Annotated in this window: 54 protein-coding genes and 1 tRNA gene (2 of these 55 only partly in view); 29 read left to right on the top strand and 26 right to left on the bottom strand. The window is 74.0% G+C overall.

Annotated elements, in window-relative coordinates; translation table 11 throughout:
* A protein-coding gene (locus IEZ31_RS37540) for a CHAT domain-containing protein (RefSeq protein ID WP_190254843.1) crosses the window boundary here: on the bottom strand, nt 1-91 show its start. The gene continues 2,534 nt to the left of window position 1, outside the view; only the first 91 of its 2,625 coding nucleotides appear in the window; the start codon lies at nt 89-91; its stop codon lies off the left edge, out of view.
* Between the two features lie 117 nt (nt 92-208).
* On the opposite strand from IEZ31_RS37540, the gene IEZ31_RS37535 reads away from it, so the two are divergent.
* From IEZ31_RS37535 to IEZ31_RS37515, 5 genes are all read left to right on the top strand, one after another.
* Nucleotides 209-1,378, top strand: coding sequence for a S8 family peptidase (locus IEZ31_RS37535; protein WP_190254842.1), 1,170 nt, complete (start codon nt 209-211; stop codon nt 1,376-1,378).
* A gap of 152 nt (nt 1,379-1,530) precedes the next feature.
* Nucleotides 1,531-3,321 carry a serine/threonine-protein kinase gene (locus IEZ31_RS37530; RefSeq protein ID WP_190254841.1) on the top strand — a complete coding sequence of 597 codons (1,791 nt, stop codon included), beginning with the start codon at nt 1,531-1,533 and terminating at the stop codon, nt 3,319-3,321.
* A gap of 46 nt (nt 3,322-3,367) precedes the next feature.
* The gene (locus tag IEZ31_RS37525; protein ID WP_190254840.1) at nt 3,368-4,045 is read left to right on the top strand and encodes a hypothetical protein; all 678 of its coding nucleotides are present in this window, start codon (nt 3,368-3,370) and stop codon (nt 4,043-4,045) included.
* Nucleotides 4,046-4,090: 45 nt separating this feature from the next.
* Entirely contained in the window at nt 4,091-5,170 is a 1,080-nt protein-coding gene (locus tag IEZ31_RS37520) for a hypothetical protein (RefSeq protein WP_190254839.1), read from the top strand.
* Nucleotides 5,171-5,349: 179 nt separating this feature from the next.
* On the top strand, nt 5,350-8,619 hold the full coding sequence (locus IEZ31_RS37515) for a BTAD domain-containing putative transcriptional regulator (RefSeq protein WP_190254838.1): 3,270 nt from the start codon (nt 5,350-5,352) through the stop codon (nt 8,617-8,619).
* A gap of 80 nt (nt 8,620-8,699) precedes the next feature.
* Here IEZ31_RS37515 and IEZ31_RS37510 read toward each other — a convergent pair whose 3' ends face one another.
* Genes IEZ31_RS37510 through IEZ31_RS37495 form a run of 4 tightly spaced genes read right to left on the bottom strand, consistent with a single transcriptional unit; the run spans nt 8,700 to nt 12,798 of the window.
* Nucleotides 8,700-10,808, bottom strand: a complete 2,109-nt coding sequence (locus IEZ31_RS37510) for a xanthine dehydrogenase family protein molybdopterin-binding subunit (RefSeq protein ID WP_229836231.1) — start codon at nt 10,806-10,808, stop codon at nt 8,700-8,702.
* Nucleotides 10,805-11,791 carry an FAD binding domain-containing protein gene (locus IEZ31_RS37505; protein ID WP_190254837.1) on the bottom strand — a complete coding sequence of 329 codons (987 nt, stop codon included), beginning with the start codon at nt 11,789-11,791 and terminating at the stop codon, nt 10,805-10,807. The genes IEZ31_RS37510 and IEZ31_RS37505 overlap by 4 nt, the downstream gene beginning before the upstream one ends.
* Complete coding sequence (locus IEZ31_RS37500; RefSeq protein ID WP_373294747.1) at nt 11,788-12,300, bottom strand: (2Fe-2S)-binding protein; 513 nt, start codon at nt 12,298-12,300, stop codon at nt 11,788-11,790. The genes IEZ31_RS37505 and IEZ31_RS37500 overlap by 4 nt, the downstream gene beginning before the upstream one ends.
* Nucleotides 12,301-12,360: 60 nt before the next feature.
* Nucleotides 12,361-12,798: a rhodanese-like domain-containing protein gene (locus tag IEZ31_RS37495; protein ID WP_190254835.1), complete on the bottom strand. Its 438-nt coding sequence runs from the start codon at nt 12,796-12,798 to the stop codon at nt 12,361-12,363.
* A gap of 71 nt (nt 12,799-12,869) precedes the next feature.
* On the opposite strand from IEZ31_RS37495, the gene IEZ31_RS37490 reads away from it, so the two are divergent.
* From IEZ31_RS37490 to IEZ31_RS37470, 5 genes are read left to right on the top strand one after another with little or no spacing between them, the layout of a single operon-like run.
* Nucleotides 12,870-13,832 carry a helix-turn-helix domain-containing protein gene (locus tag IEZ31_RS37490; protein WP_190254834.1) on the top strand — a complete coding sequence of 321 codons (963 nt, stop codon included), beginning with the start codon at nt 12,870-12,872 and terminating at the stop codon, nt 13,830-13,832.
* 11 nt (nt 13,833-13,843) lie between these two features.
* The gene (locus tag IEZ31_RS37485) at nt 13,844-14,638 is read left to right on the top strand and encodes an ABC transporter permease (protein ID WP_229836230.1); all 795 of its coding nucleotides are present in this window, start codon (nt 13,844-13,846) and stop codon (nt 14,636-14,638) included.
* Nucleotides 14,631-15,419 (top strand): ABC transporter permease, encoded by a 789-nt coding sequence (locus IEZ31_RS37480; protein ID WP_229836229.1) that lies wholly within the window; start codon nt 14,631-14,633, stop codon nt 15,417-15,419. Before IEZ31_RS37485 ends, IEZ31_RS37480 begins: the two co-directional genes overlap by 8 nt.
* The gene (locus IEZ31_RS37475; protein ID WP_190254833.1) at nt 15,416-16,345 is read left to right on the top strand and encodes an ABC transporter ATP-binding protein; all 930 of its coding nucleotides are present in this window, start codon (nt 15,416-15,418) and stop codon (nt 16,343-16,345) included. The genes IEZ31_RS37480 and IEZ31_RS37475 overlap by 4 nt, the downstream gene beginning before the upstream one ends.
* A gap of 2 nt (nt 16,346-16,347) precedes the next feature.
* A complete protein-coding gene (locus IEZ31_RS37470; RefSeq protein WP_190254866.1) occupies nt 16,348-16,974 on the top strand; it encodes a DinB family protein in 627 nt (208 codons plus the stop codon).
* Here the strand turns inward: IEZ31_RS37470 and IEZ31_RS37465 are convergent.
* Entirely contained in the window at nt 16,957-17,817 is an 861-nt protein-coding gene (locus tag IEZ31_RS37465) for a Dyp-type peroxidase (RefSeq protein WP_190254832.1), read from the bottom strand. The two genes, IEZ31_RS37470 and IEZ31_RS37465, sit on opposite strands and share 18 nt — an antisense overlap.
* A gap of 89 nt (nt 17,818-17,906) precedes the next feature.
* Between IEZ31_RS37465 and IEZ31_RS37460 the strand changes: the two genes are divergently transcribed.
* The 10 genes from IEZ31_RS37460 to IEZ31_RS37415 all read left to right on the top strand — a co-directional run bounded on the left by IEZ31_RS37460 (nt 17,907) and on the right by IEZ31_RS37415 (nt 28,795).
* Entirely contained in the window at nt 17,907-18,770 is an 864-nt protein-coding gene (locus IEZ31_RS37460) for an ABC transporter ATP-binding protein (RefSeq protein WP_190254831.1), read from the top strand.
* The gene (locus IEZ31_RS37455; protein WP_190254830.1) at nt 18,770-19,507 is read left to right on the top strand and encodes an ABC transporter permease; all 738 of its coding nucleotides are present in this window, start codon (nt 18,770-18,772) and stop codon (nt 19,505-19,507) included. Before IEZ31_RS37460 ends, IEZ31_RS37455 begins: the two co-directional genes overlap by 1 nt.
* A 13-nt stretch (nt 19,508-19,520) precedes the next feature.
* Nucleotides 19,521-20,621 carry a sensor histidine kinase gene (locus IEZ31_RS37450; protein ID WP_229836227.1) on the top strand — a complete coding sequence of 367 codons (1,101 nt, stop codon included), beginning with the start codon at nt 19,521-19,523 and terminating at the stop codon, nt 20,619-20,621.
* Nucleotides 20,622-20,868: 247 nt separating this feature from the next.
* Complete coding sequence (locus IEZ31_RS37445) at nt 20,869-21,477, top strand: response regulator transcription factor (protein WP_268241722.1); 609 nt, start codon at nt 20,869-20,871, stop codon at nt 21,475-21,477.
* A 712-nt stretch (nt 21,478-22,189) separates the two neighbouring features.
* A complete protein-coding gene (locus tag IEZ31_RS37440) occupies nt 22,190-23,179 on the top strand; it encodes a LacI family DNA-binding transcriptional regulator (protein ID WP_229836226.1) in 990 nt (329 codons plus the stop codon).
* Nucleotides 23,180-23,201: 22 nt separating this feature from the next.
* On the top strand, nt 23,202-24,770 hold the full coding sequence (locus IEZ31_RS37435; protein WP_190254862.1) for an FAD-dependent oxidoreductase: 1,569 nt from the start codon (nt 23,202-23,204) through the stop codon (nt 24,768-24,770).
* 26 nt (nt 24,771-24,796) lie between these two features.
* Complete coding sequence (locus IEZ31_RS37430; protein ID WP_190254829.1) at nt 24,797-26,074, top strand: ABC transporter substrate-binding protein; 1,278 nt, start codon at nt 24,797-24,799, stop codon at nt 26,072-26,074.
* On the top strand, nt 26,071-26,955 hold the full coding sequence (locus IEZ31_RS37425) for a carbohydrate ABC transporter permease (RefSeq protein ID WP_229836225.1): 885 nt from the start codon (nt 26,071-26,073) through the stop codon (nt 26,953-26,955). The genes IEZ31_RS37430 and IEZ31_RS37425 overlap by 4 nt, the downstream gene beginning before the upstream one ends.
* Nucleotides 26,945-27,769, top strand: coding sequence for a carbohydrate ABC transporter permease (locus IEZ31_RS37420; protein ID WP_190254828.1), 825 nt, complete (start codon nt 26,945-26,947; stop codon nt 27,767-27,769). The genes IEZ31_RS37425 and IEZ31_RS37420 overlap by 11 nt, the downstream gene beginning before the upstream one ends.
* A 99-nt stretch (nt 27,770-27,868) precedes the next feature.
* Nucleotides 27,869-28,795, top strand: a complete 927-nt coding sequence (locus IEZ31_RS37415; protein ID WP_190254827.1) for a LacI family DNA-binding transcriptional regulator — start codon at nt 27,869-27,871, stop codon at nt 28,793-28,795.
* A 347-nt stretch (nt 28,796-29,142) separates the two neighbouring features.
* On the opposite strand, the gene IEZ31_RS37410 is transcribed toward IEZ31_RS37415, so the two are convergent.
* The gene (locus IEZ31_RS37410) at nt 29,143-29,499 is read right to left on the bottom strand and encodes a histone-like nucleoid-structuring protein Lsr2 (protein ID WP_190254826.1); all 357 of its coding nucleotides are present in this window, start codon (nt 29,497-29,499) and stop codon (nt 29,143-29,145) included.
* Nucleotides 29,500-29,854: 355 nt separating this feature from the next.
* Nucleotides 29,855-30,238 carry a TIGR02611 family protein gene (locus IEZ31_RS37405; RefSeq protein WP_190254825.1) on the bottom strand — a complete coding sequence of 128 codons (384 nt, stop codon included), beginning with the start codon at nt 30,236-30,238 and terminating at the stop codon, nt 29,855-29,857.
* A 398-nt stretch (nt 30,239-30,636) separates the two neighbouring features.
* Between IEZ31_RS37405 and IEZ31_RS37400 the strand changes: the two genes are divergently transcribed.
* Nucleotides 30,637-31,068, top strand: coding sequence for an SsgA family sporulation/cell division regulator (locus IEZ31_RS37400; protein WP_033356715.1), 432 nt, complete (start codon nt 30,637-30,639; stop codon nt 31,066-31,068).
* Between the two features lie 9 nt (nt 31,069-31,077).
* Here IEZ31_RS37400 and IEZ31_RS37395 read toward each other — a convergent pair whose 3' ends face one another.
* The gene (locus IEZ31_RS37395; protein ID WP_229836236.1) at nt 31,078-32,451 is read right to left on the bottom strand and encodes a dienelactone hydrolase family protein; all 1,374 of its coding nucleotides are present in this window, start codon (nt 32,449-32,451) and stop codon (nt 31,078-31,080) included.
* Between the two features lie 71 nt (nt 32,452-32,522).
* Between IEZ31_RS37395 and IEZ31_RS37390 the strand changes: the two genes are divergently transcribed.
* Nucleotides 32,523-35,096, top strand: coding sequence for a hypothetical protein (locus IEZ31_RS37390; protein ID WP_190254823.1), 2,574 nt, complete (start codon nt 32,523-32,525; stop codon nt 35,094-35,096).
* Between the two features lie 4 nt (nt 35,097-35,100).
* Here IEZ31_RS37390 and IEZ31_RS37385 read toward each other — a convergent pair whose 3' ends face one another.
* The 7 genes from IEZ31_RS37385 to IEZ31_RS37355 all read right to left on the bottom strand — a co-directional run bounded on the left by IEZ31_RS37385 (nt 35,101) and on the right by IEZ31_RS37355 (nt 41,046).
* Complete coding sequence (locus tag IEZ31_RS37385) at nt 35,101-35,991, bottom strand: hypothetical protein (RefSeq protein ID WP_190254822.1); 891 nt, start codon at nt 35,989-35,991, stop codon at nt 35,101-35,103.
* Nucleotides 35,988-36,653, bottom strand: a complete 666-nt coding sequence (locus IEZ31_RS37380; RefSeq protein WP_190254821.1) for a hypothetical protein — start codon at nt 36,651-36,653, stop codon at nt 35,988-35,990. The genes IEZ31_RS37385 and IEZ31_RS37380 overlap by 4 nt, the downstream gene beginning before the upstream one ends.
* Entirely contained in the window at nt 36,653-37,300 is a 648-nt protein-coding gene (locus tag IEZ31_RS37375) for a hypothetical protein (RefSeq protein ID WP_190254820.1), read from the bottom strand. Before IEZ31_RS37375 ends, IEZ31_RS37380 begins: the two co-directional genes overlap by 1 nt.
* A 313-nt stretch (nt 37,301-37,613) precedes the next feature.
* Nucleotides 37,614-38,282: a class F sortase gene (locus tag IEZ31_RS37370; protein WP_190254819.1), complete on the bottom strand. Its 669-nt coding sequence runs from the start codon at nt 38,280-38,282 to the stop codon at nt 37,614-37,616.
* 9 nt (nt 38,283-38,291) lie between these two features.
* Nucleotides 38,292-39,152 carry a DUF4397 domain-containing protein gene (locus IEZ31_RS37365; protein ID WP_190254818.1) on the bottom strand — a complete coding sequence of 287 codons (861 nt, stop codon included), beginning with the start codon at nt 39,150-39,152 and terminating at the stop codon, nt 38,292-38,294.
* Between the two features lie 188 nt (nt 39,153-39,340).
* Nucleotides 39,341-40,327 (bottom strand): CAP domain-containing protein, encoded by a 987-nt coding sequence (locus IEZ31_RS37360; RefSeq protein ID WP_190254817.1) that lies wholly within the window; start codon nt 40,325-40,327, stop codon nt 39,341-39,343.
* Nucleotides 40,328-40,434: 107 nt separating this feature from the next.
* Nucleotides 40,435-41,046, bottom strand: coding sequence for a TetR/AcrR family transcriptional regulator (locus tag IEZ31_RS37355; protein WP_190254816.1), 612 nt, complete (start codon nt 41,044-41,046; stop codon nt 40,435-40,437).
* A gap of 52 nt (nt 41,047-41,098) precedes the next feature.
* Between IEZ31_RS37355 and IEZ31_RS37350 the strand changes: the two genes are divergently transcribed.
* A complete protein-coding gene (locus IEZ31_RS37350) occupies nt 41,099-41,767 on the top strand; it encodes a pentapeptide repeat-containing protein (RefSeq protein ID WP_190254815.1) in 669 nt (222 codons plus the stop codon).
* Here the strand turns inward: IEZ31_RS37350 and IEZ31_RS37345 are convergent.
* The 3 genes from IEZ31_RS37345 to IEZ31_RS37335 all read right to left on the bottom strand — a co-directional run bounded on the left by IEZ31_RS37345 (nt 41,712) and on the right by IEZ31_RS37335 (nt 43,339).
* Nucleotides 41,712-42,176 carry an STAS domain-containing protein gene (locus IEZ31_RS37345; RefSeq protein ID WP_190254814.1) on the bottom strand — a complete coding sequence of 155 codons (465 nt, stop codon included), beginning with the start codon at nt 42,174-42,176 and terminating at the stop codon, nt 41,712-41,714. The two genes, IEZ31_RS37350 and IEZ31_RS37345, sit on opposite strands and share 56 nt — an antisense overlap.
* 87 nt (nt 42,177-42,263) lie before the next feature.
* Nucleotides 42,264-42,764, bottom strand: a complete 501-nt coding sequence (locus tag IEZ31_RS37340) for a hemerythrin domain-containing protein (RefSeq protein WP_190254813.1) — start codon at nt 42,762-42,764, stop codon at nt 42,264-42,266.
* 20 nt (nt 42,765-42,784) lie between these two features.
* On the bottom strand, nt 42,785-43,339 hold the full coding sequence (locus IEZ31_RS37335) for an O-methyltransferase (RefSeq protein ID WP_190254812.1): 555 nt from the start codon (nt 43,337-43,339) through the stop codon (nt 42,785-42,787).
* Nucleotides 43,340-43,391: 52 nt separating this feature from the next.
* On the opposite strand from IEZ31_RS37335, the gene IEZ31_RS37330 reads away from it, so the two are divergent.
* Nucleotides 43,392-44,093: a DUF4097 family beta strand repeat-containing protein gene (locus tag IEZ31_RS37330; protein ID WP_190254811.1), complete on the top strand. Its 702-nt coding sequence runs from the start codon at nt 43,392-43,394 to the stop codon at nt 44,091-44,093.
* 273 nt (nt 44,094-44,366) lie between these two features.
* Here the strand turns inward: IEZ31_RS37330 and IEZ31_RS37325 are convergent, their stop codons facing one another.
* The 7 genes from IEZ31_RS37325 to IEZ31_RS37295 form a co-directional block, all read right to left on the bottom strand.
* Nucleotides 44,367-45,593, bottom strand: coding sequence for a serine hydrolase domain-containing protein (locus IEZ31_RS37325; RefSeq protein ID WP_190254810.1), 1,227 nt, complete (start codon nt 45,591-45,593; stop codon nt 44,367-44,369).
* A gap of 16 nt (nt 45,594-45,609) precedes the next feature.
* A complete protein-coding gene (locus IEZ31_RS37320) occupies nt 45,610-46,182 on the bottom strand; it encodes an ATP-dependent Clp protease proteolytic subunit (RefSeq protein ID WP_190254809.1) in 573 nt (190 codons plus the stop codon).
* 86 nt (nt 46,183-46,268) lie between these two features.
* Complete coding sequence (locus IEZ31_RS37315; RefSeq protein ID WP_190254808.1) at nt 46,269-48,140, bottom strand: AMP-binding protein; 1,872 nt, start codon at nt 48,138-48,140, stop codon at nt 46,269-46,271.
* Nucleotides 48,141-49,081: 941 nt separating this feature from the next.
* A complete protein-coding gene (locus IEZ31_RS37310; RefSeq protein ID WP_190254807.1) occupies nt 49,082-49,357 on the bottom strand; it encodes a DUF6295 family protein in 276 nt (91 codons plus the stop codon).
* Nucleotide 49,358: 1 nt separating this feature from the next.
* Nucleotides 49,359-50,093 carry a dienelactone hydrolase family protein gene (locus IEZ31_RS37305; RefSeq protein WP_190254806.1) on the bottom strand — a complete coding sequence of 245 codons (735 nt, stop codon included), beginning with the start codon at nt 50,091-50,093 and terminating at the stop codon, nt 49,359-49,361.
* An 81-nt stretch (nt 50,094-50,174) separates the two neighbouring features.
* Nucleotides 50,175-52,814, bottom strand: coding sequence for an ATP-binding cassette domain-containing protein (locus IEZ31_RS37300; protein WP_190254805.1), 2,640 nt, complete (start codon nt 52,812-52,814; stop codon nt 50,175-50,177).
* 43 nt (nt 52,815-52,857) lie between these two features.
* Nucleotides 52,858-53,436: a hypothetical protein gene (locus IEZ31_RS37295; protein WP_190254804.1), complete on the bottom strand. Its 579-nt coding sequence runs from the start codon at nt 53,434-53,436 to the stop codon at nt 52,858-52,860.
* Nucleotides 53,437-53,546: 110 nt separating this feature from the next.
* Between IEZ31_RS37295 and IEZ31_RS37290 the strand changes: the two genes are divergently transcribed.
* The 5 genes from IEZ31_RS37290 to IEZ31_RS37270 all read left to right on the top strand — a co-directional run.
* Entirely contained in the window at nt 53,547-54,707 is a 1,161-nt protein-coding gene (locus IEZ31_RS37290) for a S8 family peptidase (protein WP_190254803.1), read from the top strand.
* A gap of 80 nt (nt 54,708-54,787) precedes the next feature.
* Nucleotides 54,788-55,378 (top strand): RNA polymerase sigma factor, encoded by a 591-nt coding sequence (locus IEZ31_RS37285; RefSeq protein WP_268241721.1) that lies wholly within the window; start codon nt 54,788-54,790, stop codon nt 55,376-55,378.
* 28 nt (nt 55,379-55,406) lie between these two features.
* The gene (locus IEZ31_RS37280; protein WP_190254801.1) at nt 55,407-55,859 is read left to right on the top strand and encodes a hypothetical protein; all 453 of its coding nucleotides are present in this window, start codon (nt 55,407-55,409) and stop codon (nt 55,857-55,859) included.
* Between the two features lie 74 nt (nt 55,860-55,933).
* On the top strand, nt 55,934-56,347 hold the full coding sequence (locus tag IEZ31_RS37275; protein ID WP_190254800.1) for a VOC family protein: 414 nt from the start codon (nt 55,934-55,936) through the stop codon (nt 56,345-56,347).
* A 13-nt stretch (nt 56,348-56,360) separates the two neighbouring features.
* Nucleotides 56,361-56,383: transfer RNA gene (locus tag IEZ31_RS37270), tRNA-OTHER, on the top strand; it runs 107 nt beyond the window's last position.

Genomic DNA, 56,383 nt, shown 5'->3' with positions numbered 1-56,383 from the left:
GTGCCTTGGCCTTCATCGGGTCGGCCATGACAATCGGGAGCAGCCGCTGCGCCAGGTCGTCCGCGGGGGTGAGCACGGGCGCTGCCGTCATGGTTGCATCCTGCCAAAGGCTCGCGTGTGTATCACGGGGCCGGGGCCGCGTCTCTAGTCACTGGTTGTGCTGTCGGAAACGTGTCAATGCGTCGCTATGAACCCTTGAGGAGCATTCATGTCCGTTGCACGCGAACGTCTCGAACGCTGGTTGCAGCACCGTGACCGGCGCCTGGACGGCATCCCGTGGCTGCGCACGGAGCGTCAGGACGGACGCACCGTCCGCTTCGTCCGCGACGAGATCTTGGTGCAGGAGTCCGGCACCGGTGTGGCGCACCGCACCCTGACCGGCCTGGGGCACCGCACCAGCGAGATCCGCGAGGACGAGCCGGCGGCCGGCCTGCGCCGCCTGCGCACGAAGGACCTGGACGTGGCCGCGGCCGTCCGCCGGCTGCGCGGGCAGCTGCCGGGCGCCGTCGTCGGCCCCAACCACGTGTTCACCTCGACCCCGTACGACCACGGCGGCCCGTTCGGCCCGCCCGTCGCCTCCACCGCGCTCGACGCCAAGCTGGCGCCGCTCGCGTCCGGCGCCTCGCCGGTGCGCGTCGTGGTGCTCGACACCGGCGTCTGGGTCGACAGCCCGCTGCCGGCGGCCTGCTACTCGGCCACCGCCGACAACCACGAGACCGTGCTCGACGGCGACAACGACGGCGAGCTGGACTCCGACGTCGGGCACGCCAACTTCATCGCCGGCGTCGTCGTGCAGAGCACCGAGGGTGCGCAGGTGCGCATCGTCAAGGTGCTCGACAGCTTCGGCATCTGCACGGAGGCCGACCTGGCCGCGAAGATCAGCGCGCTCACCGACGTCGACGTGCTCAACCTGTCGCTGGGCGGGTTCTCCATCGGCGACCAGCCGCCCGCGGTGCTGCACGCGGCCCTGCAGACGTTCCTGGAGGGCACCGGCCGGGTCGTGGTCGCGGCCGCGGGCAACAACGGCATCGCCGACCGTCCGTTCTGGCCGGCCGCCTTCTCATCCAGCGGTACCGCGTGGGCCCCGCAGATCCTCGCCGTCGCCGCCCACAACGGCACGACGGTGTGCGACTGGAGCAACCACGGCCCCTGGGTGACCCTGGTCGCCCCCGGCGAGGACATCGTCAGCACGTTCATCAACCACCCGAGCTTCACGAGCGGCTGGGCCCAGTGGAGCGGCACCTCGTTCGCCGCCCCGAAGGTCGTCGCCGCGATCGTCGAGCGCGTCCCCGCCGCCGGCTCGGTCACGGCCGCGGCCCAGCAGCTGCGCGCGGCGGTCGCCGGCCAGCCCATCGGCGGGTACCCCGCCCTGCAGTGACCGGGTGACCCCTGTCCCGCCCGGCGGGACAGGGGTCGTTCCGACAGGCTCCGATCAGGCACAGTGAACCGGCCGTTAGGCTGAACCGCCACCGGGCCGGACAGGTGGTGAACTGTTGCGTTGATGCACGGGCTTTGGGCGGGAGCGGCAGGTTGAGCGTCACACTCACGGACCGGTACCGGCTCGACTATCCGGTCGGCGCCGGCGGCATGGGCATCGTGTGGCGGGCCACCGACCTGCGGTCGCAGCGGCACGTCGCGGTGAAGGAGGTCCGGTTCCCGGCCACGCTGCCCGAGGCGGAGCGCGCCGAGCTGACCGGCAAGGTGGAGCGTGCCGCCCGGCTCGACCACCCGCACGTCGTCAAGGTCCACGACGTCGTCGTCGACGACGGCCGCCCGTGGATCGTCATGGACCTGGTTGCCGGCCGCTCGCTCGAGCGCCTCGTCCTCGACGACGGTCCCCTCTCCCCGCGCGCCGCGGCCGAGCTGGGCCTGGCGCTGCAGGACGCGCTGGCCACCGCCCACGGGCAGGGGGTCGTCCACGGCGACGTCAAGCCGTCCAACGTGCTCGTCGCGGCGGACGGGACGGCGCGCCTCACGGACTTCTCGGTGGCCCTCGCCCTCGGCCCGGGGACGCTGCTGGCCTCCCCCGGGTACGTCGCTCCGGAACGGCTCCGCGACGGTGTGGCCGACGCGGCGGCGGACCACTTCTCGCTGGGCGCGACGCTGTACTTCGCGGTCGAGGGCCGCAACCCCTTCCAGCTGGCCGGCGAGGCGCTGTCGGGCCTGTTCACGGCCGCCTCGGACCCGCACCCGCGCCCGGCCCACGCGGGGGCGCTGACGGCGGCGATCGACGGCCTCCTGGACAAGTCGCCGCAGACGCGCCTGACCGGCGAGGCGGCCCGCGACGCGTTGCGCGAGGCGCTGGAGTCGGCAGTGACGTCCGCCACGTCCCCGGCGGCGGCCCCGTCCGACCAATCGGAAATGTCCGTCGTGGACACTCAACCGCGCGAAGAACCCACGGAGGACCATCCCGACGCCCAGGCCGTGGCCGACCCGGGTGGCGAGGCGATCGACGAGACCGCGGCGCCGGCCGACGAGACCGCAGGCCAGGGCCAGGCAGCGGCAGCGGCAGCGGCAGCGCACGATCAAGCGCCGGCCGATGAGCGCCTCGCCGGCGAGCGCCCCACCGGCGAGGACGATCCCGCCGGGGCGACCCGCCCGATCGCCGGCGCCCGGCCGAGCAGCGCGGACTGGCCCGTCCTCGACGACGATCCCACCGACGAGACCCCGCCGATCACCGGCGGCGCGTACGCGTCCGGCTACCCCCGGCCCGCCGCCGGCGAACGGCCCGGGGACGGCCGGCGGAAGCGGCGGCGGGCCGTGCTCGCCGGGCTCGCCGGAGCCGCCGTCCTCGCCCTCCTCGTCACCGTCGGCCTGGTGACCCGCGGCGGCGAGCCCGCCTCCGTCACCGGCGAGCCCGCCCAGGCCCTCGTCACCACGCCCAGCCCGTCGCCCCAGCCGAGCAGCGCCCCGCCCGCCGTGACCGCCGAGGCCTCCCCCTCGGCCAGCCTCTCGCCGTCCGGCAGGACCCGGTCGACGACCAGGGCGGCCAGCCCCAAGCCGCCCACCACCACCGGGGCGGCGCTCAGCTTCGACACCACCAGCTACTCGGGACGCTGCCGCTGGGGCACCACGGTCACCGCCACCGTCACCATCCGGGTCAGCGGGAGCGCGACGACGACCGTGCGGTACCAGATGCAATCCGACGCCGGATATGCCGGCGGCACCGTCGAGGGCACCGCCCGCAACGGCGTCTACACGGAGAGTTTCACCGTCGGGATCGGCCTGGGCGATCGCAAGACGACCGAGTTCTGGTTCGAGGTGACGACGCCCACCGGACGCGAGTCGAACCACGTCACGTTCCGCAACTCGTGCTCCTGACGGCATACTGTCGCGGGTAACCGAGCGGGAGCGGGGAGCGGGCGGAGTGGACGAGGACGACATGACGCGCGACGGGCTGCCGCGGTTTCTCGACCGTGAGCCGGGCGAGGAGTACGCGGAGGAGGACCCGCAGAGCGCCGAGGCGGCGGCCGCCGCCACTCGGCGCACGATGGGCCTGCTCATCGCCGGCGGGCTGTCGGGCACGCTGATCATCGCGCTGGTCGTGGCCGCCCTGGTCAGCGGCGGCAACACCGACGCGTCCGACCAGCAGGCGGCGGCCACCCAGTCGGCGCTGCCGCCGGTGGTCCCGGAGGCGAGCCCGTCCCCGGAGGCGACGACCGAGGCGACCCCGTCGGTGGAGGCCAGCAGCGCGTCGCCGTCGCCGACGAAGAAGCCGACGGCGACGAAGACCACCACCCCGCCGAAGGGGTCGGTCACCTCCGTCTCGCTGGGCTTCGACCCGCCCGGCTACGCGGGGCGCTGCGTCGACGGCGAGGACAAGCAGGTCACGGCGACCCTGCGGATCCGGGTCAGCCAGGCCGGCACCTCGGTCGCCTACACGGTCGACGGCGAGCGGTTCACCGGCACCGCGCAGGGCACGACGTACACGCGCACCTGGACGTTCTCGGTCCCGCAGGAGAACGGCTCGAAGAAGGTGTCGGTCGCGGTGACCTCGCCCAGCTCGGCGAGCGACTCGGCGACCTTCGTCGTGCGATGTAGATAAATATTCATGCCGACCGCACGTTTGGTTACCATTGAGGTACCAACCGTGACGGGATCGGCATGGGTCATGATCACCGAACGCAGCCTGCTGGTGCACTGCGCGGCGAACCAGGCCCTGCGCTGCGCCCCGATCGCCGACCGGCCGCGCGGCGGGCTGGTCGTGTCGCCGCACCGGCGCGACGAGGCCGGGCTGCTCGCCACCGCCGCGTACCTGCTGCGCCAGCGGGGCTTCGGCGCGCCGCTGCTGCTCGACGCGGCGCGGTACGCGGGCCAGGCCCGGCTGCCGGCGAGCGCCCCCTTCAACCCGCGCTGGCTGCGCCGCCAGCGCGAGCTCGGCCTGCCGGTGCTCACCGACTCCGGGTACGTCGACGCCGACGACGAGCGCGGCCTCGCCGGCCTGCTGCACCGCGCGGCGGCCGTGCCCGGGGCGATCGCGGTCCTGCCGCTGGACCCGTCGTGGCTGCACGACCGGATGCGCCGCGCGGTGCTCACCGGGCACGTCCGGGCCGCGGCGGTACCGGTGGCGCTCGTCCTCGAGGCCGCCCGCGACCCGTTCGCGCTGCCGGGCGTCGTGGCCGGCCTGCTGGAGCTGCTGCGCTGCGAGGTGCCGGTCCTGCTGCTGCGCAGCGACGTCTCGGCGCTCGGCGCGCTGTGCCACGGCGTCGCGGCGGCGGCCGTCGGCACGGTCGGCGCGCTGCGGCACCTGGCCCCGCGGTACGAGGTGGCCAGGCCGGTCCCCCGTCCCGCGCCGTCCACGGTCTTCCGGCCCACGCTGTCGTACCGCCGGCTCGGCGCCATCGCCCGGGCGAAGCGCGGCCACCGGGAGCCGGCGCTGTGGGGCTGCGCGTGCGAGGCGTGCGACGGCCGGGACGTCGACTGGATGGCCGGCCTGCCGGAGCGCGACCGCGAGGTGCCGGCGTTCGAGCACGCGATCCGGGTGCTGCAGCAGCTGCGCGACGAGCTGCTGGACGATGCGGTAGCGCCGGCCGCCGCCCGCCGCAGCTGGGCCGCACGCTGCGCGGACGCCGTCCACCGGTCCCGCGACCTGGGCTGGGCCCCGGCGCCGATGCTGACCCGCTGGCGGGAGGAGGCGCCGGCGACGGCGGCGGCACGCTTGTCGGCGTGAACATTGCCGGTTCCGGGCGATCCGCCCTGGTCACCGGCTCCACGCAGGGCGTCGGCGCCGCGATCGCCCGCGGCCCGGCCGGAAACCGGCCCTAGACCCCACGGGCGGCGACCGGCAGAATCGGCGCCGGCAGATTTCTGCCGGAGTCGTGCCGCACGGCACCCGGTCCAAGGCGTCGGATGGAGCTATCGTCCCAAGTAGCGCCGCTCGGCGCCCTCATCGAGCGCTTCCGGCGGCGCGCCGGACTCACTCAGGAGTCACTCGCCGCGCGCAGCGGGATGAGCGTGCGCGCGCTGCGCGACATCGAGCGCGACCGGGTGCGCCACCCGCACGCGGCGTCCCTCGAACGGCTCGCGGCGGCCCTGGGCCTCTCCCCCGCCGAGCGGGCCGAGCTGCTCGCCGTGCTCGACCGGACGGGCCGCGGGCGCGAGACGACCCGCATCGGCGTGCTCGGCCCGCTCGCGGTGACCCGGGCCGGCCAGCCGATCGGCGTCGCCACCTCGGCCCAGCGCGGGCTACTCGGCCTGCTCGCGCTGCAGGTGGACCAGGCGGTGTCGCGGGACGAGATCGTGGAGACGCTGTGGGGCCCCCGGCCGCCGAAGACGGCGGCGACCCAGGTGCACGCGGCCGTCGGCCGGCTCCGCACGATCCTCGACCCGGCCGGCGACCGGGCCGGCGCGGGCGGCGTGCTGCCCCTCGCCCAGGGGCGGTACCGGCTGAGCGTCCCCGCCGACGCGGTGGACGTGAACCGGTTCGCCGGCCTCGTCGCCCAGACCGCCAGCACCCGACCGGAGGAGGCGCTGGGCCTGCTCGACGAGGCCCTGCGCGGCTGGCGCGGTCCGGTGCTGGCCGACGCCAACGCCCGGCTGCGGGCCCACCCGGCGGCCACGGCGCTCGCCCAGCAGCGCCTGGCGGCCGCGCTGCGGCTGGCCGACCTGGCGATCGAGCTGCGCCGGTACGCCGAGGCGACCGGGCCGCTGCGCGAGCTGACCCGCGACGAGCCGTTCCACGAGGGCCTCCACGCGCGGCTGGTGCTGCTGCTGGCCGGCGGTGGGGAGCGGGCGGCGGCGCTGCGGCTCTACGCCGAGGTGCGGGCGCGACTGGTCGACGAGCTCGGGGTGGAGCCGGCCCAGGAGATGCGGGCCGCGCACGTGCGGGTGCTGCGCGAGGAGGTGCCCGGGCCGCACGAGGTGGTCGCGGTGGCCGAGCGGCGCTGGACGGTGCCGGCCCTGCTCCCGCCCGACATCCCGGACTTCACCGGCCGGGCCGCCGAGGTCGGCGCGGCCGTCGAGCTGCTCACGGCGCCCCGGCCGGCGCTCGCCGTGGCCGGGGTCTCCGGCATGGGCGGCGTCGGCAAGACGGCGTTCGCGGTGCACGTGGCGCACCTCGTGGCCGGCGCGTTCCCGGACGGGCAGCTGTACGCGAACCTCCGCGGCATCGACCCGTCCCCGGCGACGCCCGCCGAGGTGCTGGCCCGGTTCCTGCGGGCGCTCGGCGTCGACAGCCAGGCGGTGCCCGACGACCCCGTCGAGGCGTCGTCGCTGTACCGCAGCCGCCTCAACGGCCGCCGCGTGCTCGTCGTGCTCGACAACGCGGCCGGCGAGGACCAGGTCCGCCCGCTGCTGCCCGGCGCGGCGAGCTGCGCGGTCGTGCTCACCGGCCGGGCCCGCCTGGCCGGCGTCGAGGGCGCGCGCTGGTTCGACCTCGGCGACTTCCCGCCGGACGACGCGCTGCGGCTGCTCGCCGAGGTGGCCGGCGCCGAGCGGGTGGCGGCCGAGGCGGACCGCGCGGCCGAGCTGGTCGGGCTCTGCGGGCGCCTGCCGCTCGCGGTGCGGGTCGCCGGCGCCCGGCTGGCCGCCCGGCCGCGCTGGCGGATCGCCGGCCTGACCGCGCTGCTGGCCGACGAGCGCCGCCGCCTCGACCGGCTCGCCGCCGGCGACCTCGCGGTGCGGGCCTCGCTGACGCTGTCGTACCGCGGCCTCGACCCGGTCGCCGCCCGGCTGCTCGCGATGCTGGGCCTGTTCGACGCGCCCGACGTGCCGGTGTGGCTGGCCGCGTGCCTGCTGGAGGTGCCGCCGGACGACGCGGTCGAGCCGCTCGACGCCCTCGTCGACGCCCAGCTGCTCCAGCTCGCCCGGACCGACGCGATCGGCCAGGTGCGGTACCGCCTGCACGACCTCGTCCGGCTCTACGCGCGCTCGCTGGTGCCGCCGGACCAGGTCGCCCGCGTGCTCGCCCGCGGGCTCGGCGGCTGGCTGTCGCTGGCCGAGCGGATGGCGCCCGGCGTGCCCGGCCCGTGCTTCGCGGTCCTGCACGGCCCGGCGGCCCGCACGCCGGTGGCGCTGCCGGCCCGGGTCGACCCGCTCGCCTGGTTCGACGCCGAACGGTCGGCGCTGCTGGCCGCGGTCGCCCAGGCCTGCGACCACGGCCTCGACGACTTGGCGTTCGACCTCGCCGGCTCGCTGGAGAAGTACTTCGACCTGCGCGGCATGTACGAGTCGTGGCGCAGCACGAACGAGCGGGTCATGCTGCTGTGCCGGCGGACCGGCAACCGGCTCGGCGAGGCGGTCATGCTGCGCGGTCTGGCCGAGGTGCGGGCCTGGAACACCACGCACGCCGACGGCGGGGCGATGGCCGGGCTGGAGGCCGACGGCAACCGGGTCCGCGAGCTGTTCACGGCGGCCGGCGAGCCGCGCGGCACCGCCGACGCGGAGGTGATGCGGGCCTGGGGCCTGTCGGCGCGCGGCGCGCACGCGGAGGCGGTCGCGGCGGCCGGCCGCGGGCTGGAGCTGGCCACCGCCACCGGCCACCTCGGCGGGCAGGCCCGGGCGCACATCGCGCTCTGCCTCGCCTACCGCGAGCAGGGCCGCTTCGAGCCGATCCCCGAGCACCTGGCGGCCGCGCTGACGGCGGCCCGCGCCCTGGGCAACCCGCGCTACGAGGCGGCGGTGCTGCAGTTCACCGGCATCGGCCACGGCGAGATGGGCCGGCTGGACGAGGCGCTGGCCTTCCTGGACGAGTCGCGGGCGATCTCCGAGCGGTACCGCGACCACTACGCCGAGGCGCTCACGATGCTCGCCTACGCCCGGGTCCACGCCAAGCGCGGCGACGACACCCGCGCCCGGTCGGCGGCGGCCGCGTCCCTCGCGCTGGGCCGGGAGTACAACATGACCCACCACGTCGCCGACGCCCTCGCGGTGCTCGGCGAGCTGGAGCTGGCCGCCGGCCGGCCCGCGGCGGCCGTCCCGCTGCTCGTCGAGTCGGTGCGGCTGTGGCGCACGCGGGGCTGGCCGTCGTTCCTCGCCGCGGCCCTGACCGCGCTCGGCGACGCACAGTCCACACTGGACGGCGCGGCGGCCCGCTCGGCCTGGACCGAGGCGAGGTCCCTCTACACCGCCGTAGGCGCCCAGGACCGCGTAGCGTCCCTCAACACCCGCCTAACGCGTTGATCTTGCAGTTGTGGTGCCGCGACACTCCCGCGATGTCCGGGTTTGTCAGGCACCACAACTGCAAGATCGACGCGAGAGGGTCAGCGGAGGAGGGAGGACGGGGTGATCGGGAGGTCGCGGACCCTGATGCCCGTGGCGTGGTACACGGCGTTGGCGACCGCGGCCGCGGTACCGACGATGCCGAGCTCGCCGATGCCCTTGGTGCCCATCGGGTTGAGGTGCGGGTCGTCCTCCTCGATCCAGCGCGCCTCGACCGCGGGCACGTCGGCGTTCACCGCCACGTGGTAGCTGGCCAGGTCGTTCGTCACGAAGTCGCCGGTGCGCCGGTCCATGACCCCGCGCTCCATGAGCGCCATCGACAGGCCCATCGTCATGCCGCCGATGAGCTGGGAGCGGGCCGTGGTCGGGTTGACGATCCGGCCGGCCGCGAAGACCCCGAGCAGGCGGCTCACCCGCACCTCGCCCGTGTCGGCGTCGACGCGCGCCTCGCAGAACTGGGCCCCGAAGGCGTACCGCGCCAGGTCCTCCCGCGCGGCGACGTCCTCGGTGGTGTCGGCGGAGCAGAGCACGCCCTCGGCCGGCACCCGCCCGTGGTGGACCCGGTCGACGCGCTCGCGGACCCGCCGGCACGCCTCGGTGACCGCCCAGCCCCACGACGACGTGCCCATCGAGCCGCCGGCGACCGGCGCCGGCCCGATCGCGCTGTCCCCGACCGTGATCTCGACGCAGTGCTGGGCGACGCCGAGCGCGTCGGCGGCGATCTGCCGCAGCACCGTACGCGCGCCGGTGCCGATGTCGGCCGCGTTCACCTGGACGTGGAAGTGGTCGTCGGCGGTCGCCCGGGCGATCGCCGTCGAGGGCCAGGTGATCGCCGGGAACGACGACGCGGCGACCCCGGTGCCGACCAGCCAGCGCCCCTCGCGGCGGACCGCGGGCCGCGGGTCGCGGCCGGCCCAGCCGAACCGCTCGGCGCCGTCGCGCAGGCACTCGGCGAGGTGCCGGCTGCTGAACGGGACGCCCAGCTCCGGGTCGACCCGGGTGTCGTTGGCCAGCCGCAGCCAGACCGGGTCCCAGTTGCCGGCCGCGGCGAGCTCGTCCATCGCCGACTCCAGCGCGAACGCGCCCGGGCACTCGCCGGGCGCCCGCATCCAGGTCGGCGGCGGCACGTCGAGCGGCGCGACCCGGTGCGTGGTCCGGCGGTGCGGCGCGGCGTACATCATCCGGCTGACCACCGCGGTCTGCTCGACGAACTCGACGACCTTCGACGTCTGGCTCACCGCGTCGTGGCCGATCGCGAGCAGCCGGCCGTGCTCGTCGGCGCCGAGCCGGACCCGCTGGATGGTCGGCGTGCGGTACCCGGCCAGCGGGAACAGCATCTGCCGCGGCATGGCCAGCCGCACCGGCCGGCCGACGTACCGGGCGGCCAGCGCGGCCAGGACCGCGGTCACCCGGCCCGGCCCCTTCGAGCCGAAGCCGCCGCCGACGTGCTCGTTGACGACCCGGACCGCCTGCGGCGGCAGCTCGAACAGCGCGGCGAGCGCGTCCCGCACGCTCGTCGAGGACTGCGTCGAGTCGAACACGACGAGGCAGCCCCGCTCCCAGAACGCCGTCGCGGCGTGCGGCTCCATCGCCACGTGGTGCATCGGCGGGGTGCGGTAGGTGGCGTCGACCCGCACCGCGGCGGCGGACAGGCCGGCGTCGAGGTCGCCGAGCTCGCTGGTGCCGGGGTAGCCGGCGTTGACCGTCCCGGGCGTGTACAGCGCCGGGTGGTCGGCCCGCAGCTCGGTGTCCGCCGGATCGGGCCGCTCGTCGACGACCACCGCCTCGGCGCCCGCCCGGGCCTGCTCCAGCGAGGTGGCCACGACCAGGGCGACGACCTGCCCGCGGTACTGGATGCGGGGTGACTGCAGCACCAGCAGGCCGGGGTCGCCGGCCGGCTCCAGCCGTGGCGCGCTGCCGTGCCACACCACGGCGAGCACGCCGTCGAGGGCGAGCGCCGCCGCGGTGTCCACCGTGGACACCCGGCCGGCGGCGACGGTCGACAGCACCGGCCAGGCGTGGGCGGCGCCCGGCACCGGATGGTCGACCGCGTACGGCGCGTGGCCGGTCACCTTCTCGCGGGCCTCCAGCCGCGGCTGGGCGACGCCGATGCTGCGCACCTCGGCCGGGCGGATCCGCGCGGTGCTCACCAGCCCGCCTCCGTCATGCTCCGCAGGACCGCCACCGTCAGGTTGCGCAGCAGCGGGACCTTCCAGCCGTTGTCCGGCAGCGGCCGCGCGGCGAGCAGTTCCTCGTCGGCGCCGCGCGCGAACGTGTCCACGGTGGCCGGCGCGCCGCGCATCGCGCGCTCCGCGGCCCACGCGCGCCACGGCAGGTGGGCCACCCCGCCCCAGGCGATGCGCACGTCGTGGACGGTGCCGTCGCGCACGTCGACGGCCGCCGCCACCGAGCCGGCGGCGAACGCGAACGACGCGCGGTCGCGGACCTTGCGGTAGGTGGAGGCGGCCGCCATCGGCAGCGGTGGCAGTACCACACCGGTGACCAGGGCACCCCGGGGCAGGTTCGTGTCCCGGTCGGGGCGCTCGCCCGGCCGCCGGTAGAGGTCGTGGACGCTGATCCGGTCCAGCCCGTGCGGGCCCAGGAACTCCACCTGGGCGTCCATGATGGACAGTGCGACGGCCAGGTCGGAGGGGTTCGTGGCGACGCAGTGCCGGGAGGCGCCGAGGATCGCCAGGTCGCGGTGCTCGCCCTCGACGGCGGCGCAGCCGGCGCCCGGCACCCGCTTGTTGCACGCCTTCGTGACGTCCTGGAAGTACCGGCACCGCGTGCGCTGCAGCAGGTTGCCGCCGAGCGTGGCGCGGTTGCGCAGCTGGCCGGAGGCGCCGGAGAGCAGGGCGAGCGACACCGCGGGGTAGCGCACCCGCACGTCCGGGTGGGCCGCCAGGTCGCTGTTGGACACCAGCGCGCCCGCCCGCAGGGCGCCGCCCGGCAGGGTCTCGACGTCGCGGTACGGCAGGTCGCCGACGTCCACGACGACCTCGGGCGCGCTGACCCCGAGCTTCATGAGGTCGACGAGGTTCGTGCCGCCGGCCAGGTACACCCGGCCCGGCCGGGCCATGGTGGCCACCGCGGCGGCCGGCTCGGCGGCGCGCTCGTAGGCGAACGGCTTCATCGGCCGGCCGCCTCGGCAACGGCGGCGACGATGTTCACGTAGGCGCCGCAGCGGCAGATGTTGCCGCTCATCCGCTCCCGGATCTCGTCCTCGACGCTCACCTTGCCGGTGCTCGTGAGCACGCTCGGCCAGCCCTGCTCCAGCTCGTCGAGCAGCCCGACGGCCGAGCACACCTGGCCGGGCGTGCAGTACCCGCACTGCAGCGCGTCGTGGGCCGCGAACGCCTCCTGCACCGGGTGCAGCCCGCCGCCGTCGTTGAGCCCCTCGACGGTGGTGACGGCGGCCGCGTCGACGCTGACCGCGAGGATGAGGCAGCTGTTGACCCGCCGCCCGTCGAGCAGCACGGTGCACGCCCCGCACTGCCCGTGGTCGCAGCCCTTCTTGGTGCCGGGCAGCCCGAGCTCCTCGCGCAGCACGTCGAGCAGCGTGGCCCGGTTGTCCGTGCGCAGCTGCTGCCGCTGCCCGTTGACGTGCAACGTCAGGTCGCTCGTCGTTCGCATGTCCACCACGCCCGGCGTGCTGCCCGCCCCGCGCCGGATGATGCGGGGCGGGGCGCGACTTCACCCGGCTCAGCAGTCGCAGGAGACGGCCCGGCGCGGCGCCGTGAGGTCGTCGGCCGGGCGGTGCTCGCGGCCCGTGCGGGTCTGGAACGTCAGGCCCTCGCGCACCCAGTACTCGTAGCCGCCGAGCATCTCGCGCACCCGGTAGCCGAGCCTGGCGAACTCGAGCGCGGCCCGGGTGGCGCCGTTGCAGCCGGGGCCCCAGCAGTACGTGACGACGTCGGCGTCGCGCGGGATCTCGGCCGGGGCGCGCAGCGCGATCTCGGCCGTCGGCAGGTGCACGGCGCCCGGGACGTGGCCCTGGGCCCAGGCCTGGGGGCCGCGGGAGTCGACCACGACGAGGCCGGGGGTGCCGGCCTCCAGCAGGGCGTGGACGTCGCTGACGTCGGTCTCGTAGGTCAGGCGGGCGGTGAAGTGCGCGATCGCGTCGGTCGGTGTGTCGGTCATGGCGTCGATCGTCGCCGCCGTGCCGGCGCTGCGACAGTGGCGCTCACGACGCTGTGCGCTAATATCCCGCCATGCGGCGCGTGGCGGTCCTGGCGTTCCCGGGGATGTCGATGTTCGAGACCGGGATCGTGACCGAGGTCTTCGGGCTGCCCCGCCCGGAGTTCGAGATCCCGTGGTACGACCTGATCGTCTGCGCACCGAGCGACCGCCCGGTGCCGGTCCTCGGCGGCGCCGAGCTGCGCACGCCGCACGGGCTGGCCGAGTTCGCGGCCGCCGACACCCTCGTCGTCCCGGGGGTCGCGGGCGTGCACGGCGACCCGCCGCCGACGGTGCTCGACGCGCTGCGGCAGGCGCACGAGCGGGGCGCGCGGATCCTGTCGATCTGCTCCGGCGCGTTCGCGCTCGCCGCCGCCGGGCTGCTCGACGGGCGGCGGGCCACCACGCACTGGCGCTACGCGGAGGTGTTCCGGCGCCGGTTCCCGGGCGTCGACCTCGACCCCGACGTGCTGTACATCGCCGACGGGCCGGTGTGGACGAGCGCGGGCAGCGCCGCCGGGCTGGACCTGTGCCTGCACGTGGTCCGCCGCGACCACGGCGCCGCGATCGCCAACGCCGTGGCGCGGCGGCTCGTCGTCCAGCCGCACCGCGACGGCGGGCAGGCGCAGTACATCGAGAGTCCCATGCCGCCGGCGGCCGAGGACGACCGGATCGCCGGCAGCATCGCGTGGGCGCTGGAGCACCTGGCCGAGCCGATGACGGTCGACGGGCTCGCCGCGCGGGCGCACATGTCGCCGCGCACCTACCTGCGGCACTTCGCCCGGGCCACCGGCACCTCGCCGATCCGCTGGCTGGTCCGCCAGCGCGTGCAGGCCAGCCTGGCGCTGCTGGAGACCACCGACGAGCCGGTCGAACGGATCGCCGCCGCGGTCGGGTTCGAGACGCCGGTGACCTTCCGCCACCATTTCGCGGGCGTCATGCGCACCTCCCCGTCGGCGTATCGAAATGCGTTTCGGGCCGGGGCGGCGGTGCGGTAGCGTCATTCGCCGTGTCGGCGTGGGGGACGCTCATCGGGCTGGGCTTCCGGCGCTGGTCGGCCTATCGGATGGCGGCGTTCGCCGGTGCGTTCACCAACAGCGTGTTCGGCCTGATCCGGGCCGGCGTGGTCCTGGCGACCGTCGGCGTGGCGGGCGGGACGCTCGGCGGCTACGACGCGAGCAGCGTCGCCACCTACGTGTGGCTCGGGCAGGCGCTCATCGGGCCGGTGCACCTCGGCGCCTGGAACGACCTCGCCCAGCGCATCCGCACCGGGGACATCGCCGTGGACCTGGCCCGCCCGGTGGACCCGATGCTCGCGTACCTCGCCGCCGACCTCGGCCGCGCCGCCTTCGTGTTCCTGCCGCGCGGCCTGCCGCCGCTCGCCGTCGGCGCACTCGTCACCGGCCTGTCGCTGCCCACGACGCCGCTGCCGTACCTGCTGGGCCTGGTGAGCGTCGCGCTCGCCGTCGGCGTGTCGTTCGGCTGCCGCTGGCTGCTGAACCTCAGCGCGTTCTGGCTGCTCGACCTGCGCGGGCCGACCACGCTGTACCTGGTGCTGACCGCCCTGCTCACCGGCCTGGCGGTGCCCGTGCACTGGTTCCCGCCGTGGCTGGCCACGCTCGCCGCCGCCACGCCGTTCCCGGCGATGCTGCAGGTGCCGATGGACGTCCTGGGCGGGCGGGTCACCGGCGGTGCGGCGGTGGCCGCCCTGGCGGTCCAGGCCGCCTGGCTGGCCGGGCTGCTCACCGCCGGCTCGCTGGTCTTCCGGCTCGGCGCGCGCCGCCTGGTGGTGCAGGGTGGCTAGCCCCTACCTGACGCTGGTCGCACTGCGGATGCGCTCCCAGACGGCGTACCGCGGGTCGTTCGCGATCGAGGTCGCCGCCAGCCTCGGTGCGACCGCGAGCGGGTTCGCCGAGCTGTACGTCATCTTCGCCAACGTGCCGGTGCTCGGCGGGCTCGCGTTCGACGCGGCCCTGCTGGTGTTCGCGCTCGGGCACATCGCGTTCAGCCTCGCCGACCTCATCGTCGGGCACCTCGACACGCTGCCGAACTACCTGCGGGCCGGGACGCTCGACGCCTTCCTGCTGCGGCCGCTGCCGGTCCTCGCCCAGCTGGTCACCGCCGACCTGTCGCTGCGCCGGCTCGGCCGTACCGCCGCCGGATCCGTGATCGCGGGCGTGGCCCTGGCCCGGACCGGCCCCGGCTGGAGCCCCGCGTCGGTCGGGCTCGTCGCGCTGACCATCGTGAGCGGCGCCGCCATCTTCGCCGCCCTGTTCGTCGCCGCGGCGGCGGTGCAGTTCTGGATGGTCGACGGGGCCGAGTTCACCTCGTCGTTCGTCTACGGCGGCAGCTACGCGGCGCAGTTCCCGGCGAGCGTCTACACCACGCCGCTGCGGGTGCTGTTCACCTTCGTGGTGCCGGCGGCGTTCACCGCCTACCTGCCGGTGCTGACCCTGCTCGGCCTGCCCGGGCCGTTCCCGTCCTGGATCGGCTGGTGCACGCCGGTCGCCGCGGCCGGGGCCTGGGCGGTCGCGCTGCTGGGCTGGCGTGCCGGGCTCCGCCACTACACCGGGACGGGATCATGATCATCGAGGTCGAGGCGCTGGAGCGGCGGTTCAAGGCGGTCAAGGCCGTCGACGGGCTCACGTTCGCGATCCCGGCGGGCGCGGCGGTCGGCTACATCGGCGCGAACGGCGCCGGGAAGTCGACCACCATCAAGATGCTCACCGGCATCCTCAAGCCCACCGGGGGCCGGGCCCGCACCTGCGGTCTCGAACCGCTGCGCCACCGCCGCCAGCTGGCCCGCCGCATCGGCGTCGTCTTCGGGCAGCGCAGCCAGCTGTGGTGGGACCTGCCGCTGCGCGACTCGTACCGGGCGCTCGCCGCCATCCACCGCCTGGACCGGGCGGCCGCCGGGCGCCGGCTGGACGAGCTGGCCGACCGCCTCGATCTCGGGGAGTTCCTCGGTACCCCGGTCCGGCAGCTCTCGCTGGGCCAGCGCATCCGCGGCGAGGTGGCGGCGGCGCTGCTGCACTCGCCGGAGCTGCTCATCCTCGACGAGCCGACGATCGGGCTCGACGTGCTGAGCAAGGAGCGGCTGCGGGTGTTCCTCACCGAGCAGCGCGAGCTGCACGGCACCAGCCTGCTGCTGGCCACCCACGACATGGGCGACGTGCACCGGCTCACCGGCCGCATCCTGGTCGTCGACCACGGGCGGCTCGCCTTCGACGGCACCCTCGCCGAGCTGGCCGGCCAGGTGGGCGCGGAGCGGATCGTCGTGCTCGACCTGGCCGAGCCGGCCGCGGACCTGACGGGGGTGCCCGGCACGCGGTTCATCGGCGCCGAGGCGGGCGGGCTGCGCCAGCGGCTGGCGTTCGCCCCGGGCTCGTCGACGGTCGCGGCCGTGCTGGCCGCGGTGGCCGAGCGGGTCCAGGTCCACGACCTCACGATCGAGGAACCCGACATCGAGGCCGTGGTGCGCCAGCTGTACCTGCTAGGTTCGGCGGCGTGACGATGAGTGGCGGAGACGTCCTGCGCGCGGTGGCGCTGGTCCGGGAGGCCTTCGGCGACGTGCCGGACGACGGCTGGGGCCGCCCGGCCGGCACGCTGACCTGGTCGTGCTGGGAGACGATCGAGCACATGGCGGACGACCTGTTCGCCTATGCCGGTCAGGTCGCGCTGGCCGACCCGCCGCAGGACGCCTACCTGCCGATCGTCTGGCGCACGATGCGCGACGACGGCCCCTCCAGCACGATCTTCGTCGAGGCCGGGGGCGGCACGCTGGGCCTCATGCGCGTGCTCGAGGCGTGCGGCACGATGCTGGCCGGCGTGGTCGACACGGCCCCGGCGCACCGGCGCGGCTACCACCCCTACGGCGTCAGCGATCCCGAGGGGTTCGCGGCGATGGGCGTCGTCGAGGTGCTGGTCCACGCGTGGGACGTGGCCGACACCGTGGGGCGGCCGTGGAAGCCTCCGGCGGACCTGTGCCAGGCGGTGCTCGACCGGCTGTTCCCCGGGGTGCCGCCGGGTGACGATCCGTGGCAGGCGCTGCTGTGGGCGACCGGCCGCGCCGAGCTGCCCGGCCACCCGGCGCGCGAGGACTGGCGCTGGGACGGGCGGCCGCTAGCCGAACGCGGCTAACGTCTCGACCGGCGGGATCACGTAGTAGGCGCCCGTGAGCGGGGTCGTGTAGCGGGTCAGCGCGTCGCGCACCCCGTCGCCGACCCCGGCCATGCGGCGCAGCATCTCGGCGAGCGGGTGCTGGCTCGCGCAGAAGCCGACGAACATCGTGCCGTGGTCGCGCACCGTGCCGTAGGCCGTGTTGCGCCGGAAGATCTTCAGCTCCTCGCCGTCCTCCTCCACGACCGTGCGGGAGACGTGCGACGTGGGCGGCTGGCGGTCCTCGCCGAGCTCGACACTGTCCGCCTTGGTGCGGCCGATGACGAGCTCCTGCTCCGCGACGCTGAGCGCGTCGAAGGCGCCGGTGTCGTGCCGCCACTGCTGGACGAGCGCGATGGCGGTGCCGTCGCGCGTGGCGACGCTCGGGGCGAGGCTGCGCGGCGGGTTCTCGGTGCCGTCGATGAAGCCGGTCAGGTCGCGGTCGTGGTGGTACACCCAGCCGGCGACCTCGGTGGCGACCGTCACCACGGGGTCGAGGACGCCGAGCGCGGCCCGCGTGTAGTCGAACAGCGCGGTGCGGTCGGCGCCGGCCAGCCACAGCCAGGCGTCGTGCTGGGTGGCGGGCATCGTGAAGCCGTCGGGGCCGGTGACCGGCTCGGTGAAGTCCCCGGCGTCGCTGCCCCACAGCGACGGCCGCAGGCCGGCCACCACGTTGATCGCACCGGTCGCCGGCATCGGCTCGCCCACCGCGTTGAGCGCTCTGATCAGGTCTTCCCTGCCGCTGCCCGGTCTCGCGTCGAGCTCCAGGTAGACGTGCTCGGCGAGGGCCGCCGCGAAGATGCCGGGCTGTGGGGTCGGTGCCATGCGCGGATGGTACCGGCAGGACATTTGTCACCGCGTTTGCTGGATCGACTGCTCTGCACCCTGCGTCGATGCGTTCCTACCGTGAGGTCATGGACGCGGTTGCGCTCGAGAAACTGTCATACGCCTACGGCACAGTGCAGGCCGTGGAGGACGTGTCGCTGCGGATCGCCGCCGGGGAGGTCGTCGCCGTGCTCGGGCCCAACGGGGCCGGGAAGTCGACGACGCTGCTGATGCTGCTCGGGCTGCTGCCGCCGCGCACCGGCACCGTGCGACTGTTCGGCCGCACGCCGGCGGCGGCCGTCGCGGCCGGGCAGGTCGGGGCGATGCCGCAGGTCGGCGGGCTGCTGCCGCACGCGACCGTCGGCGACCTGCTGCGGTTCCTCCACGACGTCTATCCGAAGCCGATGCCGGTCGCCGAGGCGCTCGACCTGGCCGACCTCACCGAGCTGGCCCGCCGGCCGGCCGAGCGGCTCTCCGGCGGGCAGGCGCAGCGGCTGCGCTTCGCGATGGCGGTCATCGGCCGGCCCGACCTGCTCGTGCTCGACGAGCCGACGGCGGCGCTCGACGTGTCCGCGCGGCGGGCGTTCTGGGCGGCGATGCGCGGCTACGGGCGCACGGTGCTGTTCTCGACGCACTACCTGGAGGAGGCCGACGCCAACGCCGACCGCATCGTGGTGCTCGACCGGGGCCGGGTCATCGCCGACGGCACCGCGGCCGAGGTGAAGCGGCGCGTCGACGTGCGGACGGTGAGCGTCGCCCTGACCACTGCCGACTATTCGGTGCTGCCGGGGGTCGTCGCCGTCCACCGCCGCAACGACCGCGCCGTCCTCACCACCACCGACGCCGACGAGACGGTCCTCGCGCTCGCCGCCGCCGGGCTGCTGCGCGACCTGGAGGTCGGCGGGGCCGACCTCGAGTCGGCGTTCCTCGCCCTGACCGCCCGGGAGGCCTGATGCTGCCCTACGTCCGCCTGGAGCTGCGCCGGCTGGTCCGCATGCCGGGGCTGCTCATCTTCGCCGTTTTCATGCCGCTGCTGAGCTACCTGCTCTTCACCAACCTCACCACGATCACCGGCCAGGACCAGGCCACCGCCGCCACCTACACGATGGTGTCGATGGCGGCCTACGGCGCCATCGGCGCGCTGCTCAACTACGCGTCCGGGCTGGTGCTCGACCGCTCGATCGGCTGGCTGCGCCAGCTGCGCCTGACCCCGCTGCCGCCGGTGAAGGTGGTGCTCGGCAAGGGGGTCACGGCCCTCGCCACGGCGCTGGTGCCGGTGCTCGCGCTGTGCGGGGCGGCCGTCGCGGTCAACGGGGTGTCGCTGCGGCCGGGGCAGTGGCTGGCGATCGTGCCGTTGCTGTGGCTGGGTTCGCTGCCCTTCGCCCTGCTGGGCATCGCGCTCGGCTGCCTGGCGACGGCGCAGACGGTCCAGCCGCTGAATCTCCTGGTGTATCTCGGGCTGTCGATCGCCGGCGGCCTCTGGCTCCCGCTCGACATCCTGCCCGGCTGGCTGGCCGACGTCGGCCGGTGGCTGCCGACGCACGCCTACGCCGACATGGCCTGGCGGGTGGCGTTCGGCGGCGCGCCCACGCTGACCGACCTGCTGACGCTCGCCGCGTGGCTGGTGGCGTTCACGGCGCTCGCCGTGTTCGGCTACCGGCGCTCCACCCGCAGCGTCGCGGTGCTGTGACAGGGTGGACGACGTGAGCCGGAGATGGTGCCCCTCGATCGCGGGGATGATCTGGGTCGGGGTGTGGACGTTCCCGCTGCTCGACACGATGAGCACGGTGCGCGGGCCGGTGAGCGGGACGGCCCTCGTCCTCTTCTGGGCCCTCTACATCTACACGGCGGCGCTCGGCTTCGAGGGCAACGAGGTCACCCGCACCAAGCACACGTTCTTCGCCGCCGTGGCGGCGCTGGGCCTGACGATCGCCGCCGTCCACGGCTCGCACTGGCTGGTGGTGCTGCTGTTCGTGTCGGTGTGCGGCATCGCCGTCTACGGCGGCGCCCCGAAGCCGGTCGCCGCCCTGACCGTGTTCCTCGCCGCGCTCGCCGCGATCGCCGTGATCGGCCTGGCGCACGGCGTCCCGACCGCCGAGCTGGCCACCACGCTGATCGCGACGACGCTGTCCTCGGCCCTCGTCGCCGTGGTCCGCCAGCTCAACCGCACGGTGGCCGAGCTGCACCGCACCCGCGAGGCGCTCGCCGTCGCGGCCGTGGCCGAGGAGCGGCTGCGGTTCTCCCGCGACCTGCACGACCTGCTGGGCCACACGCTGTCCGTCATCGTGGTCAAGGCGGAGGTGGTCCGCCGCCTGGCCGAGCGCGACCCGGCCGCGGCCGCCGCCCAGGCCGCCGACATCGAGGACGTGGGCCGCCGCGCGCTGGTCGAGATCCGCGAGGCGGTGACCGGCTACCGCGAGAGCGGCCTGACGGCCGAGCTGACCCGCGCCCGCGGCGCCCTGTCCTCCGCGGGCATCACGGCCGAGGTCCAGCGCGCCGCCGCCCCGCTGCCGGACCCGGCCGACCACCTGCTCGCCTGGGTCCTCCGCGAGGCCGTCACCAACGTCGTGCGCCACAGCGAGGCCAAGACCTGCACCATCACCCTGACGACCGACGACGACGCCGCCACGCTGTCGGTGGCCGACGACGGCCGCTTCACCGCCACCACGTCCACGCTCCCGGGCAACGGCTTGCGCGGCCTGACCGAACGCTTACGCGCCGCGGGCGGCACCCTGGAAACCGGCCCGCGCCCGGGCGGCGGCTTCAGCCTGCAGGCCAACGTTCCCCTGGCCACGCCCGCATGACGCCGCCAACGGCCTCCCCGCGCACGGCCTCCCCGCGCACGGCCACGCTGGCATGCCTCGACCGCGTCTGCTTGGGGACGTCCCTCCGGCACGCCGCCTGGACCGCCCGCCGCACCTGCCCCACGGCCGCGACCGCGCCGCACCACCGCGACTTGTTGCCTGGCCTCGTTCCCGCGGGCCGTTCACGGTTTCGTCGTCGTCGAACGCGGGTCGCGTATCTTGGGCCGGTGGCGGTAGGCGGGCGGCTGTGACGATCCGGATTCTGCTGGCCGAGGACCAGGGGATGATGCGCGGGGCGCTCGCGCTGCTGCTGGGGCTGGAGCCGGACCTCGAGGTGGTCGCGCAGGTCGCGACCGGGGACGCGGTCGTGCCGACGGCGGTGCGGGAGCGGCCCGACGTGGCCCTGCTCGACATCGAGATGCCCGGTGGTGACGGGCTGACCGCGGCGGCCGAGCTGCGGCGGCGGCTGCCCGGGTGCCGGGTGCTCATCCTGACGACGTTCGGGCGGCCCGGATACCTGCGGCGGGCGATGGAGGCCGGGGCGAGCGGGTTCCTGGTCAAGGACGGGCCGGTCGAGGAGCTGGCGGCGGCCATCCGGCGGGTGCTGGCCGGCGAACGCGTCGTCGACCCCGCCCTCGCCGCGGCCGCGCTGGCCGCCGGGCCGGATCCGCTCACCGACCGGGAGCGCGACGTGCTCCGCGAGGCCGCCGACGGCTCGACGGTCGCCGACATCGCCGCGCGGCTGCACCTCTCGGAGAGCACCGTGCGCAACTACCTCTCGGCCGCCATCACCAAGACCGGCACGCGGAACCGCATCGAGGCCGTCGGCGTAGCCCAGTCCAACGGCTGGCTCTGACCCCGCCCGAAGTCGGTCAACTTGACCTTGGTGAGTTCCGGTCGCCCCGGCAACTCTTCAGTCCCCCGGCAACGGAAATCCACCAAGGTCAGCTTTGGGGCGGGCCAGGCCGCGCCACCACACGCGGGCGGCGCGGCCGAGAGCGCGTGAGCCGCGGATCGCCCACACGCGCGGGCCCGCGGCGCGCGGCGGGCGGACGGGGCGCGGGCGGGCGAGGCACTGGGCGGAGCTGCCGCAGGCCGCGGGCGCGGACGGGGCCCAGCCAGCGGGCGCGGGCGCCACTGGGCGGAGCCGCCGCAGGCCGCGGGCGCGAGTGGGGCTCAGCCGGCGGGCACGGGTGGGCGAGGCACTGGGGGGAGCTGACGACGAAGGCCGCGGGCGCGGACGGGGCTCAGCCAGCGGGCCGGCGCGCGCGGCCAGCAGGCGGGCGCGGGCTCGGCCGGCGCGGGAGCGGCCAGCGGGCCGGCGCGGGAGCGGCCGGCGCGCAGCGCGCGCAAGCGGGACCACCGCGGCAAGGCGCGATCCGTCGACGCCCGCGCACGCGTGAACGGCGCGGGCGTCAGCCGCGCGCACGACGACGCTAATCCGTATTAGTCAACGGCGCAAGACGGTAACGAATCCCCTCCAGCGCATTGACCCGGCAGTGCGGCAGCGCGCAGGATTTGCCGCCAACGGGTGCTGATACGCATTAGTCAACGAAGGCGGGGCGACGATGGTCGGGCGGAGGGTCACGCAGCGGGACATCGCGCGGATGACCGGGGTCAGCCAGGCCACCGTTTCGCTCGTGCTGAACGACCGGGCCGACAGCGGGGTCCGCATCGCGCCCGAGACGCGGCAGCGGGTGCTCGACGCCATCCGGGAGACCGGGTACGTGGCCGACGTCGTCGGGCGCCGGCTGGCCGATCGCAGCAACCGGATCCTCGGCGTGTTCACGTACGAGCCTGTGTTCCCCAGCGCGGCCGCCGACTTCTACCACCCCTTCCTCATCGGCATCGAGGAGCGCGCGGAGGAGCTCGGGTGCGACCTGCTGCTGTTCACCAGCACGCCGGTCGTGGACGGGCGGCGGCGGCTGTTCGAGGGGGACAACCGGATGCGCCTCGCCGACGGCTGCATCCTCCTCGGTCGGTCGATCGACCGAATCGAGCTTGAGCGGCTCGTCGCCGAGGGGCAACCGTTCGTGTGCGTCGGGCGGCGGGACGGCGAGCGGGTGCCGTACGTGGGCGCGGACTACGCGACCGCGGTCGGTGCGCTGGTGCGCAGGGCCGTCGCCATGGGGCACCGCCGGCTCGCGTACGTCGGCACCGGCGGGCCGGCCGAGTCGCACGCCGACCGGCTGCGCGGGTTCGCCGAGGCGTGCCTGAGCACCGGGGTGGGCGGCGTCCACCATACCCGGCTCGACCGGGCCGTCCGCGGCGACTTCACCGCGATCCTGCTGGAGGAGCCGGCCGACGCCGGCGAGGCGATCGCGGCCCTGGAGCACCACGGCAAGCCGGAGGTGTCGGTCGTCGCGCTCGGCGAGCCCACCCGGAAGCCGGCGACGCCGGCACCGAGGGAGATGACCCGGTTCCGCACGCCGCGGCGCGAGATGGGCTGGCAGGCCGCCGACGACCTGACGGCCCTGGTCAACGGGAGCGCGGCGCGGCAGCGGCTGCTGCCGTGCGAGCTGGTCGACGGCGTAACCCTGAGTGCAGTACACCATTGATCAAGGAGTGCATGTGAAGGAGATGTCGGCGGACGTCCTCGTCGTGGGCGGCGGCCTCGGCGGCGTCGCGGCGGCCCTGGCGGCGCTGCGGGCCGGCCGGTCGGTCGTGCTCACCGAGGAGTTCGACTGGCTCGGCGGCCAGCTCACCAGCCAGGCCGTGCCACCGGACGAGCACTCGTGGGTGGAGCAGTTCGGCGTGACGGCGAGCTACCGCGCGCTGCGCGACGGGATCCGCGCGTACTACCGGCGCCACTACCCGCTGACCGACGCCGCCCGCCGCTGGGTCCACCTCAACCCGGGGGCCGGCGGGGTGAGCCGCCTGTGCCACGAGCCGGCGGTGGCGAAGGCGGTCATCGAGGCGATGCTCCTGCCGTACCAGAGCGGGGGACGCCTGCGGATCCTTCAGCCGTACAAGGCGATCAGCGCTGACACGGACGGCGATCAGGTAACCGCGGTCACCGTCACGAACGGCGATCAGCAGCGCACCATCCAGGCACGCTACGTCATCGACGCCACCGAGACCGGCGAGCTGCTGCCGCTGACCGGGACCGAGTACGTCACCGGGTTCGAGGCGCAGTCCGACACCGGCGAGCCCAGCGCGCCGGCGGCGGCGCAGCCGATGAACATGCAGGCCGTGTCGGTGTGCTTCGCGATCGACCACGTCGACGGGGACCACACCATCGACAAGCCGCAGAGCTACGACTTCTGGCGCGCGTACACCCCGCCGTTCTGGGGCGGCCCGCTGCTGAGCTTCCGCTCCCCCAGCCCGCGCACGCTGGAGATCGGCGAGCGCGGCTTCACCCCGAACCCGGACGACGACCCGCTCAAGGTCCGCGCCGACCAGCGACTCGACCCGGGCGACGGCAACCTGTGGACGTTCCGGCGCATCGCCGCGCGGAAGCTGTTCCAGGACGGCCACTACGCCAGCGACATCACGCTGGTGAACTGGCCGATGATCGACTACTTCGAGGCGCCCGTGATCGACGTCCCCGACTCCGAGACGCAGATCATGAACGCGAAGGAACTGTCGAAGAGCGTCCTGTACTGGCTCCAGACCGACATGGGCTTCAAGGGCCTGCGGCTGCGCGGCGACATCACCGGCAGCCGGGACGGCCTCGCCCAGGCGCCCTACATCCGCGAGTCGCGACGGATCAAGGCCGAGTACACGATCGTCGAGCAGGACCTGTCCCACGCCGTGCGCGGCGACAAGGGCAGCGTCGCCTACCCCGACTCGGTCGGCATCGGCATGTACCGCATCGACCTGCACCCGTCGACCGGCGGCGACACGTACATCGACGTCGCGTCCAGCCCGTTCCAGATCCCGCTGGGAGCGCTCATCCCGCGCCGGATGGAGAACCTCCTCCCGGCGAGCAAGAACCTCGGCACCACCCACATCACCAACGGCTGTTACCGGCTGCACCCCGTCGAGTGGAACATCGGCGAGGCCGCCGGCGCCCTCGCCGCGTACTGCCTGGACACGAAGAGCACCCCGCGGGCCGTGCGCAACGACGAGGCCCGGCTCAGCGCGTTCCAGCACCGACTCACCGAAGACGGCGTCGAGCTCGCCTGGCCCGACGTCACCGGCTACTGAACACACACCCCTCAAGGAGAACCGCCATGCGCTGGAAGTCCACCGCGGCGATCGCCACCGCCGCGCTCCTCGCCCTGTCGGCCTGCGGCAAGGGCGACGACCCCAAGGAAGCCGACGGCCCGGTCAGCCTGCGGATGACGATCTGGACCGCCAACGACGCCCACCTCAAGCTGTTCAACGAGATCGCCGCCGAGTACAAGAGCACGCACTCGAACGTCACCGACATCAAGTTCGACTCGCTGCCGTTCGACACCTACACGACCGCGCTGACGACGCAGATCGCCGGCGGCAACCAGCCCGACCTGGCCTGGATCCTGGAGAACTCGGCGCCCGACTTCGTCAGCTCCGGCGCCCTGGTGCCGCTGGACGACACGCTGAAGAAGGCCGACGGCTACCAGTTCGACGACATCGCGGCCGGACCCAGGAAGCTGTGGGAGGCGCAGGGCAAGCTCTACGCCTACCCGTTCTCGACCAGCCCGTTCGGCATGTTCGTCAACACCGACCTGGTGCGGCAGGCCGGGCAGCAGACGCCGGCCGAGCTCATCGCCGCCGGGCAGTGGAACTGGGACAACGCCCTGAAGCTCGGCGCGGCCGTCAACGCCAAGTCCGGCAAGGCCGGCCTGGTGGTCCGCGACTTCGACTACAAGACGTGGAACAACCTGGCCAGCTTCTGGGGCGGCTGGGGCGCGGAGGCGTGGAGCGCGGACGGCAAGACCTGCGGGTTCGACAAGCCCGAGATGGTGGAGGCGATGACGGTACTGCACAAGGCCGTCTTCACCGACAAGGCGCTGCCCGGGCCGGGCGTGAGCGCCGACTTCTTCGCCGGCGACGCCGCCATGACGATCACCCAGATCAGCCGGGCGTCGCTGCTGAAGAACACCTTCGGCTGGGACCTGGTGCCGCTGCCGCAGGGCAAGGTCGGCTCGTACGCGGTGTTCGGCCAGGCCGGCATCGGGGTGTTCAAGAAGAGCAAGCACGCGGCCGCGGCCGAGGACTTCCTCGCCTTCATGACCAGCCCGGCCAACTCGGCGAAGCTCGCCGCGTACTTCCCGCCGCCGCGCACCAGCCAGCTCACCGCCGAGACGCTCGCCAAGACCAACCCGCTGCTCAAGCCCGACCAGCTGCAGAAGGTCGTGGTCGACGGCATCGCCAAGGGCAAGGTCGGCCCGAGCCACGCCGGCTTCGCCGAGCTGAGCCAGACCGTCCGGGCCTCGCTCGACCCGCTGTGGCAGCCGCAGGCCGACGTCAAGGCCGTGCTGTCCGGCGTCTGCTCCAAGATCGCACCACAACTGGCGAAGTCGTGACGCTGCGCCAGCGGACCGCCGACCGGCTGGTGGGGTACCTGTTCATCACCCCCCAGCTGGTCGGCTCGGCCATCTTCGTGATCCTGCCGCTGTGCCTGGTGCTGTGGTACAGCCTGCATGAGTGGAACGTGCTGGCCGACAGCTTCGAGTACGTCGGCGGCGAGAACTACCAGGCCCTGCTCGACGACCCCTCGCTGCCGGCGGTCCTGCGGGCGACGGGGCTGTTCTCGGCCGGGCTGGTGGTGTTCAACCTGTCGCTGGCACTGCTCCTGGCGGTCCTGCTCAACCAGAAGCTGCGGGGCCTCACGGTGTACCGCACCCTCTTCTTCTCGCCGGTGGTGGTGTCCCTCGTCGCGTGGACCATCGTGTGGGGCTTCCTGCTGCAGTCCAACGGCGGCATCAACGGCCTCCTGGACGCGGTCGGCGTCGAGGGCCCGAACTGGCTGCGCAACGGCGCGTCCTCGATGGTGTCGGTGGTCGCCGTGCAGGTGTTCAAGAACGTGGGCCTGAACATGGTGCTGTTCCTGGCCGCGCTGCAGGGGGTGCCGCACGAGCTGCACGAGGCGGCGCAGCTCGACGGGGCGTCGGCGTGGACCCGCTTCCGCCGCGTCACGATCCCGATGATCAGCCCGACGATCCTGCTGACGTCGATCATCACGGTCGTCGGCTCGCTGCAGGTCTTCGCGCAGATCGCCGTGCTCACCCAGGGCGGGCCGGGCACCTCGACCACCGTGCTCGTCTACTACCTCTACCAGCAGGCCTTCCAGTTCCACCACTTCGGCTACGGCTCGACGCTGGCCATCCTGCTGTTCGTCATCGTCCTGGCGCTGACGCTGGTGCAGTGGCAGCTGCGCAAGAGATGGGTCTTCCATGAATCGTAAGGTCGTCGTCTACGGCCTGCTCAGCGTGCTGTGCATCCCGTTCGTGTTCCCGACCTGGTGGATGGTCACGTCGTCGTTCAAGCCGACGAGCGAGATCTTCGCGTACCCGCCGAAGCTGCTGCCGTCGCACTGGCAGTTCGGCGCCTACCGCGAGGTGTTCGAGCTGCAGCCGTTCGCCCAGCAGTACTGGAACAGCCTGTACATCGCCGCGATCGTGACGGTGGGCACGATGGCCGTCGCCTCGCTGTCCGGGTGGGCGTTCGCCCGGATCAGGTTCCCCGGCCAGAACGTGCTGTTCGTCGTGGTGCTCACCGGGCTGCTCATCCCCAGCGAGGTGACGATCGTCCCGCTGTTCCAGCTGTTCAACCGGGCCGGTCTGATCGACACGCACTGGCCGCTGATCCTGGTCCCGATCCTCGGCGCGCCGAGTGTCCTCGCGACCTTCATCATGCGGCAGTACTTCGTGACGCTCCCCAAGGAGCTGGAGGAGGCGGCCCGCGTGGACGGCCTGGGGCGGTTCGCGACGTTCTGGCGGATCGGCCTGCCGCTGGCCCGGCCCGCGCTCGGGGCCGTCGGGATCTTCACGTTCCTGTCCAGCTGGAACCTGTTCCTGGAGCCGGTGGTGTACCTGTCCACCAAGGAGAGGTTCACGCTGCCCCAGGCGCTGACCCAGTACGTCGACGCCTACGGCGGGCCGATGTGGGACGTCCAGCTGGCCGCGGCCTCCCTGACCGCGCTGCCGGTGCTCGTCGTCTTCGTGATCGCGCAACGCCAGTTCGTCGAAGGGCTGGCCCACACGGGCCTGAAAGGGTGATACACCTTCCCGCATGAGTGGTTCCGGAGCGGAGCGGAGGAGGCCACTCATCATGGGCTCAGCGTGGAGCTCGTGCGGCCGGAGCGGAGCGGAGGACGCATGAACCGTCGTGTGACGCAGCGGGACATCGCCCGGATGACCGGGGTCAGTCAGGCGACGGTGTCCCTCGTGCTCAACAACCGCACCGGCGACGACGTGCGGATCGCGCCCGAGACCCGGCAGCGGGTCCTGGAGGCGATCCGCCGCACCGGTTACGTCGCCGATCCGGTGGCCCGGCGGCTGGTGTCCGGCCGGAACCGGATCCTCGGCGTGTTCACCTACGAGCCGGTCTTTCCCAGCGGTACCGCGGACTTCTACCACCCCTTCCTCGTGGGCATCGAGGAGCGGGCCGAGGAGCTCGGCTGCGACCTGCTGCTGTTCACGTCGGGACGCGGGCGGCGGATCTTCCACGAGGACAGCCGGATCGGGCTGGCCGACGGCACCGTGCTGCTCGGCCGGCACGTCGACGCCTCGGACCTGCGGCGGCTCGTCGCCGAGGGCTCCGCGTTCGTGTCGGTCGGGCGGCGGGACACGCCCGGCGTGCCGTACGTCGGGGCCGGCTACCCGGCGGCGGTGGCCGAGCTGGCCGCGCGGGCGGTCGCACTGGGGCACGAGCGGATCGGGTACCTCGGCACCGGCGGCCCGGCCGAGTCGCACGCCGACCGGCTGCGCGCCTTCCCCGGCTTCGTCCACCTCCCCGGCGCGGACCTCGGCGCGATCCGCGCGGCCGGGGTGACGGCCGTGTTCACCGAGGAGTACGCGGACGCCGTGGCGCTGCTGGGCTCGGGGCTCTCGGTGGCAGCCCTCGCCGAGCCCAGCGGGAACGGGCCGGTGGCCCCCGAGCTGACCCGCATCGTGATCCCGCGCCGGGAGATGGGCCGGGAGGCGGTCACCGTGCTCACCGACGCCCTCGAAGGCGCCCCGCCGGTCCAGCGCCTGCTCCCCTGCGCCGTGCACCGGGGCGAAACGCTGCGGAGCCCACGCTGAGCATTCCGCGGGGCGGGAACGACCGCCCGCGCAAGATCGAGGTCGGCACGGCGAGCCGGCCGGCCGGTGTCCGCCGAACCCGATATTGCGCGACGAGCCGCGGCCCGGACTCCGGGTCGCGGCGCGTCGAGTTTCGTATGCGATTCGAATCGATCGGCGTCGCCACTACACGTAATTCACGGGACGCCGCCGGTGATCATCCGGCGTCATTTTCCGCCGGCCGTCCCGCTCCCCGGCACCGCGCCTGGGCCGCCGGAGCATTTCGCGGCGCGGGTCGCCCGCGGGGCCGGCCAAGGGCCACCGGGCCATTTCCGGTGACCCTCCGGCCGGCATTCGGCCGGGCGGTCCTACCGGCCGGCCTCGGCGTGGTAGCGGTCGACGATGTCCTGCTTGATCCGGCCGCGGTCGGAAACGTCGATGCCCTTCGCCTGGGCCCACTCCCGGATCGCGCGGTTCTGGTCGCGGTCGCCGCGGGTCACGCTGCGCCCGCGGACCTCGCGGCCGCGCCCGGTGGCGACGACGCCACCCCGCCCGACCTTCGTCGCGGCGGCGACGAATGGTGCCACCGCGTCCCGCAGTTTCGCGGCGTTGGCGGCGGACAGGTCGATCTCGTACTGCACGCCGTCGAGCGCGAAGACGATGCTCTCGGCAGCAGGCTTGCCGTCGATGTCGTCGATCAGCTCGTGGATGACGCGTTTCGCCATGAGTGGCCTTTCCTCGGTGGTGCCCATGTGTACAGAACCGATGTGCACGGAACCGATCCGGATCTCGCCGCTGAGCGGACCGGCCGCATCATTCGGTTACAAACAAGATACTGGTGACAAGGTCGGGGTGACATGCCACACGGCGTTCCGGGCGAGATTACTCCAACGGTAGCCAACTCGCGCGCCGGTGTCGAAATCACCACGTCACGAAACGCATACAACACAAACGCGCACGATCGGTAAAGCCGACACGCGATTGCGGGCTCGGCAGAAAGAACCCGGGCCGCGCCGGATCATCCACCCCGGCAGGATGGCCTCGACTCACCCCGCGACCCCGACCATCGCAGTTGTGGAGTCAGGCGAGCATCCGCAACGACAGCAGCAACGCCCCACCGACCACCAGGAGGAGGCCGCCGACCGAGACGATCCGCACCAGCCACGAGCCGTCCCGGACCAGTTTGGTCCATCGCAGCAGCTGCTTCCGGGTGAAGTGCAGCAGGCGCTTGGCCCAGTGGAACTCCATCGACAGGATCGCCAGGCCGCCCAGGATGATCACCCAGCCCGGGCCCGGCAGCGGCAGGAGCACCACGCCCACGCCGATGATGACCGTGCCGAGCACGGCGACGACGATCTTGACGCTCAACCGGCCGAGCGGCGTCGAGTGCAGGCGACGGCGCCAGCGCAGCAGCCGCGCCCGCAGCCGGGCGGTGCGCATCCGCCACGCCGCGGGAGTGTTCACACCGAGGTCCTTACCGCTGGGATCGGGAACGTCGCCGACAGCGACACGCCGGGAGTCACCCGGGCGTGCGTCGGACGGTCCGGAATCAGGCGTAACGCCCGACCCGTCCACCTCACTGTCGCGCATTTTCTGTTCCCTTCACTCCTTAACCCGTCACTCCCACGGACCACTGGACGTTACCGGAATGAATTGACGAACGGCCCACGCGGCTCGTCAAGGACCCCGGTCGCGCCCAGAAAACCAGACATCGCACGCATGGTGTTCGGTTGACGGCAAATCGGGCCCAGAAACACTACAGAGTGAGATCGTAGAATCACTACGCGTAACACTGGGAATCGCCTCAACATAGGAGAGGCGGGGCACGGCATGCTCCGCAGCGGTGCCGGGGGGAGTACGACATGAGCGCTATCCGACCATCGACCGTCGAGGTCGAGACATCCCTACGACTCGTCGCGCCCGACGCGACGGCGCTGCCGGTGCGAGCCAGCCTGCGCTACGACCCGAACGACCCGTACGCGGTGCACGTGCTGTTCCACGCGGAGTCGGCCGGGGGCGAGCCGGTGAGCTGGTCCTTCGCCCGGGAGCTGCTGTTCACCGGGCTGGACGAGCCGGCGGGCATCGGCGACGTGCGGGTCTGGCCGTGGAACGGCCCGCGGGGCGACTTCGTCGCCCTGGCCCTGTCGTCGCCGGACGGCAACGCACTGTTCGAGGTGCCGCGCAGCGTGCTGGTCCGGTTCCTCCGCCGCACGTACAGCGTCGTGCCCCGCGGTCACGAGACCGATCACCTCGACGTCGACAACGCGGTCAACCGGCTGCTGGCCGGTCGCTGATCCCGCTGCTCACGCCGCCAGCGGCAGCGCGGTGGCCAGCGGCCAGGCCAGGACCACCGCGCCGACCACGGCCACGAGCCAGCCCGGCGCACCCCGGCGGCGCAGCGCCGCGGCCCACACCGCCTGCCAGGCGAGCAGTACGACCAGCAACGGCACCACCAGTACCACGAAACCGGGCGCCACGCCGACCACCGCCGCCGCCAGCAGACCGCAGGCGGCCAGCGCGAGGATCAGCGCGTGGCGCCCGACGCATCCCCCGGACGCGGACTCGGCGCCGAAGAGGAACACGGCGCAGCACAGCGTCACCACGGGCAGCAGCCACCAGCGGTCGCCGACCGGCCACGCGTTCGTGAGCGCGAGGTGGATCGGCACCGCCACGGCGGCGACGGCGTACCCGACCAGCACCAGGCCGGTCGCCGGCACCCGCTCGAACCGGGGGCGCCGGCGGCCGGCCGCGGTCAGGACCAGGCCGATGATCAGGAAGTACCCCGCGGCGTAGTTGCCGACGGCGAGCGGCAGCGGTCCGGCCAGCTTCGCGCCGAGCGCGGCGACGGGCACCGCCGCCCCTGCCCACCACCAGGCGGCCGGCGCCCGCGCGTCCGGCGTCCGGCGGCTGACGACCCGCGCCAGTGGCAGCAGGCCGAGGATCGCGCCGAGCAGCAGCAGCGCGCCCGGCACGACGCGGTCGCGGGGATGGACCGCGCCCGGGGCGGCGCCGAGCCACTCCGCGGTCTCCTCGTGGGTGCGCCCGGAGAACAGCACCGAGATGTGCTCGACGCCGGGCACCTCGACGACCTGCTGCGCGGCCCCGGCACGCAGCGCGTCCTGTGCGGCGGTCCGGAACCCGGGGAACTCCAGCCCGCCGTAGATCACCAGCAGCCGCTGCGGCCGGCCGAAGCCCTCGGCGCCGAGCGAGATCGCGACGGTGTCGCGGATCGCCGGGTCGTGCGCCGCGAACTCGGCGACCGCGCCGGCCCCCATCGAGTGCCCGACGAGCGCGATGCGGTCCGGGTCGACCAGCGGCGACGACCGCAGCAGGTCGACCGCCGTCCGCAGGTCGCGCTGGATGGCGGCGTCCCAGGCGGCGCCCTCCTGCGGCAGGTGGTGCGGGTTGGCGCCGTGGCCCGTCAGGTCGGGCAGCGCGACCACGTAGCCGCGCCGCGCGAGCGTGTCGGCGAACCCGCGCATGAGCCGGGCGCTCCCGGCGTACCCGTGCACGACCACGACCCCGGGAAGCCTCCCGGTCGCGCCGTCGGCCCGGACCAGCTCGACCGGCAACCCACCGGCGGTCCGCTGCTCGCGCACGATCCCGGCGTCGGCGCGCACCAGCCCGAGCACGCCGGCGACCACGCAGAGCAGGGCCACCACCGAGGCGAGCACCATCCGTCGCACACCGTGGACCATAGTCCCAGCCGCGTTGAGGGGACCGCATCGATCGGGATAGCCTGCGCAGCGTGACGGGGGACGTGGGGGCGGGGCGGCGGTCCGTGCGCCGAGGCCTGTCCGACGCGGTGGGCTTCATCGGGACCGCGTTCCGCCTGCTGTGGCGGCACTGGCCGGTGCTCTTCGCGCTGGCGTTCGCGGGCCAGGCCCTGCAGTGGCTCGTCCTCAAGGGCGCCGTCCGGTCGAGCAAGCTGGACCCGATCGCCGGCTTCCTGGTCCTGATGCTGGTCCCACTGGTCGTCCTGAGCACGTATGTGCTGATGATGCGCGCCGTCCGCCCGTCCCTGCCGTTCGCCCGCGCCGCCCACGCCGCCGCCACGGAGCACCGCAGCGCCCTGGACCACCTGGGCAGCGTCCTGATCCCGTTCCTCGCCGTCTGGTCCGCGCAGGGCTACCTCGACGACACGGTGAACTCGTACCGGTACGAGGCCTTCATGGCCACCGTCGCGGACAACTTCGACATCGCCGCGAAGAACATCACCACCGACGGCCCCGACCAGGAGATGTTCGGCCTGACGTCGCGCTTCGACGTCGAGCTGTCGTGGGTCGTCGTCGCCGTGGTCGCGGCGGCGTTCGCCGCGCGGTGGGCGATCGGGCGCCTGCGGCGGCCCGCCGACCCGTCCCAGCCCCCGCGCGGTCCGCGCTGGCTGGGCATCATCGGCGCGTACTTCGAGTCGGTCTGGCTCATGGTCGTCCTCATCCCGCTGGCCGTCGTGCCCGGCCTGCTGTTCGGCTGGGTCGCCAACCGCCGCATCATCGCGTGGTCGGTCGGCGTGAAGGACGACGTGGTGGGCCGGCTGGGCGACCTGAGCCTCCCGGTGAACGAGGCGCTGGCGTGGGTCGGCGCCGTCTTCGCCAACGTGGAGACGGTGATCCTGGCTCCGGTGGCCTGGCTGACGGTGGGCGCCGTCGTCTACGGCCACCGCCTGCCCGACCTCTCCCCCGCCGACGGCCGCCGCGCCCGCCCCCGCACGGGCTTCACCGGCTGGGTCTCGACGCGCACCTCCACCGGCTTCCGCGACCGCTTCGGCCCGATGCTGGCCGGCCTGCGCCTCCTGGCCCGCGGCAGCACGCGCCCGCTGCTGCTGTTCTGCCTGCTGTACCTCCTGGTCGCCCCGCTGGTCTTCGACGGCACCCGCCGCCTGGGGCTGTCCGCGTGGCTGTGGGAGCTGGTGCGGCTGGCGGTCGGCCCGCGCAACCCGGACACCTGGTTCTTCCTGGCCGCCATGACGGACCCGCTGTTGACGGTGATCGAGCAGGTGGCGCTGATCTGCCTCCTGACCGCGGCCATCGACCGCCTGGTCCTGGCCCAGCGCGTGGACCGCGAGCTGCGCGCCCCCGAGCCTCCCGCTGACGCCCCCGCCGACCCGTCCGTGGCGCCCGCCTCGACGGCGCCGGCGGCGGCCGCTCCCATCACCGCGCCGCCCCCGCCGCCGGCTCCCGTCTCCGTGCCGCTGCCGGTGGCCGTCCCAGTTCCGGTGGCTGCCGCGCCGTTCGCTGCAGTCACCCCGTTTGCTGCTGCCGCGCCGTCCGCTGCTGCCGCGCCGTCCGCTGCTGCCGCGCCGCTTCCTGCTGCCGGGCCTCTTCCTGCTGCCGCGCCGGTCCTGGTTGGCGGGCCGCCGCCAGTGGCTGCTCCACCCCCGGTGGCCGAGCCGTTTCCGGCGGCGGCTTCGCACCTCGCGCCGGGTGTTCCGGCACCGGCTCTGCAGGCGTACACCCTCGATGCGGCCATGCTCTCCGACGACACGGTCGACACCGGTGCCGCCCCGCTCCGGGCCCCGATCTCGGGCTCGACCGACTCGGACGCCGAGCGGACCCTGCCGGGCGTCCTCCTCGGCCTCACCGACCAGCCCCCGCAACCGGCCGGGTCCGCCGGGCCGGCACCGGTCTCCGGCTCGACCGACTCCGACGCGGAACGGACCCTGCCGGGCGTCCTCCTCGGCCTGACCAACGCCGCCCCGCCCCCACCCGCCCCGCGGCCCCCACACCTGCCCGCGCCGCGACCACCCATGCCGCAGCCGCCCGTGGTGCAACCGCCCGGTCCGTACGCGCCGGTCGCTGCGCAGCCGCCGGCCCCGCCGGCACCGGTGACGCGAGGGTTCTCGGCGCCTCCGCACCACGGCGCGTATCCGCCGCCCGCGGCAGCCAGCACCGCGTACCCGGCACCGGGTTCCGCACCGCCGCCCGCGATGCCGCAGCCACCCGCGCCGCAGCATGGACGGCCCGTCCCGATCCCGGCGCCGCCCCGTCCGCCGCAGCATCAACCCGGGTTCGCGCCGGCCGCGCCGCCGACGGGGGCCATCCCGGCCGGGTCCCCGGCGCCGCCCGCCGGACCGATGCCGCCCCGCCCGCCCGCCGGACCGATGCCGCCCCGCCCGCCTGCCGGGCCTCCGGTGCCGCAGCCGCCCGCGTACCATCTCGCTCCGGCCGCGCCCGTCCACGCCGGAACCCCGCACGCCCCGGCGGCTCCGCCCGCGCCCGCGACATCCACCGGCGCGCCGGCTGGTGCTGCGCCCTGGGCGCCTCCCGCGCAGCGGGCGCCGCAGCCGGACGAGGGGCCGGTGTTGTGGCCGGAGGAGCCCTGAGCCGCTACGGGCGGGGGAGGCGGGCGTAGTTCGGGTTCTCGATCGGCACGGTGACCCAGAGCGCGGACGGGGTGGCGTCCGGCGGGAGCAGGAAGAAGTACGTCTTCAGGTAGCGGGCGCCCGGCGGGGGTGCGCTCCTGCCGGCCGTCGTCGGGCGGGTGCAGCCGCTGCCGGACGGGAGATTGGCCCGGGACAGCTCGTTGGGGCGGTCGCTGAAGCGGCGGCCCGTCGTGTCCTCCAGGTAGACGGTGCAGGCGGACAGCTTGGGGTTCTCCTGCTGCGGATCGTCGTACGCCACCGTCGCCTCCCACACGACCGCGCCGCCGACGGCGAGTGGCTTGCGGTCGCGGTCCACGACGTTCTTGACGTCGGCGAGCTTCTCCAGGCGCATGCGGGCGCCGGCGAACGCGACCCAGCCGGCCTCGCCGGTCCCGACCGGGACGCGGGGCTCCGTCGGGTCGGACAGGTACACGCGTCCGTCCTCCCACCACGGGCCGAGGAGGGCCGCGGCCAGCATCGGGACGAGCAGCAGGAGGCCCCAGCGGTTGCGCCGCCACCAGCCCGGCGGGCCGGCGACCGCTGCCGGTCCGGGCGCCGGAGGGCCGGGGAACGGGGGCGCGGCCGTCGGGGGCGCGGCCGTCATGGGCGGCGGCACGGCTCCGGGCGGGAACTGGCCGGGAACGGGCGGCCGGAACTGGCCGGTCGGCGTGGCGTACGGGCCGGGAGCCGGGAACGGGGCCACCGGGCCGGCAGGTGGGAACTGACCGGTCGGCGTGGCGTACGGGCCGGGAGCCGGGAACGGGACCGCCGGGCCGGCAGGTGGGAACTGGCCGGTCGGCGCGAAGGCCGGGGCGGCCGGCGGGAACGGGCCGGCGGGCGGGGCGGGGTACGTCATTCGGCGACCTTGGCCGACGGGACCGTCACGGGTTGCTCCTCCGTGCGCCAGGCGTCGACGGAGGCCGGCACGTCGATCTGCGCGATCGCCTCGAGATAGGTCTTCACCGCGCTCGACTTCGTCGACAGCAGCAGGGTCAGGGTCTTGACGTCCCGGGCCACCTCGAACACCAGCGGGCCCTCGACCGGGACGCCCGGCTGGAAGGTCCGGCCGCCCGCCAGCGGCTGGCCGAGACGGTTCGAGACCTCGAACACCCGGTCGCGGTCGTCGCGCAGCTGGGCCAGGCCCAGCAGGACCGGCTGCTCCGTGGCCACCACCCGCACGCGGACGGTCACCCACATGCCCGGGGTCTCCAGGACCGCCTTCGGGCCCCGGAGCTTCAGGGCGCCGGTCGCGTCGAGCAGCGTCACCGTGATGGTGCGGGCGGTGACCGGGCGGCCGGCGGTGCCGGTCACGTAGAACTGGCGCTGCACGTCGTCGGGCTGGCGCTTGGTGAGGATGACGACCGTGCCGCCGACCAGGGTGGCCAGCACGAGGAGCGCGGTCAGCAGGCGCGAGCCGAGGCTCGGGCCACGCCGGCGGTGCCGGCCCGAGGCGGGGTCCGGGCCGGCGGCCGGAACGGCCGCCGGAGCAGCGGCCGGAGCAGTGGCGGGCGCGGTCATCAGGGCACCGGCTCGGTGTTCACGGGCAGCGCCCGCATGGCCCGGGGCGGGCCGTCCGCCTCGTCGGGGGACCAGCCGTGCAGGCCGGTCAGCTCGTCGACCTCGTAGGTCATGCCGTAGACGCCGACCTGGATCTCGGCCGGGACCGGGGCGCTCGCCCGCTGGTCCCAGAAGAAGCCGAGCCGGGCCGGCACCCCGGGGTGCAGCAGCGGGCCGTTCGTCGCGTCGGCGGCCAGGGTGACCCGGTCGGCGTGCTTGGCCGGCACGCCCTCGATGCCGCGCACCTGCAGCGCGTCCTCGTAGAACGTCGTGCTCGCGCCGTAGCCGGTCACCTCGACCGTGGCGATCACGATGATCCAGCGCCAGCCCTTGTCCTCCTGGTGCTTGAGGGGCGGCAGCTCGTCGAGGGCACGGACGGAGTGGATCGTGACCTTCCAGGCGGCGGCGTCGAACGGCTGCTCGACCGTGAGCTCCGGGATCTCGGACGTGTGCGGATCGACCTTGTCGAAGCCGCCGAAGGCGCCGGAGACCAGGACCACGACGGCGGCCACGGCGCCGGCCAGCCAGCGCAGCGGGGCGTTGAGCAGGGTTGCCCGCAACCGGCCGATCGGCACCGACCCGGCCGGCCCTCCCCCTTGGTCCGCCACGCCGGTGAGCATACCGACACCGCTACTCCCCCGGCGCCCGTGCCGTCGCCCGGTCGCCCGGTCGCCCGGTCGCCCGGTCGCCGAGCGGAGCCGGCGGGCGTCGGCGCTAATCCCGGACTGAGCGGTTTTCTCTGTGATCTCTTCCATGCCGGGATCGCGGGACGACGCGGACCGGGCGCGCTACTGTTTTTCATGTCGGTGTGCTGTGTGTCCCCGGGCCTCACCACACTGCCTTCACGGAATACCGTTCGGCTGGAGCCGTGTCGCGCCTATCGCCGCGAGGCGACCTGGCACACCGACCCAAAACTTCTCCTCAGCTCAGCACCGCGTAGACGACGACGTTGTCACGGTACGAGTGGCGGGCCGAGTCGAACGCCCCGCCACAGGTGATGAGCCGCAGCTCCGCCACGGGCGTCGGCCCGTAGACCCGCTGGGTCGGGAAGTGCGCCTTCGCGTAGTGCTCGACCGCGGTCACGCTGAAGGCCAGCCAGGCGTCGCCGCGCAGGACGAGCACCTTGTCGCCGGCCTTCAGCTCGTGCAGCTTGTAGAACACCGCCGGGCCGGTCTTCGAGTCGACGTGCCCGGCCAGCACCGCCGGGCCCGGGTCGCCGGGCATCGTGCCCTGCGCGAACCAGCCCGCCTCCCCGTACGCCTTCGGCGAGGCCAGGACCCCGGCCGCGTCCATCGTCAGCGACTCCAGCGCGGTGTCCACGCCCAGCGCCCCGATGCGCAGCCGGCTCGGCGGCGGGCCCGCCCCCGCGGCGTCCGTCGCGGCGTCCGCCGGCAGGTCGATGCGGTTGGGGACGATCCAGGTCGACTCGCCCGCGGCGGCCTCGACGCGGCGGCCGACGAGGGCCGCGGTGCCGGCGTAGACCGGGGCGGCGAGGGCCAGCACGCTGAGCACGAGGGCCGCGGCACGACGGCGGGCGGGGGTCAGGCGGTACCTCCGATGCCTGACCACCCGCCCGTCCGACGCGCGCATGGGTGCAGCCTAGGCGCGCGCCCGCATCCGGGTGCGCACGAGCAGCCCGCCGGGCACGGCCAGGAGCAGGGCCGCGGCCGCGCCGATCGGCAGCCAGGGCAGGCCGCCGTCCCGCTCGTCCGCCGTGCCACCGCCGCCGGTGTCCACGCCGCCGGCCGGCGCGGCGCCCGCGCTCGGCACGTCGGTGCGCAGCTCCGCGGTGAGGCCCTGCTTGCCGTCGATGACGATCAGCGAGTACACCGCCCCGGCCTTGAGCGAGGCGCTCACCGTCGCCGCCGAGGCGCCGCCCGGAGCGGAGAGCTTCAGCGCGAAGCGGCCCGGGTCGACGGTCTGGTAGCCGGTGGTGGTCGCGAACTGCACGCCCGAGGCGATCGTCGAGCCGCCGCTGACGGCGACGTCGAGCACGGGGTGCTTCACCGACGCCTGGACGACCCGCACCTTGGCCTTGCCGCCGTCGGGCGCGCCGAGGTCGTCGGGGATGACGCGCAGGCCGAGGTCGGCGTACTTGCCGACGCCGGCCACCGTGTAGGCCTTGCCCTCCTCGACGGTGGCCTGGGTGCTGAGGACGGGCGCGCTGTCGGCCGGAGCGCCGGGCGAGCGCATCGCCACGGCGTAGGTGCCCGGCGGCAGGGCCAGGTACTTCGAGACGACGCCGTAGCCGACGGCCGGGAACTTCTGCTGGGGCACCGCGCCGGTCACGGAGCTGAGGTACACGTCGACGGCGGGTGTGTCGGGCGAGAGGTGGGCCAGCCGGACGTAGCCGACGCCGGCGGCCGACGCCGGGGAGGCGTCGGCCAGGGTCAGCCCTAGGCCCAGGAGGGTCGCGGCGACGAGCGCCGCCAGCCGCCGTCGCCGGGGTACAACGGTCACGTTCTCTTCCCCTTGATCGAGGTGCTGAGCTCGATGTGGAGTTGCGGGTGGTGCGCACCCGCGTAGAGGAAGTGACGTGAGTAATCCCCGCGGGCACCGTAAGCACTGACCGCGGTGAGTCTGGCACGTCGTTGAGCAACGCGCCACCCACTCGGTCGGCCAGGTGTACGGTGCCGGACCGCGCAGCCCTATCGAGGAGAGCCGAAGTCCTGCGTCCAGTACCAGGGCTTGCCGGTGACGTGGTACGCGCCGACGCCGAGGTCCTTGAGCCCGCAGTTGAGGATGTTGGCGCGGTGCCCCTCACTGTTCATCCAGGCCTGCATCACCTTCTCGGGTGAATCCTGGCCCATCGCGATGTTCTCCGCCGCGCCCGACCACTTGTACCCCTCGTTCGAGATCCGCTTGGCGAAGTCCACCCCCTCGGGGGTCGTGTGCGAGAAGTACTTGCGCTGGTACATGTCCTGCGAGTGCTTGCCCGCGGCCGCGGCCAGCTTCGCGTTGAACGCGAGCGGCTTGCAGCCGGCCTTGGCCCGCTCCGCGTTGACGATCGCGAGGACCTCGGCCTCCTCGGCGGAGAAGCCGTTGCCGGAGGCCGCCGGGGCGGTGGTCTTCGGCTTGGCCGGCGGGGTCGTCTTCGTCGCGGCCGGCGCCGCCGAGCTGGGGGCGGCCGAGGCGGTGGCGCCCTCGGTCGGGGCGGCGGACATGCTGCCCGCCTCGCCCGGCGACGGGTCGCCGGCGGAGGCCGACGAGGCGGCGCCGGCCAGCGCGGACGGGTTGCCCGAGTCCTTGCCGGAGCCGCCGAGCAGGACCGAGCCGCCGAACGCGGCGGCGCCCACGACGAGCAGGGCGAGCACGCCGGCGCCGACGGCGAGGACCAGGCGGGAGGTCTTGCGATGCCGGGGGGCGTGCTCCTCCTCGGCGCCGTACGGACCGGGGCCGTAGCCCGAGCCGAAGCCGCCGTGGCCGGCGTCGCCGTAGCGCGGATCGCCGTAGCGCGGGTCGTTCTGGCCCGGGTCGCGATAGCGCGCGTCGCCGTAGCCCTGGTCGCCGTAGCCTTGGTCGCGGTAGCCCTGGTCGCGGTAGTCGCCGTAGCCGGGAGCCGAGTCGTGGCCGGCGGCGCCGTACGGCGCGTAGGGCTGGTACTGGTCCGGACGATCGTCGCCGAACGCTGACACCGGGCTCCTCCAAAGGCGTGAACCGAACCGACCGTCCCGAAGCCTAGGAGGTCGCCGGTCGCCCGGAGTGTCCGCCGATGCCGATTTAACGGCGGTCTAAGCGAAACTTATGCCGTCGGTGCGGCCGGTAGCAGCGCGCTCACGACGTGCCGCAGCACCGCCGTGGCGCCCGGCACGTCGAGGTGCAGCTCGTCGCGCCACATCGACCAGCCCGAGGACGTCACGGCCACGGTGAGCGCGTCCATGATCCGGCCCCGGCCCTCGCCGGCCGCGGCGAGCTCCGGCGCGAACAGCGTCTCGAGCTCCTCGCGGGCGGTCGCGATGTACCACGCCCGGTTGCGCCGCAGCTGGGCCGAGAACGGCTCCCGGATCCGCGCGGCCCGCGCGGCGGGGGCGATCAGCTCCAGCAGGCGGGCGCGCTGCTCGCAGTACGACGTGATCCGCTCCGGCAGCGGCAGCTCCGGCGGGACGGGGCGGAACTCCGCCACCTGCCGCTCCATGAGCCGCTCGCCGGCCGCCGCGAACAGCCGCTCCATGTCCTTGAAGTTGGTCCACAGCGCGCGCAGCGACACCCCGGCCCGCTCGGCGATCCGCTCCGCGGTCGGCTTGAGCTCGCCCTCCTCCAGCAGGGCGAGGTGCGCGTCCACGATCGCGCTGCGGGTGCGCTCGGCCCGCAGGGTCCGCCCGTCGACCCGCTGCCGCACCCCTGCGTCACTCATGACTCAGCAGCCTACGTGCCGGCGCGCCGCCGGACCCTCTACGGTGAGGTACGTGGCACTGCGCACCGTGCACGACATCGACATCGAGCTTCCGACCCTCGACCCGGGCGAGCTCGAGCTGGTCAGCGCGCCGTGGGGCGGCAACCTCAACGACGCGCATGTGCAGACCGGCCGCGCCATCCGCACCACGCTCATCGACGCCCGCCTGCGCCGGGCCCACCTGGAGAACCTCGACCTCAACGGGGTGGTCTGGGAGGACGTGACGATCAGCGGCTGCCGGTTCGACAAGGTCGACTTCACGGCGGCCCGGCTGACCGGGCTGACGCTGGAGCGGGTGCATCTCGTCAACTGCAAGCTCACCTGGGCGCACCTGTCCGAGTCGAAGCTCAGCAACGTCCTGTTCGAGGGCTGCCGGCTCGACGCGGCCACGCTCGACGACGTGACGACGGCCGGGCCGACCGGGTTCGTCGGTTGCGTGCTCGTCAACACCGTGCTGCGCGACTGCGTGCTCGACCAGGCCGCGATGCAGGGCTGCCGGCTGCGGCAGATGGCGTTCGAGAGCTGCGACCTGCGCGGGGCCGACCTGCGCGGCAACCAGCTGTCGGAGGTGAGCGGCATGAGCAGCCTGCGGGGGGTGACGATCGAGCCGGCCCAGCTGCCCGGGCTCACCGACGCGGTGATGCGGGACCTCGGCGTGATCGTGCGCGGCCCGAAGGGTTGACCCGCCAGCGCGGCCGGCGGCTGCGCAGGACCGGCCGCTCGTCGACGCAGTTGGCGGCGGCCGGCGGGCCGCCGGTGAGCAGGTCGCGCGGGTCGGCCCCGACGGCACCCTCGACCGTGGCGAACACGGCGATCGCGCTCATGCCGGCGGCGACCGGCAACCACGAGCGGATGGCCGGTGACGGGTCGGCGAGGCGCACCTCGCCGCCGCGGTCGCGCGCCAGCTCGGCGACGCTGACGAGCAGCGCCGCGCCGGCGGTGTCGCAGACGGTGACCTGCGACACGTCGAGCACCAGGCGCGGCTCGTGGGCGCCGAGGCACCCGGCCAGCACCGGCTCGACCGTCGCCACGGTCCCCTCCACCAGCAGCCCGTGCAGGGCCAGCACGACAGGTGTCCGGTCGGAACTCATCGGGTCCGACGGTACTGGGGCCGGCCGCCGGGCCACAGCGGTCACACGGCCGACCCCGCCCGGGTCACTCGTGCACCTCGGGATCGGCTATGCGTTGATCGCGTCGAGCGCCTTCTTCAGCGCCTTCGGCTCCATCGGCTTGGTCGGGGCCTTCGGGCGCAGGTCGATCATCCGCTGGCCGAGCTGCTGGAGCTGGTTGCGGCCCAGGCCCTCACGGACCTTCGGGAACCATTCGTGCTCCTCGTCCTCGACGTGGTGCAGCACGTTCTCGATGAGCACCGTGACCTTCGCGTCGAAGTGCTCGTCGTCGGGGGACATCGTGGACAACTCCAGGCACAGCAGGTCGGCGACGTGGTGCTCCTCGTACGACTCGAGGATGTCCTCCTCCAGGGCCGGCAGGAGCCGGCGCACCTCGGGGTACATCACCTCGTTCTCGAGGTACGTGTGCACCGTCAGCGCCTCGAGGATCTGGCCGACGATCGTCGACTTCTTGGCCTTGGGCCCGGCCTGGGCGGCCTGGAACTCCTTGAACAGCCGCCGCATGTTCTTGTGGTCTTCGCGCAGCAGCACGATGGCATCTGTGGACATGCCAGCGGTGTACCCGCGCGCTACCTCCTCACACTCACCACCACACCCGAGCCGAAGTCCAGCTCGGCGCTCACCAGGTCCGGGTGCTCGACGAGCGTGCGGCGCACCCCGCGCTGCGCCGCCTTGAAGTCGTCCGGCCAGCCGTCGATCTCGGTCATGTCGTCGACCACGAGCGTTCCCCGGGGATTGAGGCGCGCGATCGTACGGTCGAGCCCCTCGGTCTTCCCGCCCCGGCAGTCGGCGAAGATCAGGTCGTAGCCGTGCCCGGCCGCCCGGAGGAACTCGACGGCGTCGCCGACCCGCAGCTCGACGAACGACGGCCAGTCCCCCGTCGCGGCGACCGCCGCGGTCTGCGGGTCGAGCTCCACGCTGGTGACGGTGACGTCGGTGCGGGGCAGCAGGCCCGCGGCCAGCCAGGCGGTGCCGACACCGGCCCCGGTGCCGAGCTCCAGGACCCGGGCGCCGGGCGGGAGGGCGGCGGCCAGCGCCGCGAGCAGGCGGCCGACGGGCACCTCGCAGGACAGGCCGAAGCCGTGGGCCTCGGCCCGAACGTAGGCGTCATCGACAAGTGTCACGGGAGAGACCCTAGCGATCGAGGCGCCACGGCGCGTGCAAAGCTAGTCCCCCGTGAAGTCACTGCGGATCATCACGATCACCGCCGCGCTGCTCGCCCTCGGCGCCTGCGGCACGCCGGACACTCCCCCGCCGTCGGCCGGCAAGGACGGGTCGGAGCAGAGCGCGACCAACGCCTACGAGGTCAAGGACGACGTGAGCGTCGTGGACGTCGACAGCCAGGGCGGCACGATCAAGGTGTCCGTCGGCAGCGGGACGACGATCAAGGTGACGGAGATCCAGAAGTACCGCAGCGACAAGCCCGGCCGCAAGCAGAGCGTGGAGGGCGGCGAGCTGGTGCTCGCGTCGACCGGCTGCCCGAAGTCGGACTGCTCGATCTCGTACGAGCTGCAGATCCCGTCGACGCTCTCGCTGCGGCTCGACAGCTCGGGCGGCGCGGTCACGCTCAACGGCATGACCGGCCTCATCGACGTGTCGACGGACGGCGGGCCGCTGTCCGGCGAGGCGCTCGCCCCGCCGGAGCTCACCGCCCGCACCGGCGGCGGCCTGGTCGAGCTGACGCTGGCCCAGGCGCCGGACCGGGTCGAGGTCGACAGCGGCGGCGCGAACGTGAACCTGCGCCTGCCCGGGAGCGAGACCTACGCCCTGCAGGCCGAGCTGGAGGGCGGCAAGCAGGCGGGCACGGTGAAGATCGACGCGGGCGCCTCCCACAAGCTGCACGTCGTGACCGGCGGCGGCAACCTGACCTTCGCCTGAGCCGTCCTGCCCTGCATTGAGAGTTGACCTTGGTGACCTACCGTCGCCTGGGCAGCGGAAAACCACCAAGGTCAACTCGCCGTGCGACGGCGCGACGGCCGCGGACGACGGCGCGACGGCGGCGCGACGGCCGCGGACGTCCGGCGCGGGCGGGAGCCCGCGGGCCCTTGGGACGACGGCGACGGCAGCGTCGTGGGGCCGGTCCTTGATGGACCGGCCCCACGAGCGGTGTCTGGCGGGAGCGACGGTCGTGCGTTGCGCGGACCCGAGTCCCTATTCGATCAACGCGCTGTAGACCAGCTGGCGCAGCTGGGGGCGCAGCGGGTGGGTGCTCGACGGCAGGAGCTGGGTGAACAGGGCGACGGTGAGGCGCTCGGCCGGGTCGATCCAGAAGGCCGTGCTTGCCGCGCCGCCCCAGTAGTAGGTGCCGGGGCTGCTCCACACGCGGGCCGGCACCGGGTCGCGGACCACGGCGAAGCCCAGGCCGAAGCCGACGCCCTCGAACGTCGTCTCGGCGAACCCGCCGGTCTGCAGGGCGTCGAGGTCCACGCCGCCGGGCAGGTGGTTGCGGGTCATGAAGCCCACCGTGCGGTGGCTGAGCAGGCGCTGGCGCTGGAACGTGCCCCCGTGCAGGAGCAGCTGCATGAAGCGGTGGTAGTCGGCCGCCGTGGAGATCAGGCCGCCGCCGCCCGAGGCCATGGCCGGCGGCTCGAACGCGGCCTGGCCGACCGCGTCGAACCGGGCCGCCTTGCCGTCGGGGCCGGGCACGTAGAGCGCGGCGAGGCGGTCGGTGCCCGGCTCGACGGACCAGCAGGTGTCGGTCATGCCGAGCGGCTCCAGGATCCGCTCCCGCACGAAGTCCTGCAGGGTCTGGCCGGACCAGAGCTCGACGAGGCGGCCGAGCACGTCGGTCGAGACGCCGTAGCCCCAGCCGGCGCCGGGCTGGAACAGCAGCGGCAGCGCGGCCCAGTCGCGGCACGCCTGGGCCAGGTCGGCGCCGGGCTTGGACTGGATGTCGTAGCCGGCCTTGCGGTACAGGGCGTCGACGACCGAGGTCTGCAGGAAACCGTACGTCAGGCCGGACGTGTGCGTGAGCAGGTGCCAGACCCGGATCGGCTCGACGGCCGGCACGGTGAACGGCGCGCCGGCCGAACCCTTCTGGTACACCCGGACGTCGCCGAACTCGGGCAGCCAGCGGCTGATCGGGTCGGTGAGCTCGAAGTGCCCCTCCTCCCACAGCATCATCGCGGCGACCGAGGTGACGGGCTTGGTCATCGAGTAGATGCGCCACTGGGTGCCGGGCTCGACCGGCAGGCCGGCCTCGGCGTCGCGCTGACCGTAGACGCTGCTGTGCGCCACCCGGCCGTCGCGCGCGACGACGATGTGCCATCCGGCCAGCCGGCCGTCGTCGACGTAGCGGGCGAAGTGGGTGTCCAGCCGGGCCAGTCGCTTGGCGTCGAAACCGGCCTGCTCCGGCGCCACCTCAACGTCGATGCTCACCCGCGAACTGTAGCCCTTAGACGGCCAGCTGCTCGGCGCCCTGGACCACCCGGTCCACGAATCCGTAGTCGACCGCCTCCGGGGCGGTGAACCAGCGGTCGCGGTCGGAGTCGGCCGCGATCTGCTCCTCGGTCTGGCCGGTGTGCTCGGCGATGAGCCGCTGCACCGTGCGCTTGGTGTGCAGCATCTGCTCGGCCTGGATGGCGATGTCCGCCGCCGTGCCGCCGATGCCGCCGGAGGGCTGGTGCATCATGACCCGCGAGTGGGGCAGCGCATACCGCTTGCCGGGCGTGCCCGCGCTGAGCAGGAACTGCCCCATCGACGCGGCCATGCCCATGACCACGGTCGACACGTCGTTGCGGATGAACCGCATGGTGTCGTAGATGGCCAGGCCCGAGTGCACGGCCCCGCCGGGTGAGTTGATCCAGAAGCTGATGTCCTTCTCCGGGTCCTCGGCGGCGAGCAGGATGAGCTGGCCGCAGATGCGGTTGGCGCTCTCGTCGTTCACCTCGCTGCCGAGCACGATGATGCGCTTGCTGAGCAGGCGCTCGAAGACGGCGCTGTCGAATGGGATGTCAGTGTCGGCCATCGGTGGCTCCTTCCCGGGTCCTGCCTACGACGGTATGGACACCGACCGCCGTTGAGATCCCCGGTTCGCTGAGAGCGTGTTCGCTCTCAGCGTGCCTCCTCGATGATCGGCCGGATGGCGTCGAGCACCGCCGGGTCCTCGATGGTCGACGGCACCGGCTCGTCCCGGCCGGCGGCGATGCCCCGCATGGTCTTGCGCAGGATCTTGCCGGACCGGGTCTTCGGCAGCGCCGGCACCACCCGGACGCTCTTGAGGGAGGCGACCGCGCCGATCCGCTCGCGCACCATGGCGACCAGCTCGTCGGTGAGGGAGTCGCTCGCCTCGGCGCCGGCCTTGAGGACCACGAAGCCGCGCGGCACCTGCCCCTTGAGCGGGTCGTCCACGCCGATCACCGCGCACTCGGCGACCGCCGGGTGGGCGGCGAGCACCTCCTCCATCGACCCGGTCGACAGCCGGTGCCCGGCGACGTTGATGACGTCGTCGGTGCGGCCCATGACGTACAGGTACCCGTCCTCGTCGAACCGCCCGCCGTCGCCGGTGAGGTAGTAGCCCGGGAAGGCGCTGAGGTAGGACGCGACGTACCGCTCGTCGTCGTTCCACAGGGTCGGCAGGCAGCCGGGCGGCAGCGGCAGCCGGATCGCGATCGTCCCGTCCTCGCCGGCCTGCGCCGGTTCGCCGTCCGGGCGCAGCACCCGTACGTCGAAGCCGGGCACCGGGACCGAGGGCGAGCCGGGCCTGGTCGGCAGCGCCTCCAGGCCGAGCGGGTCGGCGGCGACGGGCCAGCCGGTCTCGGTCTGCCACCAGTGGTCGACGACGGGCACGCCCAGGCGGGCGCCGGCCCAGTGGTACGTCTCCGGGTCGAGCCGCTCCCCCGCCAGGAACAACGCCCGCAGCGAGGGCATCGCGCCGACGAGGCGCCCGTCGGGGTCCTCCTTGCGGATCGCCCGGATCGCGGTGGGCGCGGTGAAGAGCACGTTGACGCCGTGGTCGGCGACGACCCGCCAGAAGGCGCCGGCGTCGGGGGTGCCGACGGGCTTTCCCTCGTACAGCACGGTCGTGGCCCCGGCGAGCAGGGGCGCATACACGATGTAGGAGTGGCCGACCACCCACCCGACGTCGGACGCGGCCCAGAAGACGTCGCCCGGCCCGACCGCGTAGACGTTGGCCATCGACCAGACGAGCGCGACGGCGTGCCCGCCGTTGTCCCGCACGATACCCTTCGGCCGGCCGGTCGTCCCGGAGGTGTAGAGCACGTACAGCGGGTCGGTCGCGGCCACCGGCACGCAGTCCACGGCGGCGGCGTTCGCGATCGCGTCGTCCCAGGTCAGCTCGTGCTCGCGGAGCTCCGCCTTCGCCTGCTCGCGCTGCAGGACGACGACCCGGCCGGGCCGGTGCGCGGCCTCCGCCAGCGCGGCGTCGAGCAGCGGCTTGTACTCCACGACCCGCTTGGCCTCGATCCCGCACGACGTGGCGACGACGACCTTGGGCCGCGCGTCGTCGATGCGGGCGGCGAGCTCCTTGGGCCCGAACCCGCCGAAGACCACGGAGTGCACCGCCCCGAGCCGCGCGCAGGCGAGCATGGCGATGACGGCCTCGGGCACCATGGCCATGTACAGCACGACCCGGTCCCCCTTGCCCACGCCGAGCGCGCGGAGCGCTCCGGCGAAGCGGGCCACCTCGTCGCGGAGGGCTTCGAAGGTGTACCGCCGCAGCCTCCCGGTGACGGGGCTGTCGTAGATGAGCGCCGTCTGGTGGCCGCGCCCGTTGGCGACGTGCCGGTCGAGGGCGTTGTGGCAGGTGTTGAGCTCGGCGTCGGGGTACCACCGGTAGAACGGCGGCCGGTCGGCGTCGAGCACCCGGAACGGCATACGGTCCCAGTCGACCCCGGCCGCGGCGGCCCGCCAGAACCCGTCGGGGTCGGCGAGGCTCCGCTCGTACGTCTCGCGATAGGCGCCCATCCACTGATCCTCCGCCTTCGCCGGCGGTTTGCGCCCTCCCACGACCCCCCGATTTCCCACCCCGCCCAGCGCCTGTCAGCTGGCCGCTCTGCGGGGGGCGGATATGTCAGGCGCGCAGCGCCGGACATATCCGACATTTCGGTTATGTCGGCGTGCGCAAATGGCGGCGAGGGGCGGGGCACGCCATGATCGTGGGAAGGATCTGGCTGTCATGGCAACCAGAACTCTCCCTCGATCATGAGGCGACCTCAGCGAAGCGGCCGAGCCGACACGCCACCCCGGGCGGGCGCGCGGAGTGCGGGTCGCGAGCGAGGCGCAAGCCGGAGGCGGCGTCCGGGTCGCAGGCGGCATCCGGGTCGCGGCCGCCGGAATGAGGCGGCGCGCTGGCAAGAGCGGCTGGGAGGAGACGGCATCACTCAACGGAGGGCTGGGACGACACGGCGCAGCACAGCGGAGCGGCTGGGACGGGGCGGCGCCGACGGCGGAGCGGCCAGCCTGGAGACGTTGGTCGATCTACCCTCACGTTGATCGGCTCACGTGAGGGTAGATCGACCAACGTCTCAGCGATGGTCGCGGACGCGGCCCCCGCCGGCAGTGCAGCGGAGCGGGCGGAGCGGCGCAGGGCGGAGCGGGGCAGGGCGGAGCGGGGCAGGGCGGAGCGGGGCAGGGCGGAGCGGGGCAGGGCGGCGCGGGGCAGGGCGGCGCGGGGCGGAGCGGCGCAGGGCGGAGCGGGGCAGAGCGGAGCGGAGCGGAGCAGGGCGGGGCGGAGCGGAGCGGGGCAGGGCGGAGCGGAGCGGGGCAGAGCGGAGCGGAGCGGAGCAGGGCGGAGCGGGGCAGGGCGGAGCGGAGCGGAGCAGGGCGGAGCGGGGCAGGGCGGAGCGGAGCGGAGCAGGGCGGAGCGGAGCGGAGCAGGGCAGGGCGGGGCGGAGCAGGCGGGGCCGTCAGGTGGTGGTGGCGCTTGCCAGGCCGGCCGGGGCGTTGGACAACGCCGTCTGGATGGCCGCGACCAGGGCCAGCGCCGCCTCCTCGGTCAGCTCCACCGCCACCCGCGCGGCGGGGCCCAGGGACGGGTTGGCGAAGTCGATGTTCAGCGTGTGGGCGAACGGGGCGTGGACGGGGTGGTCGACGTACACGGCGGCTCGGGTCAGCGGGAACCAGCCCTCGGCTCCCTTGCCGGAGCCCTCCAGGTCGGCCGTCTCGGTCTCGTACGTGCACACGTCAGGCTCCCAGGTGGCGGTCGAAGAAGGAGAAGATGCGCTGCCAGCCGTCCACGGCCGCGGCCGGGCGGTAGCTCGGGCGGTCGACCGAGAAGAAGCCGTGGCCCGCGTCCGGGTAGCTGTAGTACTCGAAGGACTTGCCGTGCTGGACGAGCTCGGCCGCCAGCTCGGCCACCTCGGCCGGGGACGGGAACTTGTCGTCGTCGCCGAACAGGCCCAGGACCGGGCAGCGCACGTCCGGCAGGCGGTCGCGGATCGGGCGGGCCCGCAGGGCCGACGTCGACGGCGGCGGCTCCAGGGCGAACGCGCCGTAGCAGTCCACGGCCGCGTCCACCGGGGTCGCCGTCGACGCCAGCAGGGCCTGGCGGCCGCCGGAGCAGTGGCCGATGACGCCGACCATGCCGTTCGCCGAGTCGAGGGCGCGCAGCGCCTCGGCGGCGGTGGTGACGTCGCGGATGATCTGCTCGTCCGGGATGCCGCCCTGGGCGCGGACGAAGGCAGCGGCGTCGTCGGGGGCGGCGCCGGGGGCCTCGCGCCAGTACAGGTTGGGGCAGATCGCCGAGTAGCCGTGCACGGCGAACCGGCGGACCATCTCCTTGGTGGCCTCGTCGTAGCCGGGCAGGTGGTGGATCACCACCACGCCGGGATACCTGCCGGGGCCGAGCGGGCGTGCCTGGTACGCCTGGATCTGCTCGGCGCCGATCGACACCGTCTCGGCGCGGATCGCATCTGACATGGCGGCTCTCCGGTGTGCGAGATGTGCTTAGCCCGGCTAACCATATCTCGCGCACCGGAGCGCCGGGTCATGCCCGGGGAGCTACACGCGGCCCGGCTCCAGGCGGCGCAGGGCCAGCCGGGCCAGGCCGATCAGCGCGCCGATCTGCACGAGCAGGATCAGCACGGACCGCCACCAGGCGCCGGTCGTGTGCGCCCACAGCGAGTCCTTGAACGGGATCATCGACTGCAGGTCGACGGTCGACGCGCCCGCCGCGAGGCCCCAGCGGGTCGGGAAGAGCCAGGAGATCTGCTCCAGCACCGTCTGGCCGTCGAGCTCGAACAGGCCGCCGGACAGCACGAGCTGGGCCATCACCACGACGACGAGGACCGGGGTGGTCTGCTCGGTGGTCTTGGCCAGGGCGCTGACCAGCAGGCCGAACGCCATCGACGCGAGGGCGACCAGGGCGACCGGGACGGTGATCTCGAGCAGCCAGTGCTCGGAGAAGATCAGCGGGTCCTTCGGCTCCTTCTTGCCGAGCAGCGCGAGCCAGGTGAACAGCGCCGTCTGCACGATGATGATGAGCGAGAAGACGAAGACCTTCGAGGCGAGGTACGCCCCCGCCGACAGGCCCACGGCCCGCTCGCGCTTGTAGATCGTCGACTCGTTGACGATCTCCCGGATGGCGGCGGCCGTGCCGAGGAACGCGGCGCCGACGGCGAGCACGACGAGCAACCGCTGGGCCTCCAGGCTGAACCGGGTGGCGCCGGGCGCCAGGCCGTTCTCCCCCGGCACGGTGCGGGTGAGCAGCGCGAGGGCGAGCGGCAGGCCGAGCATGAACAGCGCGAAGCCGCGGTCGGCGCCGATCACCCAGAACATCCGCAGGCACAGGGTGAGGAACTGGCGCAGCGGCGCCGCGGGGTGCACGACCCGGCTGCGCAGCGAGGCGCCGCCGAGCTTGACCCGGGCCCGCCCGACGGCGGCGCCTCCCCGCCCGGTGCCACCCGCGGCCGAGATCGTCATGCCGGAACCGGCCGCCGCCGGGTCGCCGGCCGGGCGTGGCGGCATGGCCTGCTCGTCCGTCGGCGAGTCACCGGGCGTGCCGGACCCGCCGGCCGCGGCCGGGCGCGGCGGAAGCTGCTGCTCGGCCGTCGAGGCGCCGTCCGGGTCCGCGCTGGTCGCGCCTCCGGAAGCGGCGGTACCGCCAGCAGGCGCTCCCGCAGCGACGCCCACGGGAGTGCGGGGCAGCGGCACCGTCGCCCGGTCGATCACGGCCGGCTTCGGCGGCGGCGCCTCGGCGACCTGCTCGGTGACGTACCGCGCGTAGAGGTCCGACCCACGGTACCTGCGCACCCAGTGCTCGGCGTTGCTCGTGACCTCGCGGAAGACCTTGGCGTAGTCCTCGGCGCCGAAGAAGTCCAGCAGCTCGCCGGGCGGTCCGAAGTACCCCATGCGACCGCCCACCGTCAGCACGAGCACCCGGTCGCAGAGGTCGAGGTGCATCACGTTGTGCGTCACCACGGCGACCGTCCGGCCCTTGTCGGCCAGCTCGCGCAGCTCCTCCATGACCTCCTTGTCGAGCGCCGGGTCGAGGCCGGAGGTGGGCTCGTCGAGGAAGAGCAGGGAGGGCTCGGTGAGCAGCTCCAGCGCCACCGACACCCGCTTGCGCTGGCCGCCGGACAGGTTGTCGATGCGCTGCTTGGCCCGCTCGGTGAGGTTCAGCGTGTTGAGCACCTCGGCCACCCGCTCGCTCCGCTCGCGGCGGGGCACGTCGTCGGCGAAGCGCAGGGCGGCCGCGAAGCGCAGGGCCCGGCGGACGGTGAGCTGGCGGTGCAGGACGTCGTCCTGCGGGACCATGCCGATGCGGTACCGCAGCTCCGCGTAGTCGGCGTAGAGGTCGCGCCCGTCGTAGCGGACCGTGCCCTGGGTCGCCGGCCGCAGCCCGGCGACCGCCTTGACCAGGGTGGACTTGCCACAGCCGGAGGGGCCGATCACGGCGAGCAGGCTGCCCTCGGACAGCGCGAAGCTGACGTCGTCGAGCAGCGTGGCGTCGCCGATGCGCACGGTGAGGTCGTCGGCGATGAGCGACGACGGGCCGCCGTCCTCGAACTCGTGGAGGCGGGCGCCGTCGAAGATGAACTCGTGCCGGCCGACCGAGATCATGTCGCCGGGCTGGAGGACCTGGCGGGTGACCTGCTTGCCGTTGTGGAACGTGCCGTTGCGGCTGCCGAGGTCGACCACCTCGTAGCCGCCGGAGGGCAGGCGGCGCAGCTCGGCATGGTTGCGCGAGGTGCGCAGGTCGGCCAGGACCACGTCGTTGTCGTCGCCGCGGCCGAGCCGCACGAGGGCGCCGGCCTCGTGCCGGCTGACCTCCCGGCTCGGGGGCGGCGGCGGGGCGGCCACCTGCTCGGTGACGGTGACCTTCCGGAACCGCACGGCCGGGCCGTCGGCCGCACCGAGGTGCACCTCGCCGCCGTCGGTGGCGGCGATGTACGCCGCCTTCTCCCCCTTGACGAAGGTCCCGTTGCGGCTCTCCAGGTCCCGCAGGAACCAGCCGTCGGTGTTCCAGATCACCTCGGCGTGCCGCCGGGAGATGAGGGTGCCCTCGACCACCAGGTCGTTGGCGGCGTCGCGGCCGATGGTGACCGTGTCGTCGGGGCGGACCAGCGCCTTGGCCGAGCCGCTGGTCACCTCCAGCACGGTGAGCTCGCGGGTCACTGTCTGCTGATCGATGTCCGCCACGGGCCTCATCATGCCGCGCGGGTGTGATCGCGGACAGCCGGGGTCAGTCCCGGTCCCGGGCGATCTCCTCCGCCATGGCGCCGACCAGCGCCGGCAGGACGCCGGGCTCGATCCCGTCCGGGACGACCCGGCCGTCGACCAGCGCCCCGGCGGCGGCCGACCAGTTCGCGACCGGCTGGCCGGGCGGCACCGCGCCGGCCATGAGGTGCGCGGCCTCGACGATCGCGCCGAGGAGCGCGTCGCGGGCCGGCGGGCGGTGCCCGGGGTCCTGCGGCAGCCCGGCCTGCAGGCGCCGCTGGGCGGCGTCCCGGGCGGGCTGGTCGAGCAGCAGCTCGCGGCGGCCCATCCCGAGGAAGACGGTGCCGGCGTGCCGGAGCCGTCCGGCCGCGGTGAGCCGGTCGAGCCACGGGTCGAGCCGCCCGTGGTGCTCCCGCCGGATGATCTTGCGCAGCTCGCGGTACGGGGGCAGCGGCTGCCAGGAGAGCACCGCGGGCACGAACTCGGCGGCTCGCAGCGCGTGCCGGATGCCGGGGTGCGCGAGCAGGTTGCGCGGTTCGGTCGCGTGCACGGCGAGCATGAGGATGTCGTCGCCGAGCGCGGGCACGGTGGTCGTCGAGGTCACCCGGCCACCGTAGGGAGCGGGGCGAACCCGGGAAATCACGAACCGGCGACCGATGTATCAGGAAGGCGACTCGGCCCCTCTCGTTTTCCGTAGCAGGTGAGGAGGGGTGGATGGCACCAGCGGAGCAGTGGCGGACCCGCCGCGCCCGGCGCCTCGCCGGGGTGTCGTGGGTGCGCCGCGAGACCCGGGCGGACGGTAGCCCGGTGCGGTTCGTCGCCGACGAGCTGCTGGTGCTCGACGACCACTTCGCCACCGCCCGGCAGGCGTTCGTGGAGCAGGGCCTCGCCGCGCGGGACGTCATCGAGGAGGGGGACGTCCCGAGCGGCTTCCGGCGGGTCCGGGTGCCGGGCCTGGACGTGGCGCGAGCCGCGCGCCGGGTCCGGGTGCAGGCCGAGGCGGCCGGTGACACCCGGGTCGCCGCCGGGCCCAACCACGTGTTCGTCGCCGCGGCGTTCGAGCACGCCGGGGCCTACGGGCCGCCCCGACCGGCACCGCCGGGCCGGCTCGCCGAGCCGGACGGGACGGCCGAGCAGGTGGGGGTGCTCGTGCTGGACACCGGCGTCTGGCTGAACAGCCCGCTGCCCAAGGACCGGTATGTCGCCGACGAGCCGTCCGACGGCGACGTCGACGACGACGGGGTGGCGGACGGGGACGCGGGCCATGCCAACTTCGTCGCGGGGGTCCTGCTGGGCCGGTCGCGGCAGGTGCGGCCGCGGTTGATGAAGATCGTCGACACGTTCGGGGTGTGCCGGGAGACCGACCTGGTGGCGGGCCTCCGGCAGGCGGACGACTATCAGCTCATCAACCTGTCCCTCGGGGGGTACACGCTCGACGACCGGCCGCCGGTGCTGCTCACGGCGGCCCTGACCCGGCTGCTCACCACGGGTGACCGGGTGGTCGTCGCCGCGGCCGGCAACGACGGGCAGCACAACCGGCCGTTCTGGCCGGCCGCGTACGCGGGGACCAGCGCGCCGTGGCGGCGGCGTGTGGTCGCCGTCGCGGCGCACGACGGGAGGCGGATCTGCGAGTGGTCGAACTCGGGCACGTGGATCACGGTGGCGGCGCCGGGAGCCGACGTCACCAGCACGTTCGTCGACCACGAACGGTTTCCGGAAGGCTGGGCGCGGTGGAGCGGCACGTCGTTCGCCGCGCCGTACGTCACGGCGGCGATCGCCGACGCGTTGCCGGCGGCCGGATCGGCGCGGCTGGCCGCGGAGGCGGTCATGGCCGGGGCCGACCGGCGGTACGGCCGCTACCCGGGGCTGGGCTGACCGTGATGCATCACACCAGGGGGAGGGGGGTGACGGGGTGCGGCACGCTGGTCGCCGCATCCCGTCACCCCGGGGGCGCGATGCTACCCTTCGGGACCATGGCCGAGCCTGACAACGCTGCTACGTTGCGTGCCGCTGCCAGCGGGAATCAGCAGGCCTGGGAGTCCATTGTGGACCGATATGCCAACCTGGTCTGGTCGGTCGCGCGCAGTTTCGGGCTGGGCCAGTCCGACGCCGCCGACGTGAGCCAGGGCACCTGGCTGCGGCTCGTCGAGCACGTCGGCGACATCCGCGACGCCGACAAGCTCGGCTCCTGGCTGGCCACCACCGCGCGCCGCGAGGCGATCGCGCTGCTGCGCAAGAGCGGCCGCGACGTCCCGGCCGGCGCCGCCGCCGACTTCGTCGGCCACCTCGGGGCCCAGCTGGGCCTTGACCAGAGCGCCGACGAGCCCGACGCGGGCGTGCTGCGCGACGAGCGCGACGCCGTGCTCTGGCACGAGTTCCGCGCGCTGTCCGGCCAGTGCCAGCAGTTGCTGCGCGTGCTCATCGCCGATCCGCCGCCGAGCTACGCCGAGGTGTCGGCCGCGCTCGACGTGCCGATCGGCAGCATCGGTCCGACCCGCCAGCGCTGCCTGGGCACGCTGCGCCGACGATTGGCGGCTTCCATATGACGCGCTGCTGCTGGGCAGGGCCGACCCGATGATCGGGGAGGAAGAGGTGCTGAGCTCATTGCGTGAGATCGCCGGCCGGCAGGACCCGGTGCCACCGGCCGTCCTGGCCGCCGCCCGGGCCAGCCTGGCCTGGCGCAACCTGGACTCCGAGCTGGCCGGACTGGTCCGCGACTCGCTGGAGACCCGGCTGATCGCCGTGCGGGGCGGCGGCCCGCGGCTGCTGACCTTCCTGGGCGGCGCGCTGACCATCGACGTGCAGGTGACGTCGCGCGACGGCACGGTCGAGGTGGTCGGCGAGCTGGACCCGGCGCGGCCGGCGAAGGTCGTGGTCGAGTCGCCGGCGGGCACCGTGGAGACGGCGGCCGACCAGCAGGGCCGGTTCAAGGTGTCCGGGGTGGCCTCGGGTCCGGTCCGGCTGCGCTGCGAGCCGCGGGACGAGGGCGCGTTCGCGCCGGTCCGCACGGAATGGGTGCAGTTGTAGATCTTTCGCCACGAGGCGGACACTTCCGGCGGTACCGTGCGAGGCAAGTGTCGCGACGTCGCGAGGAGTCCGCCATGCCCATCGATCACGTGCAGATCGTGTCCATCCCGGTGAGCGACCAGGACCGTGCGCGGGACTTCTACGTCAACGCGCTCGACTGGGAGCTCGTGAGCGACAACGACGAGGGCGACCGGCGCTGGGTCGAGGTCGCCCCGCGGCACGGCCAGACGTCGTTCACGCTCGTCACCTGGTTCGACTCGATGCCGGCGGGGTCGATGCGCGGCATCGTGCTCGACACGGACGACATCGAGCACACGTACCAGGATCTCGCCGAGCGCGGGATCATCTTCGAGGGCCCGATCGAGGAGGGCCCGTTCTCCCGGCTGGCGACGTTCAACGACCCCGACGGCAACGCGTTCGTGCTGCACCAGCTGTACCACCCGCGCAGCCGCGGCGGCCGGGTGTTGAGCTATCCGGCGGCAGGCTAAGCTACCCGCCGGCAGGGCCGTAGCGCAGAGGTCGTC

Origin of the sequence: Dactylosporangium sucinum (assembly GCF_014647515.1) — a bacterium.
GTDB classification, from domain to species: domain Bacteria; phylum Actinomycetota; class Actinomycetes; order Mycobacteriales; family Micromonosporaceae; genus Dactylosporangium; species Dactylosporangium sucinum.
This window is presented reverse-complemented; position numbering and strand designations above follow the sequence as displayed.

Excerpts from the sequence above, each read along its gene's own strand:
- IEZ31_RS37455 (WP_190254830.1), top strand. The coding sequence starts at position 18,770 with ATGCTGCCCTACGTCCGCCTGGAGCTGCGCCGGCTGGTCCGCATGCCG.
- IEZ31_RS37515 (WP_190254838.1), top strand. The coding sequence starts at position 5,350 with ATGGAGCTATCGTCCCAAGTAGCGCCGCTCGGCGCCCTCATCGAGCGC.
- IEZ31_RS37275 (WP_190254800.1), top strand. The coding sequence starts at position 55,934 with ATGCCCATCGATCACGTGCAGATCGTGTCCATCCCGGTGAGCGACCAG.
- IEZ31_RS37535 (WP_190254842.1), top strand. The coding sequence starts at position 209 with ATGTCCGTTGCACGCGAACGTCTCGAACGCTGGTTGCAGCACCGTGAC.
- IEZ31_RS37395 (WP_229836236.1), bottom strand. The coding sequence starts at position 32,451 with ATGGTGCTCGCCTCGGTGGTGGCCCTGCTCTGCGTGGTCGCCGGCGTG.
- IEZ31_RS37470 (WP_190254866.1), top strand. The coding sequence starts at position 16,348 with ATGAGTGGCGGAGACGTCCTGCGCGCGGTGGCGCTGGTCCGGGAGGCC.
- IEZ31_RS37415 (WP_190254827.1), top strand. The coding sequence starts at position 27,869 with ATGAACCGTCGTGTGACGCAGCGGGACATCGCCCGGATGACCGGGGTC.
- IEZ31_RS37420 (WP_190254828.1), top strand. The coding sequence starts at position 26,945 with ATGAATCGTAAGGTCGTCGTCTACGGCCTGCTCAGCGTGCTGTGCATC.
- IEZ31_RS37320 (WP_190254809.1), bottom strand. The coding sequence starts at position 46,182 with ATGGCCGACACTGACATCCCATTCGACAGCGCCGTCTTCGAGCGCCTG.
- IEZ31_RS37460 (WP_190254831.1), top strand. The coding sequence starts at position 17,907 with ATGGACGCGGTTGCGCTCGAGAAACTGTCATACGCCTACGGCACAGTG.
- IEZ31_RS37410 (WP_190254826.1), bottom strand. The coding sequence starts at position 29,499 with ATGGCGAAACGCGTCATCCACGAGCTGATCGACGACATCGACGGCAAG.
- IEZ31_RS37435 (WP_190254862.1), top strand. The coding sequence starts at position 23,202 with ATGTCGGCGGACGTCCTCGTCGTGGGCGGCGGCCTCGGCGGCGTCGCG.
- IEZ31_RS37380 (WP_190254821.1), bottom strand. The coding sequence starts at position 36,653 with ATGACCGCGCCCGCCACTGCTCCGGCCGCTGCTCCGGCGGCCGTTCCG.
- IEZ31_RS37355 (WP_190254816.1), bottom strand. The coding sequence starts at position 41,046 with ATGAGTGACGCAGGGGTGCGGCAGCGGGTCGACGGGCGGACCCTGCGG.
- IEZ31_RS37465 (WP_190254832.1), bottom strand. The coding sequence starts at position 17,817 with ATGGCACCGACCCCACAGCCCGGCATCTTCGCGGCGGCCCTCGCCGAG.
- IEZ31_RS37430 (WP_190254829.1), top strand. The coding sequence starts at position 24,797 with ATGCGCTGGAAGTCCACCGCGGCGATCGCCACCGCCGCGCTCCTCGCC.
- IEZ31_RS37280 (WP_190254801.1), top strand. The coding sequence starts at position 55,407 with ATGATCGGGGAGGAAGAGGTGCTGAGCTCATTGCGTGAGATCGCCGGC.
- IEZ31_RS37345 (WP_190254814.1), bottom strand. The coding sequence starts at position 42,176 with ATGAGTTCCGACCGGACACCTGTCGTGCTGGCCCTGCACGGGCTGCTG.
- IEZ31_RS37290 (WP_190254803.1), top strand. The coding sequence starts at position 53,547 with ATGGCACCAGCGGAGCAGTGGCGGACCCGCCGCGCCCGGCGCCTCGCC.
- IEZ31_RS37340 (WP_190254813.1), bottom strand. The coding sequence starts at position 42,764 with ATGTCCACAGATGCCATCGTGCTGCTGCGCGAAGACCACAAGAACATG.
- IEZ31_RS37385 (WP_190254822.1), bottom strand. The coding sequence starts at position 35,991 with ATGACGTACCCCGCCCCGCCCGCCGGCCCGTTCCCGCCGGCCGCCCCG.
- IEZ31_RS37495 (WP_190254835.1), bottom strand. The coding sequence starts at position 12,798 with ATGACCGACACACCGACCGACGCGATCGCGCACTTCACCGCCCGCCTG.
- IEZ31_RS37440 (WP_229836226.1), top strand. The coding sequence starts at position 22,190 with ATGGTCGGGCGGAGGGTCACGCAGCGGGACATCGCGCGGATGACCGGG.
- IEZ31_RS37400 (WP_033356715.1), top strand. The coding sequence starts at position 30,637 with ATGAGCGCTATCCGACCATCGACCGTCGAGGTCGAGACATCCCTACGA.
- IEZ31_RS37505 (WP_190254837.1), bottom strand. The coding sequence starts at position 11,791 with ATGAAGCCGTTCGCCTACGAGCGCGCCGCCGAGCCGGCCGCCGCGGTG.
- IEZ31_RS37370 (WP_190254819.1), bottom strand. The coding sequence starts at position 38,282 with ATGCGCGCGTCGGACGGGCGGGTGGTCAGGCATCGGAGGTACCGCCTG.
- IEZ31_RS37285 (WP_268241721.1), top strand. The coding sequence starts at position 54,788 with ATGCTACCCTTCGGGACCATGGCCGAGCCTGACAACGCTGCTACGTTG.
- IEZ31_RS37490 (WP_190254834.1), top strand. The coding sequence starts at position 12,870 with ATGCGGCGCGTGGCGGTCCTGGCGTTCCCGGGGATGTCGATGTTCGAG.
- IEZ31_RS37305 (WP_190254806.1), bottom strand. The coding sequence starts at position 50,093 with ATGTCAGATGCGATCCGCGCCGAGACGGTGTCGATCGGCGCCGAGCAG.
- IEZ31_RS37475 (WP_190254833.1), top strand. The coding sequence starts at position 15,416 with ATGATCATCGAGGTCGAGGCGCTGGAGCGGCGGTTCAAGGCGGTCAAG.
- IEZ31_RS37315 (WP_190254808.1), bottom strand. The coding sequence starts at position 48,140 with ATGGGCGCCTATCGCGAGACGTACGAGCGGAGCCTCGCCGACCCCGAC.